The sequence below is a fragment of the Ornithinibacillus californiensis genome (genome assembly GCF_001038485.1).
GTDB classification, from domain to species: Bacteria; Bacillota; Bacilli; order Bacillales; family Amphibacillaceae; genus Ornithinibacillus; species Ornithinibacillus californiensis.
Map to the genome: position 1 here is coordinate 1 of NZ_LDUE01000009.1, position 57671 is coordinate 57671.

61 protein-coding genes, 1 pseudogene and 1 other annotated feature (1 of these 63 running past the window's edge) are annotated in these 57671 nt (G+C 37.3%); of the genes and pseudogenes, 37 read left to right on the forward strand and 25 right to left on the reverse strand.

Going from position 1 to position 57671, the window contains the following annotated elements:
- Nucleotides 1-117 precede the first annotated feature (117 nt).
- The 8 genes from TE34_RS01865 (at nucleotide 118) to TE34_RS01900 (ending at nucleotide 8097) form a co-directional block, all read left to right on the forward strand.
- Nucleotides 118-1335, forward strand: a complete 1218-nt coding sequence (locus TE34_RS01865; RefSeq protein WP_047983024.1) for an ISL3 family transposase — start codon at nucleotides 118-120, stop codon at nucleotides 1333-1335.
- A 135-nt stretch (nucleotides 1336-1470) separates the two neighbouring features.
- The gene (locus TE34_RS01870) at nucleotides 1471-2313 is read left to right on the forward strand and encodes an MBL fold metallo-hydrolase (protein ID WP_047983136.1); all 843 of its coding nucleotides are present in this window, start codon (nucleotides 1471-1473) and stop codon (nucleotides 2311-2313) included.
- Between the two features lie 78 nt (nucleotides 2314-2391).
- Complete coding sequence (locus tag TE34_RS01875; protein ID WP_047983137.1) at nucleotides 2392-3111, forward strand: DsbA family oxidoreductase; 720 nt, start codon at nucleotides 2392-2394, stop codon at nucleotides 3109-3111.
- Nucleotides 3112-3323: 212 nt separating this feature from the next.
- Nucleotides 3324-4277, forward strand: coding sequence for an ABC transporter permease (locus TE34_RS01880; protein WP_047983138.1), 954 nt, complete (start codon nucleotides 3324-3326; stop codon nucleotides 4275-4277).
- Nucleotides 4267-5217 carry an iron chelate uptake ABC transporter family permease subunit gene (locus tag TE34_RS01885; protein ID WP_047983139.1) on the forward strand — a complete coding sequence of 317 codons (951 nt, stop codon included), beginning with the start codon at nucleotides 4267-4269 and terminating at the stop codon, nucleotides 5215-5217. Before TE34_RS01880 ends, TE34_RS01885 begins: the two co-directional genes overlap by 11 nt.
- The gene (locus tag TE34_RS01890; RefSeq protein WP_047983140.1) at nucleotides 5211-5966 is read left to right on the forward strand and encodes an iron ABC transporter ATP-binding protein; all 756 of its coding nucleotides are present in this window, start codon (nucleotides 5211-5213) and stop codon (nucleotides 5964-5966) included. The genes TE34_RS01885 and TE34_RS01890 overlap by 7 nt, the downstream gene beginning before the upstream one ends.
- A 378-nt stretch (nucleotides 5967-6344) precedes the next feature.
- Nucleotides 6345-7283: a siderophore ABC transporter substrate-binding protein gene (locus TE34_RS01895; RefSeq protein WP_047983141.1), complete on the forward strand. Its 939-nt coding sequence runs from the start codon at nucleotides 6345-6347 to the stop codon at nucleotides 7281-7283.
- A 127-nt stretch (nucleotides 7284-7410) separates the two neighbouring features.
- Nucleotides 7411-8097 carry a SurA N-terminal domain-containing protein gene (locus TE34_RS01900; RefSeq protein WP_047983142.1) on the forward strand — a complete coding sequence of 229 codons (687 nt, stop codon included), beginning with the start codon at nucleotides 7411-7413 and terminating at the stop codon, nucleotides 8095-8097.
- 344 nt (nucleotides 8098-8441) lie between these two features.
- Here TE34_RS01900 and hisC read toward each other — a convergent pair whose 3' ends face one another.
- The 9 genes and pseudogenes from hisC to hisZ all read right to left on the reverse strand — a co-directional run bounded on the left by hisC (nucleotide 8442) and on the right by hisZ (nucleotide 15953).
- Nucleotides 8442-9512, reverse strand: a complete 1071-nt coding sequence (hisC, locus tag TE34_RS01905; protein WP_047983143.1) for a histidinol-phosphate transaminase — start codon at nucleotides 9510-9512, stop codon at nucleotides 8442-8444.
- Between the two features lies 1 nt (nucleotide 9513).
- Nucleotides 9514-10146 (reverse strand): bifunctional phosphoribosyl-AMP cyclohydrolase/phosphoribosyl-ATP diphosphatase HisIE, encoded by a 633-nt coding sequence (gene hisIE / locus TE34_RS01910; RefSeq protein WP_047983144.1) that lies wholly within the window; start codon nucleotides 10144-10146, stop codon nucleotides 9514-9516.
- Entirely contained in the window at nucleotides 10146-10910 is a 765-nt protein-coding gene (gene hisF / locus TE34_RS01915) for an imidazole glycerol phosphate synthase subunit HisF (RefSeq protein ID WP_047983145.1), read from the reverse strand. The genes hisIE and hisF overlap by 1 nt, the downstream gene beginning before the upstream one ends.
- Nucleotides 10900-11622 (reverse strand): 1-(5-phosphoribosyl)-5-[(5-phosphoribosylamino)methylideneamino]imidazole-4-carboxamide isomerase, encoded by a 723-nt coding sequence (hisA, locus tag TE34_RS01920; protein ID WP_047983146.1) that lies wholly within the window; start codon nucleotides 11620-11622, stop codon nucleotides 10900-10902. Before hisA ends, hisF begins: the two co-directional genes overlap by 11 nt.
- On the reverse strand, nucleotides 11619-12227 hold the full coding sequence (hisH, locus tag TE34_RS01925; RefSeq protein WP_047983147.1) for an imidazole glycerol phosphate synthase subunit HisH: 609 nt from the start codon (nucleotides 12225-12227) through the stop codon (nucleotides 11619-11621). The genes hisA and hisH overlap by 4 nt, the downstream gene beginning before the upstream one ends.
- Before the next feature lie 19 nt (nucleotides 12228-12246).
- Nucleotides 12247-12839 (reverse strand): annotated as a pseudogene (hisB, locus tag TE34_RS01930) (imidazoleglycerol-phosphate dehydratase HisB).
- Nucleotides 12840-14114 (reverse strand): histidinol dehydrogenase, encoded by a 1275-nt coding sequence (gene hisD / locus TE34_RS01935; protein ID WP_047983148.1) that lies wholly within the window; start codon nucleotides 14112-14114, stop codon nucleotides 12840-12842.
- A gap of 1 nt (nucleotide 14115) precedes the next feature.
- Complete coding sequence (gene hisG / locus TE34_RS01940) at nucleotides 14116-14742, reverse strand: ATP phosphoribosyltransferase (protein ID WP_047983149.1); 627 nt, start codon at nucleotides 14740-14742, stop codon at nucleotides 14116-14118.
- Nucleotides 14730-15953 (reverse strand): ATP phosphoribosyltransferase regulatory subunit, encoded by a 1224-nt coding sequence (hisZ, locus tag TE34_RS01945; protein ID WP_047983150.1) that lies wholly within the window; start codon nucleotides 15951-15953, stop codon nucleotides 14730-14732. The genes hisG and hisZ overlap by 13 nt, the downstream gene beginning before the upstream one ends.
- Nucleotides 15954-16077: 124 nt before the next feature.
- Between hisZ and TE34_RS01950 the strand changes: the two genes are divergently transcribed.
- From TE34_RS01950 to murB, 3 genes are all read left to right on the forward strand, one after another.
- A complete protein-coding gene (locus TE34_RS01950) occupies nucleotides 16078-16896 on the forward strand; it encodes a histidinol-phosphatase HisJ family protein (RefSeq protein WP_047983151.1) in 819 nt (272 codons plus the stop codon).
- A gap of 69 nt (nucleotides 16897-16965) precedes the next feature.
- Entirely contained in the window at nucleotides 16966-17346 is a 381-nt protein-coding gene (locus TE34_RS01955) for a YbaN family protein (protein ID WP_084710590.1), read from the forward strand.
- Nucleotides 17347-17483: 137 nt separating this feature from the next.
- A complete protein-coding gene (gene murB / locus TE34_RS01960) occupies nucleotides 17484-18401 on the forward strand; it encodes a UDP-N-acetylmuramate dehydrogenase (RefSeq protein ID WP_269083142.1) in 918 nt (305 codons plus the stop codon).
- A gap of 34 nt (nucleotides 18402-18435) precedes the next feature.
- Here the strand turns inward: murB and ehuA are convergent, their stop codons facing one another.
- From ehuA to ehuB, 4 genes are all read right to left on the reverse strand, one after another.
- The gene (gene ehuA / locus TE34_RS01965) at nucleotides 18436-19251 is read right to left on the reverse strand and encodes an ectoine/hydroxyectoine ABC transporter ATP-binding protein EhuA (protein ID WP_047983152.1); all 816 of its coding nucleotides are present in this window, start codon (nucleotides 19249-19251) and stop codon (nucleotides 18436-18438) included.
- Nucleotides 19251-19964, reverse strand: a complete 714-nt coding sequence (gene ehuD, locus TE34_RS01970) for an ectoine/hydroxyectoine ABC transporter permease subunit EhuD (protein ID WP_084710591.1) — start codon at nucleotides 19962-19964, stop codon at nucleotides 19251-19253. The genes ehuA and ehuD overlap by 1 nt, the downstream gene beginning before the upstream one ends.
- Nucleotides 19964-20626 carry an amino acid ABC transporter permease gene (locus TE34_RS01975; RefSeq protein ID WP_236687088.1) on the reverse strand — a complete coding sequence of 221 codons (663 nt, stop codon included), beginning with the start codon at nucleotides 20624-20626 and terminating at the stop codon, nucleotides 19964-19966. The genes ehuD and TE34_RS01975 overlap by 1 nt, the downstream gene beginning before the upstream one ends.
- Before the next feature lie 96 nt (nucleotides 20627-20722).
- On the reverse strand, nucleotides 20723-21583 hold the full coding sequence (ehuB, locus tag TE34_RS01980) for an ectoine/hydroxyectoine ABC transporter substrate-binding protein EhuB (RefSeq protein ID WP_047983153.1): 861 nt from the start codon (nucleotides 21581-21583) through the stop codon (nucleotides 20723-20725).
- Nucleotides 21584-21985: 402 nt separating this feature from the next.
- Here ehuB and ytzI point away from each other — a divergent pair, with 402 nt between their 5' ends.
- The 3 genes from ytzI to TE34_RS01990 all read left to right on the forward strand — a co-directional run bounded on the left by ytzI (nucleotide 21986) and on the right by TE34_RS01990 (nucleotide 23689).
- Entirely contained in the window at nucleotides 21986-22159 is a 174-nt protein-coding gene (gene ytzI / locus TE34_RS20525; RefSeq protein WP_084710592.1) for a YtzI protein, read from the forward strand.
- A 402-nt stretch (nucleotides 22160-22561) separates the two neighbouring features.
- A complete protein-coding gene (locus tag TE34_RS01985) occupies nucleotides 22562-23188 on the forward strand; it encodes a glycerol-3-phosphate acyltransferase (protein ID WP_047983154.1) in 627 nt (208 codons plus the stop codon).
- Nucleotides 23189-23203: 15 nt separating this feature from the next.
- The gene (locus TE34_RS01990) at nucleotides 23204-23689 is read left to right on the forward strand and encodes a DUF456 domain-containing protein (RefSeq protein ID WP_047983155.1); all 486 of its coding nucleotides are present in this window, start codon (nucleotides 23204-23206) and stop codon (nucleotides 23687-23689) included.
- 16 nt (nucleotides 23690-23705) lie between these two features.
- Here the strand turns inward: TE34_RS01990 and TE34_RS01995 are convergent, their stop codons facing one another.
- A complete protein-coding gene (locus tag TE34_RS01995) occupies nucleotides 23706-24212 on the reverse strand; it encodes a hypothetical protein (RefSeq protein WP_047983156.1) in 507 nt (168 codons plus the stop codon).
- A 158-nt stretch (nucleotides 24213-24370) separates the two neighbouring features.
- Nucleotides 24371-24596 (forward strand) — a binding site (T-box leader).
- 282 nt (nucleotides 24597-24878) lie between these two features.
- Between TE34_RS01995 and proS the strand changes: the two genes are divergently transcribed.
- The gene (gene proS, locus TE34_RS02000; RefSeq protein WP_047983157.1) at nucleotides 24879-26318 is read left to right on the forward strand and encodes a proline--tRNA ligase; all 1440 of its coding nucleotides are present in this window, start codon (nucleotides 24879-24881) and stop codon (nucleotides 26316-26318) included.
- A 47-nt stretch (nucleotides 26319-26365) separates the two neighbouring features.
- On the opposite strand, the gene TE34_RS02005 is transcribed toward proS, so the two are convergent.
- Nucleotides 26366-27379: a potassium channel family protein gene (locus TE34_RS02005; RefSeq protein ID WP_047983158.1), complete on the reverse strand. Its 1014-nt coding sequence runs from the start codon at nucleotides 27377-27379 to the stop codon at nucleotides 26366-26368.
- A gap of 228 nt (nucleotides 27380-27607) precedes the next feature.
- Between TE34_RS02005 and TE34_RS02010 the strand changes: the two genes are divergently transcribed.
- The 4 genes from TE34_RS02010 (at nucleotide 27608) to TE34_RS02025 (ending at nucleotide 30999) form a co-directional block, all read left to right on the forward strand.
- Nucleotides 27608-28765 carry a M20 family metallopeptidase gene (locus tag TE34_RS02010; protein ID WP_047983159.1) on the forward strand — a complete coding sequence of 386 codons (1158 nt, stop codon included), beginning with the start codon at nucleotides 27608-27610 and terminating at the stop codon, nucleotides 28763-28765.
- A 63-nt stretch (nucleotides 28766-28828) separates the two neighbouring features.
- Nucleotides 28829-29593, forward strand: coding sequence for a transporter substrate-binding domain-containing protein (locus TE34_RS02015; protein WP_047983160.1), 765 nt, complete (start codon nucleotides 28829-28831; stop codon nucleotides 29591-29593).
- Nucleotides 29594-29624: 31 nt separating this feature from the next.
- Nucleotides 29625-30284: an amino acid ABC transporter permease gene (locus TE34_RS02020; protein ID WP_047983161.1), complete on the forward strand. Its 660-nt coding sequence runs from the start codon at nucleotides 29625-29627 to the stop codon at nucleotides 30282-30284.
- Complete coding sequence (locus tag TE34_RS02025) at nucleotides 30277-30999, forward strand: amino acid ABC transporter ATP-binding protein (RefSeq protein WP_047983162.1); 723 nt, start codon at nucleotides 30277-30279, stop codon at nucleotides 30997-30999. Before TE34_RS02020 ends, TE34_RS02025 begins: the two co-directional genes overlap by 8 nt.
- A gap of 206 nt (nucleotides 31000-31205) precedes the next feature.
- Here TE34_RS02025 and trhO read toward each other — a convergent pair whose 3' ends face one another.
- Complete coding sequence (trhO, locus tag TE34_RS02030; protein ID WP_047983163.1) at nucleotides 31206-32186, reverse strand: oxygen-dependent tRNA uridine(34) hydroxylase TrhO; 981 nt, start codon at nucleotides 32184-32186, stop codon at nucleotides 31206-31208.
- Nucleotides 32187-32559: 373 nt separating this feature from the next.
- Here trhO and cspD point away from each other — a divergent pair, with 373 nt between their 5' ends.
- The 3 genes from cspD (at nucleotide 32560) to TE34_RS02045 (ending at nucleotide 33809) form a co-directional block, all read left to right on the forward strand.
- Nucleotides 32560-32757: a cold-shock protein CspD gene (cspD, locus tag TE34_RS02035; RefSeq protein ID WP_047983164.1), complete on the forward strand. Its 198-nt coding sequence runs from the start codon at nucleotides 32560-32562 to the stop codon at nucleotides 32755-32757.
- A 73-nt stretch (nucleotides 32758-32830) separates the two neighbouring features.
- Nucleotides 32831-33520: a class I SAM-dependent methyltransferase gene (locus TE34_RS02040; RefSeq protein ID WP_047983165.1), complete on the forward strand. Its 690-nt coding sequence runs from the start codon at nucleotides 32831-32833 to the stop codon at nucleotides 33518-33520.
- Nucleotides 33513-33809, forward strand: a complete 297-nt coding sequence (locus TE34_RS02045) for a hypothetical protein (RefSeq protein ID WP_047983166.1) — start codon at nucleotides 33513-33515, stop codon at nucleotides 33807-33809. Before TE34_RS02040 ends, TE34_RS02045 begins: the two co-directional genes overlap by 8 nt.
- Here TE34_RS02045 and TE34_RS02050 read toward each other — a convergent pair.
- Nucleotides 33804-34790 (reverse strand): NAD(P)-dependent oxidoreductase, encoded by a 987-nt coding sequence (locus tag TE34_RS02050; RefSeq protein ID WP_084710593.1) that lies wholly within the window; start codon nucleotides 34788-34790, stop codon nucleotides 33804-33806. The two genes, TE34_RS02045 and TE34_RS02050, sit on opposite strands and share 6 nt — an antisense overlap.
- Here TE34_RS02050 and TE34_RS02055 point away from each other — a divergent pair.
- The 3 genes from TE34_RS02055 to TE34_RS02065 all read left to right on the forward strand — a co-directional run bounded on the left by TE34_RS02055 (nucleotide 34769) and on the right by TE34_RS02065 (nucleotide 36275).
- Nucleotides 34769-35227: a GNAT family N-acetyltransferase gene (locus tag TE34_RS02055; RefSeq protein ID WP_047983168.1), complete on the forward strand. Its 459-nt coding sequence runs from the start codon at nucleotides 34769-34771 to the stop codon at nucleotides 35225-35227. The two genes, TE34_RS02050 and TE34_RS02055, sit on opposite strands and share 22 nt — an antisense overlap.
- 70 nt (nucleotides 35228-35297) lie before the next feature.
- Nucleotides 35298-35972 (forward strand): TraR/DksA C4-type zinc finger protein, encoded by a 675-nt coding sequence (locus TE34_RS02060; protein ID WP_047983169.1) that lies wholly within the window; start codon nucleotides 35298-35300, stop codon nucleotides 35970-35972.
- Between the two features lie 96 nt (nucleotides 35973-36068).
- On the forward strand, nucleotides 36069-36275 hold the full coding sequence (locus TE34_RS02065; RefSeq protein ID WP_047983170.1) for a zinc ribbon domain-containing protein: 207 nt from the start codon (nucleotides 36069-36071) through the stop codon (nucleotides 36273-36275).
- A 311-nt stretch (nucleotides 36276-36586) separates the two neighbouring features.
- On the opposite strand, the gene TE34_RS02075 is transcribed toward TE34_RS02065, so the two are convergent.
- Nucleotides 36587-37429: a zinc ribbon domain-containing protein gene (locus tag TE34_RS02075; RefSeq protein WP_047983172.1), complete on the reverse strand. Its 843-nt coding sequence runs from the start codon at nucleotides 37427-37429 to the stop codon at nucleotides 36587-36589.
- A gap of 116 nt (nucleotides 37430-37545) precedes the next feature.
- The gene (locus TE34_RS02080; protein ID WP_047983173.1) at nucleotides 37546-38844 is read right to left on the reverse strand and encodes a S1C family serine protease; all 1299 of its coding nucleotides are present in this window, start codon (nucleotides 38842-38844) and stop codon (nucleotides 37546-37548) included.
- Nucleotides 38845-39033: 189 nt separating this feature from the next.
- Here TE34_RS02080 and TE34_RS02085 point away from each other — a divergent pair, with 189 nt between their 5' ends.
- The 8 genes from TE34_RS02085 (at nucleotide 39034) to TE34_RS02120 (ending at nucleotide 50561) form a co-directional block, all read left to right on the forward strand.
- Complete coding sequence (locus TE34_RS02085) at nucleotides 39034-39723, forward strand: response regulator transcription factor (RefSeq protein WP_047983174.1); 690 nt, start codon at nucleotides 39034-39036, stop codon at nucleotides 39721-39723.
- Nucleotides 39723-41066, forward strand: coding sequence for a sensor histidine kinase (locus TE34_RS02090; protein WP_047983175.1), 1344 nt, complete (start codon nucleotides 39723-39725; stop codon nucleotides 41064-41066). The genes TE34_RS02085 and TE34_RS02090 overlap by 1 nt, the downstream gene beginning before the upstream one ends.
- Before the next feature lie 98 nt (nucleotides 41067-41164).
- Nucleotides 41165-42994, forward strand: coding sequence for a translational GTPase TypA (gene typA, locus TE34_RS02095; protein ID WP_047983176.1), 1830 nt, complete (start codon nucleotides 41165-41167; stop codon nucleotides 42992-42994).
- A gap of 210 nt (nucleotides 42995-43204) precedes the next feature.
- Nucleotides 43205-44206, forward strand: coding sequence for a PQQ-dependent sugar dehydrogenase (locus TE34_RS02100; RefSeq protein WP_084710594.1), 1002 nt, complete (start codon nucleotides 43205-43207; stop codon nucleotides 44204-44206).
- Nucleotides 44207-44357: 151 nt separating this feature from the next.
- A complete protein-coding gene (gene treP, locus TE34_RS02105) occupies nucleotides 44358-46268 on the forward strand; it encodes a PTS system trehalose-specific EIIBC component (protein ID WP_084710595.1) in 1911 nt (636 codons plus the stop codon).
- Nucleotides 46269-46279: 11 nt separating this feature from the next.
- Nucleotides 46280-47941, forward strand: a complete 1662-nt coding sequence (treC, locus tag TE34_RS02110; protein ID WP_047983178.1) for an alpha,alpha-phosphotrehalase — start codon at nucleotides 46280-46282, stop codon at nucleotides 47939-47941.
- A gap of 12 nt (nucleotides 47942-47953) precedes the next feature.
- Nucleotides 47954-48664, forward strand: a complete 711-nt coding sequence (gene treR / locus TE34_RS02115) for a trehalose operon repressor (RefSeq protein WP_047983179.1) — start codon at nucleotides 47954-47956, stop codon at nucleotides 48662-48664.
- A gap of 214 nt (nucleotides 48665-48878) precedes the next feature.
- On the forward strand, nucleotides 48879-50561 hold the full coding sequence (locus tag TE34_RS02120; protein ID WP_047983180.1) for a glycoside hydrolase family 13 protein: 1683 nt from the start codon (nucleotides 48879-48881) through the stop codon (nucleotides 50559-50561).
- Nucleotides 50562-50588: 27 nt separating this feature from the next.
- On the opposite strand, the gene TE34_RS02125 is transcribed toward TE34_RS02120, so the two are convergent.
- Nucleotides 50589-50771 carry a hypothetical protein gene (locus tag TE34_RS02125; protein ID WP_047983181.1) on the reverse strand — a complete coding sequence of 61 codons (183 nt, stop codon included), beginning with the start codon at nucleotides 50769-50771 and terminating at the stop codon, nucleotides 50589-50591.
- Between the two features lie 127 nt (nucleotides 50772-50898).
- Nucleotides 50899-51333 (reverse strand): DUF4064 domain-containing protein, encoded by a 435-nt coding sequence (locus tag TE34_RS02130; RefSeq protein ID WP_047983182.1) that lies wholly within the window; start codon nucleotides 51331-51333, stop codon nucleotides 50899-50901.
- Nucleotides 51334-51484: 151 nt separating this feature from the next.
- Between TE34_RS02130 and TE34_RS02135 the strand changes: the two genes are divergently transcribed.
- Nucleotides 51485-52639, forward strand: a complete 1155-nt coding sequence (locus tag TE34_RS02135) for a thiolase family protein (RefSeq protein WP_047983183.1) — start codon at nucleotides 51485-51487, stop codon at nucleotides 52637-52639.
- A gap of 546 nt (nucleotides 52640-53185) precedes the next feature.
- The gene (locus TE34_RS02145) at nucleotides 53186-54367 is read left to right on the forward strand and encodes a CapA family protein (protein ID WP_047983185.1); all 1182 of its coding nucleotides are present in this window, start codon (nucleotides 53186-53188) and stop codon (nucleotides 54365-54367) included.
- A 46-nt stretch (nucleotides 54368-54413) separates the two neighbouring features.
- Here TE34_RS02145 and TE34_RS02150 read toward each other — a convergent pair whose 3' ends face one another.
- Both TE34_RS02150 and TE34_RS02155 read right to left on the reverse strand, forming a co-directional pair.
- Nucleotides 54414-55106, reverse strand: a complete 693-nt coding sequence (locus TE34_RS02150) for a DUF1129 family protein (protein WP_047983186.1) — start codon at nucleotides 55104-55106, stop codon at nucleotides 54414-54416.
- Complete coding sequence (locus TE34_RS02155) at nucleotides 55103-55438, reverse strand: PadR family transcriptional regulator (protein WP_047983187.1); 336 nt, start codon at nucleotides 55436-55438, stop codon at nucleotides 55103-55105. The genes TE34_RS02150 and TE34_RS02155 overlap by 4 nt, the downstream gene beginning before the upstream one ends.
- Nucleotides 55439-55593: 155 nt before the next feature.
- On the opposite strand from TE34_RS02155, the gene TE34_RS02160 reads away from it, so the two are divergent.
- Both TE34_RS02160 and TE34_RS02165 read left to right on the forward strand, forming a co-directional pair.
- Complete coding sequence (locus tag TE34_RS02160) at nucleotides 55594-56409, forward strand: DUF368 domain-containing protein (RefSeq protein ID WP_047983188.1); 816 nt, start codon at nucleotides 55594-55596, stop codon at nucleotides 56407-56409.
- Nucleotides 56410-56429: 20 nt separating this feature from the next.
- Nucleotides 56430-56789, forward strand: coding sequence for a thioredoxin family protein (locus TE34_RS02165; protein ID WP_269083143.1), 360 nt, complete (start codon nucleotides 56430-56432; stop codon nucleotides 56787-56789).
- A gap of 213 nt (nucleotides 56790-57002) precedes the next feature.
- On the opposite strand, the gene TE34_RS02170 is transcribed toward TE34_RS02165, so the two are convergent.
- Nucleotides 57003-57476, reverse strand: coding sequence for a GNAT family N-acetyltransferase (locus TE34_RS02170; protein WP_047983189.1), 474 nt, complete (start codon nucleotides 57474-57476; stop codon nucleotides 57003-57005).
- A 169-nt stretch (nucleotides 57477-57645) separates the two neighbouring features.
- On the reverse strand, nucleotides 57646-57671 hold the final stretch of the coding sequence (locus TE34_RS02175; RefSeq protein ID WP_047983190.1) for a GNAT family N-acetyltransferase. It continues 928 nt past the right edge of the window; only the last 26 of its 954 coding nucleotides appear in the window; its start codon lies beyond the right edge, outside the window; the stop codon is at nucleotides 57646-57648.

Genomic DNA, 57671 nt, shown 5'->3' on the forward strand with positions numbered 1-57671 from the left:
GGCTCTATAATATTTGTTGGGGTTTCAATAAAATTCAGAAAAAAAGTACACGCACCCCAAACATTCTTTTATACTTGAATTGACGAGAAACAAGATAAAGAATGGGGATGCGTGTAAATGGATTTTATCATGAATATGCCAGGATTAAAAGACTGTAACGTAACAAATTTAGTAGAGCGAGATGGGAAGGTAGAAGTTTATGTGGAAATGGAGCGTAAGCCACATAGTTGTCCGCGATGTGGAGAGGAAACCGAACGCATACATGACTATCGATACCAAAAAGTAAAACATCTGAAATGGTTCGAAAGAATGACTCAACTATGGTATAAGCGCAGACGTTATAGTTGCCCTTCCTGTGGAAAACGATTTTCTGAAGAAAACGGCTTCGTAGAACGATATCAACGCACTTCCGTGGAATGGAATCAAGCGGTCTCTATCCGATCCATCAAAGCAAAAACTTTTAAAGAGGTAGGAGAAACATATGGCTCCTCGGCAACAACCATTGTTAGACGTTTTGACCAATTAGCGGAAACGGAGATTAAAGAGGTAAACTCACTTCCTTCCGTCATAGCGATTGACGAATATAAAGGTGATACAAAAGAGGGTAAATATCAGTTAATTATTGCGGATGGTATCACGAAACAACCATTAGATATTCTCCCAAATCGCTATAAAAAAACCATTAAACAGTATCTCCAAAAACATGGGGCAAAAGTAGAAGTTGTCATTATGGACATGAGTCCAGCTTTCAAGGCAGCTGTTCAGAACGCATTAGGTAAACCTATTATTGTAGCTGACCGTTTTCACTTTTGTCGCTATATCTACTGGGGATTAGACCGCGTGAGAAGACGAGTTCAAAAAGACTTTCATGACTATGATCGTAAGAAATGTAAGCGAATGAAGTATGTATTTCATAAAGCAAAGGGCCGTTTAAAAGATGATGAGCAGTGGCACTTAGAAAGATACTTAAGTATGTCAGATGAACTGAAAGTAGCGTATGAATTAAAGGAAGCTTATCGAGAATGGTTTGAGGAAGCGAAGCTTATGGGGAAAGAACACATCTCCCTAGTGAAAGAAAACCTACAGTCTTTCTATAAAAAGGTAATCGACGCGGAGATACCTGAAATGATAAGTGCCATTAAAACCTTTCAAAACTGGCAGATAGAAATACTGAATAGCTTTGCATACGACTATTCTAACGGTTTTTTGGAAGGTATAAATAATACTACTAAAGTGATAAAGAGAAATGCATATGGATTTAGAAGTTTTAAGCGATTTAGAGCGAAAATCTTATTGGCAAGACAGTATAAAGATGTTGGTGTGCATATAGGATGAGGTGGCGACTAATGTCACCACCCCAACATTTGACGTAGAACCTTTTTTTATTCTAGAACGATACCATTAATTACCTAATTAGATATTACGTTCATACAAATACTATTCCTAAACGAGGAAAAGGGGTTTGAGAGTATGGATAAGGAATTAAACAAAAGTGATGATCACAAATATATCCCAATGACATCTATCCAAAGTAGAATGGGTCAAGAAGTAGCAGAGGACGTATATTATTATACCGACCAGATTGTTAATTTGATTTTTATTGGAGAACCAAATTCAGAGAAGTGGTTTCTAGTTGATGCTGGAATGCCTGAATCAGCTCCAGAGATAATTAAACAGGTGGAGGAACGGTTTGGTGAAGGGAAACAACCAGAAGCGATTATTCTAACGCATGGTCATTTTGATCATGTTGGTGGTTTAGTTGACTTATTACAACATTGGGATGTACCAGTTTATGCTCATCAATCGGAGTTCCCATATCTAACTGGGGAAAAGAGCTACCCAGAACCAGATACAACGGTTGAGGGTGGGATGCTAGCGAAGATTTCTGCTATATATCCGAATGAGCCAATTGACATTGGGTCCCATTTAAAGGCGCTACCAGATGATGGCCAAATTCCTGGGTTAGAGGAATGGAAATGGGTACATACACCAGGGCATTCTCCAGGACATGTTTCCTTATTCCGAGGTCGTGATGGGCTGCTTATTTCTGGAGATGCCTTTATTACGGTGAGACAGGATTCACTTTATAAGGTACTCACGCAAGAACCGGAAGTTTGTGGTCCACCACGTTATTTAACGACGGATTGGCAAGCGGCGAAAGTCTCTGTGCAAACTTTACAAGAGCTTCAGCCAGTAACTGTTATTCCAGGACATGGGGTTTATTTAAGAGGTGCAGAATTAACCTCAGGTCTTACAGACTTAGTTAGGAACTTTGAGAAGGTTGCAGTTCCAGATTACGGAAAATATATATAGGTCCTTAAGCACAATAGTATCTCCTGAAAATATGATTGTGCTAAACTATTTTTATATAAGGAGAGGTGCGGTGCGTTTATGAAAATCGAGATATGGTCGGACTTTGTATGCCCATTTTGTTATATAGGAAAGCGAAGATTGGAATTGGCATTAAATGATTTCGCACATCCTGATAAGGTGAACATTGAATTTAAAAGCTATGAGCTTGATCCTCATTCAAAGGACCAACCCAATCAAAATATCCATGAATATCTAGCTGTTAGAAAAGGAATGTCTGTTGAACAGGCAAAGGAATTAAATGAGAATGTAGGGAGACAGGCAGCGACGGTCGGCTTAGAATATAATTTTGATACTATGCAGCATACAAACACATTTGACGCGCATCGAGTAGCAAAGTTTGCAGAAACTGTACAACGTGGTCAAGAGATGACGGAGAGGTTATTACGTGCCTATTTTACTGAATCGGAGTTGATCAGTGATCCGAGCACGTTAAAAAGACTTGCTACAGAAGTAGGACTGGACGAAGAAAGTGTAGCAGAGTTGTTAGAAACAAATCGCTATGCAAACCGTGTTCGAAGTGATGAGGAACTTGCGAAACAAATTGGTGTCAGTGGAGTACCATTCTTTGTTTTCAATGAGAAGTATGCCGTTTCGGGCGCACAGCCAAAAGAAGTTTTTATAGAAGTGTTGGAAAGAGTTTGGGAAGAAGAGCAGAAAAGTACCTCTTTACAATTGCTCAACCCGACAAACGCCAAAACCTCCTATTGCACAGGCGATGGATGTGAAGTAGAAGAATAAATGTTTTGGTAGCTTGCTAGGTGTCTAGTAAGCTATTTTTAATGCACACTATTTCATCAAATTGTTGAAAAATGTAAGCCGATTATTATTGACGGTTAGTTGATATATGCTATACTCAACTTAGAGATTTTAAATGATAATGAATCTCATTCTTAATTAGAATAACTTGAAGGTAATAATAATTATTATTAATTATTAAAGGGACTTTTCATATGAAATTACGTTATTTAATTATATTACTAGTAATTTTATCTTTTGTATCGGTTTTCATAGGGGTTTCTAGTGTATCCCCATTTGATTTATTTCATTTAACAGAAGACCAGGCCCAAATCTTGTTAGTGAGTAGAGTACCAAGATTAGTTAGCATTTTGATTGCTGGTATGAGCATGAGTGTTGCCGGTTTGATTATGCAGCAGTTGAGTAGGAATAAGTTTGTTTCTCCTACGACTGCAGGTACATTAGATTCTGCTAGATTAGGTGTTTTAGTATCCTTAATGGTATTTACTGCTGCTAGTCCAATACAGCGAATCTTAGTGTCATTTGGATTTGCGCTGATTGGAACCTTTATTTTTATGAAAGTTCTTGACCGAATTAAATTTAAAGATGCCATATTTATTCCATTAGTAGGATTAATGTTTGGGAATATTATCAGTTCCTTAGCAACCTTTATCGCTTATAAGAATGATTTAATTCAAAACATGTCATCCTGGATGCAAGGCGATTTTTCGATGATTATGAGTGGTAATTATGAAGTGATTTATATCAGTATACCAATTATGTTAATAGCATTCTTTTATGCGAATAAATTTACAATCGCTGGTATGGGGGAAGACTTCTCCAAGAACCTAGGACTAAACTACAGGCAAGTGGTAAATATAGGATTAGTAATTGTAGCGCTTGTTACATCATCTGTCGTATTGACGGTTGGAGTTATTCCGTTTCTAGGATTAATTATTCCAAACATCGTTACAATCTATCAGGGAGATCATTTAAAGAAAACACTTCTACACACAGCCTTACTTGGAGCGATCTTTGTACTGTTTTGTGATATCGTTGGTAGAACCATTATTTATCCATATGAAATTCCAATTAGCCTAACGGTTGGTGTAATAGGTAGTGCAATATTTATCTACCTATTATTAAGGAGAAAGAAATATGGCTTATAAAAAGAAAACATTGATTCTCGCAATTGTAGCAATCGCACTAACCCTCTTATATGTCCTTTATGACTTAAAAGGTAACATTGGATATATATTACCAAGAAGAATTATTAAGGTATTGGCAATCGTTCTAACTGGTGGAGCTATTGCATTTGCTACAACCGTATTTATGACGATTACAAACAATCGAATCTTAACACCAAGTGTACTAGGACTCGATTCCCTTTATATGTTAATACAAACGTTTATTATATTTGTTTTCGGTTCCAACTCTATCATTATGATGAGTAGTAGTATTAACTATCTAGTGTCCATTGGTGCTATGATTATATTTTCACTAGTACTTTATCGATTCCTTTTTAAGGGTGAGAAGAATAATATATATTTTCTATTACTCATAGGTATGATTTTAGGTACATTTTTCAATAGCTTTACATCGTTTTTTGAAGTACTAATTGATCCAAATGAATTTATGGTTGCGCAGGATAGAGGATTTGCCAGTATTAATAACGTAAACGAAGATTTAGTATATCTTTCAATCGGAATTATTGTTCTTGTCTTACTTTATTTCTTGCGATTCTATAAGTACTTAGACGTGTTAGCTTTAGGGAAAGATGATGCGGTTAATTTAGGGGTAAGCTATGATTATGTTATAAAAAGACTATTAATTATTGTATCCATATTAACTGCAGTTGCTACGGCATTAATAGGTCCGATTACATTCTTAGGACTACTAGTAGTAAACATAACGTATGAATTTTTGAAAACATACCGTCATCTATATATTATTTTGGCATCTGTTTTTATTAGTGTTATTGCCCTTGTGGGTGGACAATTTATTGTTGAGAAGATCTTCACTTTCCAAACAACAATTAGTGTCATTATTAACTTTGTTGGTGGCGTGTACTTCATATATCTTTTGTTAAAGGAGAATCGATCATGGTAGAGGTAAAAAACCTGTTAAAAACGTACAACCAGAAAAATGTCGTTGATGATGTCAGCCTGAAGATTGAAAAGGGTACAATGACTTCATTCATCGGTCCGAATGGTGCTGGAAAAAGTACCTTAATCTCTATAATCACTCGATTAATAGCAAAAGATTCTGGGGACATTCAAATCGATGGGCAAGATGTTTTAAAAACGGATAGTAATGAATTAGCAAAGAAAATATCTGTGTTAAAACAATCGAACTCCATTAATCTTAAATTAACGGTTAGAGAATTAGTATCTTTTGGAAGATTTCCTTATTCTAAGGGGAAACTGACGAAAGAAGATGAAAAGAAAATTGATGAATCGCTTGCTTATATGGAGCTTGAGGATTTAGAAAATAAATATTTAGATGAACTTAGTGGTGGGCAGAGACAACGTGCTCACATTGCCATGGTTATTGCGCAAGATACAGAGTATATTTTTCTAGATGAACCACTGAACAATCTAGATATGCGCCACTCTACACAAATCATGAAGATATTAAGAAGATTAGTCGATGAATTAGGAAAGACTATTCTAATCGTTATTCATGATATCAACTTTGCGTCCTGTTATTCCGATAATATTGTCGCGTTAAAGGATGGAAAGATTGTGAAACAAGGACGTGCATGTGATGTAATCGATGCATGTGTCTTGAAAGAATTATATGACATGGATATTGAAATTCAAGAAATTGGAGACAAGCGAATCTGTGTCTATTACTAAATGTTTAAGATCTAATGTTGTATAAGAGGATAAGGAGGATTCTATCCTCAAAAAGAAAAAGCCCTTCATAATAGAGGGCGTAAATCTACACCAATCTATTACAAAGGGAACTCACACCTTAATCATACCCTATAAAGTATGGTTGGTAAATGATTATGCCTATATTTAGTGTTTCATTCCAACTGTTTAAATTTGGGGATTTTAGAGCGCTCGAATTCCCATGTTGGCTCATCTGCCGTCGGTTGATTGGACACGATGTACATAAGATGAAGCGGTAAAAAATATAAAGAAAAAGATACCTTTTTGGAGATAAACATCTTTCAAATCCAGGTGATACAACATTAGCTTAATAATAAAACCCAAAAAGGAGAAATACTTATGAAGAAAACCTTACTACTAATTAGTATTAGTATATTGCTTTTCGTTCTTACAGCTTGTGGAGAAACAGAGGAGAATAATGCATCATCCGATTCATCTGAAACAATAACTATTAAGCATGAGCTTGGAGAGACTGAAGTTCCGGTTAATCCAGAAAAAGTTATTGTGTTTGACTTTGGGACACTGGATACATTGGATAAGCTAGGTATAGAAGTAACTGGAGTTCCTAAAGGAAGTATTCCTGATTACTTATCTAAGTATGAAAGTGATGAATATGAGAATGCTGGTTCTTTAAAAGAACCTGATTTCGATAAATTAGCAGAAATTAACCCAGATCTGATTATTATTTCAGGAAGACAATCTACGCTTTATGATCAATTATCGGATTTAGCGCCAACTATTTATCTTGGTGTTGATACAACACGTTATATGGATTCTTTCAAAGAGAATCTGGACGTTATCGGGAAAATCTTCGAGAAGGAAGAAGACATCCAAACCGAGTTAACGGCTATTGAAGATTCCATTGCAAGCCTAAAAGAAAAAGCAGAAGCTAACGATAAGAAGGCCCTAATTATTCTGGCAAATGATGATAAGATTAGTGCTTATGGCTCCAATTCAAGATTTGGTATTATCCATGATGTATTCGGGATTACCCCTGCTGATGAAAATATCGAAGCGTCAACTCATGGTATGAATGTTACTTTTGAATATGTATTGGAGAACGACCCAGATATTCTTTATGTTATTGACCGTAGTGCAGTAGTAGAAGGTGGGAGTTCTTCTGCCAAGCAACTCGTTGAAAACAAGTTGGTTGAAGGTACAAAGGCATATCAAAACGACAATATTATCTACCTAAATCCTGATTACTGGTATCTATCAGGTGGCGGATTAGTATCCGTGAAAGAAATGGTAAGTGAAATTGATCAAAGTTTAAAATAAACCTCAGAGCAACCTACCACCGGTAGGTTGCTTTTCTCTTTCATGGAGAGGGACAGACCCCTTTCTTGCATTACCTATAAAAAATATGATTGAATAGTAATACAACGTAAGGAAATGAGGAAAATACATGAAAAAGTTATTGAGCTTACTCTTATTAAGTTTAGTAGTCACATTGGGTGCTTGTGGGGATGAAGAAGAAGAAAAGACTAACGAAGTGATGCAACCACAAGATATCAAGGTCGAAGAAGATGAAGCTGTTGCAGAAGACAAAGTTGTCATTACAATCAACGATACTGAAGTATTGGGGGACCGATATAATACAACGTATCTTCAAACTAAAATGCGTGCGTACCAATTTGGACAAGATATAGACGATAAAGATAATATAAAGGAAATTACCCTTAATGAGCTCATCGCTCAAGAGTTAATAAAGCAGGAAGCGAAAAATCAAGGTGTAGAAGTTTCTGAAGAAGAAGTACAAGCAGAGTTTGACAAGCTAAAAACACAAGATGAAAAACAATTTAATGCGTACTTAGAGACGTATGATTTAACCGAAGATACGTTAAAAGAACAACTGCGTTTTGGACAGACTCTAAAGCAATACGTGGCTAAAGAGATAGAAATTGAAGAAGTAACAGATGAAGATATTAAAGAAACATATGATGAATTGAAAAAAGATATGGATGACATCATGACTTTTGAAGAAGCAGAACCGATTATTAAAGCGCAACTTACACAGCAACGCGAGGCAGATGCCCTTCAAGTTAAGGTAGAAGAACTAATGGAAAAAGCGGATATTGAAAAGAATATTTAGTCGAATTTTCCGAAAAGAGGCTGGGGTAAAACTTTAACATAAAGAAAAACCGGACTACTATGATCAGAGCAACAACCCCGCTTCGGAAATATACTCCGCTTTCCGTGGGCGGCTGGTGAGCCAGGCTACTACTTGAATAAGCTTCCTTGCTGCCTTGCACCGAGGAAGCCTTCTTCGTAGCGATACTAGCAGACGCAGGTGCATCACGGGGTCTCACCGATGCCTATCCTCCCACTGGAGTCTCCGTATATTTCCGAAGCTAATTTGTGTTAAATCATCCGCATTTTCAAATTCAATTTCTAGTTATGTCTATTTAGATAAGGAAAAAATGATATTTTTATAAATCATGGATTCGTAGACTGTAAGATTTGCCTTAGTTTCCTCACAAATATCTTCATATCATTATCTGTTCCAATGGTTACTCTAATAAAATTTTTGATTGGCTCTTTTGGAAAGTGTCTAATCAAGATGCCATTTTCCTTCAACTTCGTATATAAAAACTCTGCCTTTACATTTTGATGTGAAATGAATACAAAATTGGCTTGTGATGGTAATATACGAAAACCTAGTTTAACTAGCTCAGTAGTAACCCACTCACGCGTATTTATTATTTTTGCTATAATTTCCTCATAGTAGGTAGTGGCATTCATCGCTGCAGTTGCTCCTGCAATGGCGAGACGGTCAATTGTATACGAATTAAAGGAATTTTTCACTCGTTCTAATCCCTCAATTAACTCCGGATTCCCAATGGCATAACCAACCCTTAGACCTGCTAATCCTCGAGACTTCGAAGTAGTTTGTATTACTAGTAGATTTGGATGTTTATGAACAAGTGATACGGCTGATTCTTTTGCAAAATCAATATATGCCTCATCAATAATGACAATATTTGCTTCGTTTTGAAAGATGATTTCTTCGACCTGTTCTATAGGTAATAATATCCCAGTTGGAGCGTTCGGGTTTGGGAAGATGACGCCACCTTCCGACTGATAAAAAGCATTAGTGTTTATAGTAAAATCATGGTTTAAGCTAACCTCTTCAAAATCCAGATTGAAAAGTTTAGCATACACAGGATAAAAACTATACGTAATACTAGGGAAACGTATTTTTTTACCCGGTTCGAAAAAAGCCATGAAGGAAAAGGCTAATACCTCATCGGAACCATTTCCAACAAAGACATTTTCTTGACTTACTCCGTGGACTTTGGCAATTGCTTCTCTAAGTCCACTGACACTTGGAGATGGATATAGCCTTAGTGCCTCTCCAACTTCATGTTGAATAGCTTGCAGGACAGAATCTGCAGGTGGATATGGATTTTCATTTGTATTCAACTTTATGATTGAAGGGTCATTTATTTGTTCACCTGGTACGTAAGGGTCGGTACGATTGACCAAGGAGCTCCAATACTTACTCATACTAATTCCCCGCTTTGGTTAAATGTCTTTTTGCTAATTCTTCTTTAATATCAGAAACGGTGATTCCCATTAATTCCATGAGGACTAAAAGATGATAGGTGAGATCAGCAATCTCCCAGGTGGTTTCTTGGTTATTTTGATTCTTTGCACCGATAATAACTTCACTTGCTTCTTCTCCGACTTTTTTAAGAATCTTATCCATACCTTCCTGGAAGAGGTAAGCTGTATAGGAATTTTCTGTTGTTTCTAGTTTTCTGCTTTTAATGACTTTGGTAATATCCTCAACAATAGAGAAGGAAGGTTCTTTTTCATTCCATAAAGTTTGGTAAAAACACGTTTCCTCTCCGGTATGACAAGCAGGACCTTGGGGGTCCACTTGAATGAGCAGACTGTCAGCATCACAGTCGTATTGAATTTGTTTTACGACTTGCGTATTACCAGATGTTGCTCCTTTATTCCACAGCTCTTCTCTACTTCTAGAGTAAAACCAAGTTTCCTTTGTCTCTAGTGTTTTTTGTAGGGATTCTTTATTCATATATGCTAGCATTAACACTTTGCCAGAAGATTGATCTTGTATAATGGCGGGTATTAGACTGGTTTTCAAAAATAGGTTATTAAGGTCAAGATTATCCATCAAACAACGCTCCTTACAGGGATCTTTTGTTGTGCTAGGTAGTTTTTTAGTGTAGATATTTTAATTTGTTCGTAGTGAAACACTGAAGCAGCTAGTGCAGCATCAGCAATATTGTTACGGAGTACTTGTTGAAAATGCTCTAGACTTCCTGCTCCACCACTAGCAACAATTGGAATATTAACAACATCGGCAATGGCTTTGGTAAGAGTGAGGTTATACCCGTTTTTTACACCGTCTACATCGATAGAGTTAATGACAAGCTCACCGGCACCGAGTTGCTCTCCCTTGATAGCCCATTCCAATGCATCTATTCCCGAATTCAATCTTCCGCCATTTTGAAATACTTGCCATTTCCCAGGTTCTATTTCCTTTGCATCGATAGATAAAACAATGCATTGACTACCAAATTTAGAAGCAGCCTTTTCTATTAGTGATGGGTTAGTAATAGCAGCACTATTAACAGACACCTTGTCAGCTCCAGCATGTAGCACTTGGTTTATATCCTCAATGGTCCGAATCCCACCACCAACCATAAATGGGATATTTATAGTAGCGGCTACACTTTCTACCATATCTAGAAAAATATTTCTTTCTTCATTAGAGGCGGTAATATCATAAAATACGAGTTCGTCAGCTCCTTCCTTGTTGTAACGGATGGCTAAGTCTACTGGATCTGCGACATCTTGTATCGATTGAAATTGCTTCCCCTTCACAACTCTTCCTTTGTCCACATCGAGGCAAGGGATAATTCGTTTAGCTAACATTTCTCGTAACCTCCAGTAATTCAGTGAAATCAACACTATTGTCATATAACGCTTTACCAATAATCGCACCATACAAATTCATATCTGAAAGTTTCTTCACGTCATCATTGCTGGAGATACCTCCAGAAGCTATCACGCGTACAGAAGAGGCGTGTTGCAAGTTTTCTAGTTCTTGGAAGTTTGGTCCTTGCAACATACCATCCTTCGAAATATCGGTATAGATAATGGTTTGTACGCCAATTTGTTCGAGTTGTTTCACCAAATCCACGGCCAACACATTACTCGTTTGACGCCATCCATCTGTTGCTACGAATCCATCCCTAGCATCAATAGAAACCGCAACTTTATCCTTAAAAATATCCACTGCTTGGTTTAGTAGTGAGATGTTATGTACAGCAGCTGTGCCCAAAATGACTCTTTGAACGCCGATGGATAGATAGTTTTCAATTTGCTCCATGCTCCGTATTCCACCGCCAACTTGAATTGGTACGTTAGTGTTAGAAGTGATTTGTTCAATGATTGTTTGGTTTGTGGCATTTCCAGTTTTTGCTCCATCTAAATCCACGATATGTAAAGCAGTCGCTCCTAAAGAAATCCACCTATCCGCCATCGCTAGGGGGGAGTTGCTATAGATTTTTTCTTTTGCATAATCTCCTTGTATGAGCCGGACGCATTTTTCGTTTAAAATATCAATCGCTGGAAATAGAATCATAGGAACATCTCCTTAAAGTTTTTTAAAAGTTGCATACCAATAACACTACTTTTCTCCGGATGAAATTGCATACCAATAATGTTGTCTCGTTGAACAATTGCTGGTACTTCATCCCCATATGTACAGCTTCCAACCACATCTTCTTCCTCTACCTTATTCGCATAATAGGAATGGACGAAGTATACATACGTATCTTCAACAGGGATGTTAGACGTAATTTCATAGCCTTGTTTTAAGTGAAGGGTATTCCATCCCATATGTGGAACCTTAACGGATGTGGGAATTCGCTCAATATGCCCCTTTAATAGACCGAGTCCAACAGTGTTTCCACCTTCATTACTAGTCTCATAGAATAACTGCATCCCTAAACAAATGCCAAGTATCGGCTTGCCGTTTTCTACCTCTTGTTTAATAATCGTATCTAAGTTGGCTTTCTTAAGTTCCTCCATTGCATCTTGAAAGGATCCTACACCCGGGAGGATCATTGCTTTACTGTTTCTAATAATTGTTTCATCTTGCGTTAGGATGTTTGGTATATTTAGTTTCGATAATGTAAATTGAAGGCTTTTGATGTTGCCTGCTCCGTAATCAATAATTGCAATCATCTATAAAAATCTCCTTTAGCTAGAGTGATCCCTTTGTGGAGGGAACTCCAACAATTCTTGGATTTTTGAAACTAGCGATATCCATTGCGCGGCCAAATCCTTTAAATATAGATTCAATGATATGATGTGTATTCTTTCCATAATAAAGATTTATGTGTAGGTTGATTTGAGCTTGATTGACAAAAGCTTGGAAAAACTCTTCTACCAGTTCCGTATCAAAGCTTCCTACCTGATCCTTCAACCCTTCCACATGATAAACAAAATAAGGTCTTCCACTAATGTCTACTGTCACATTGGATAGTGCCTCGTCCATTGGTGTAGTAACGGATTAACGGATGCATAACGGGTAATGCCTTCCTTATTTCCTATGGAATTAGTAAATGCCTTTCCTAATACAATACCGATATCCTCCACCGTATGATGTTGATCAACTTCTAGGTCACCATTACACGTTAGTGATAAATCAAAAAGTCCGTGCTTGGAGAACAGCGTGAGCATATGATCCATAAATCCTACACCTGTATGAATAGTAGATTTTCCTTCTCCGTCCAGATTAAAATCCAACTGAATAGAAGTTTCATTCGTTTTCCGTTTTAGTGAGGCTTTTCTCATCTAGTTCCCTCCTCGTATTTTTATAGATTGAGCGTGAGCCTCGAGGCCTTCTGTATTCGCGAGACATTCGATGGATTTCGAAACTTTACGTAATGCTTCTTTGGAATAGCTAATAATACTAGATTTTTTCACGAAATCGTATACCCCTAGAGGAGATGAGAACTTTGCCGTTCCGTTCGTCGGTAGCGTATGATTAGGACCGGCTAGGTAGTCCCCGAGCGGTTCAGGTGAATAGGCTCCTAAAAATATTGCTCCTGCATTTTTAATCATTGGTATTTTCTCTTCCGGATTAGATACCATGAGCTGTAGATGTTCTGGAGCGATGAAGTTAGCAATCTCATATGCTTCTCGCTCCGAATCTACCAGTATAATTTTTCCGTTATTTCGAATAGAAGCTTGGGCGATGTCACCACGATCTAACAGGGATAATTGATTGGCTACTGCTTGCGCGACTTTATTAGCGAGCGTTTTACTAGTTGTAATACAAATCGACTTAGCCTCTTCATCATGCTCTGCTTGTGATAATAGGTCAGCGGCTACAAATGAAGGATTTGCTTCTTCATCAGCTATAATACAGATCTCGCTCGGACCAGCAATCATATCAATAGCAACATCGCCATACACCCATTTCTTTGCCCGTGCTACATAATTATTACCTGGACCTACTATTTTATAGACTCTATCAACGGTTTCTGTTCCGTAAGTCAGTGCTGCAATAGCCTGTGCGCCTCCCATCTTATAGATGCGGCTAACTCCAACGATGGAAGCTGCTACTAGGACATATGGGTTAATGGTTCCATCTGCCCTAGGAGGAGTAGCTATGCTGATCTCCTGAACGCCAGCAATTTTGGCGGGGATCACATTCATTAATACCGTGGAAGGATAATTCGCCTTTCCGCCTGGAACGTAGACACCGACTTTTTCGATTGGTGTCACTTTTTGCCCAAGAATAATGCCATCTTGATCATCGGTAAACCAGGACGCTTCCTTTTGATTTCGGTGAAAAGCATCAATATTCTCAGCTGCTTGGCGAATAGCGGTTATGAAATTACGGTCCACAAGTCCTTTTGCTTCTTCAATTTCCGCTTTAGAAACAATTAGGTGATCAATAGTTGCTCCATCGAACTTTTCTGTAAGTTCTCTTAATGCCTTATCACCTTCTGTACGGACCTTTTCTAAGATCGATTTCACACGAGTGTCTAGTTCTTCTAAATTTCCTGTGGCGAAAGGGCTTTGATAGGTTTGTAAAAACTGATTTCCTGATATGATTTTCATACTATTCCTCCAAAGCAAGTTGCAGATTTCGAATAAAGTTTTCTATTTTACTAGTTTTTGTTGCAAAGCTAGCTTTATTAGTTATTAACCTTGTACTAATATCTTCTAATTCCTCTAAAACAAATAATCCGTTCTCTTTTAATGTTCTTCCAGTTTCTACAATATCTACAATGACATCTGCCATACCAATAAGAGGGGCTAGCTCAACGGAACCATTGAGTTTGATTGTCTCCGCTTGAATACCTTTCTTTTCAAAGTAATGTGTCGTGATAGAAGGGTATTTTGAGGCTACAACTAGTCGTTTCTTTTGTAGAATGGTTGGTTCCTTTCCGGCAATAACAAACTTACATTTCCCCTCTTTTAAATCAAGCATCTCGTATATATCAGCTGCAGTCTCTAAGATATTATCCTTTCCAACAATGCCAACATCAGCTGCTCCTTTTTCTACGTATGTTGGAACATCTACGGCTTTAACAAAAATTAATTGAACCAATTGGTTGGTATCATAGAAAACCAGTTTTCTGCTCTTTTCATGGAAGTCTTCAAAACAATATCCAGCTTTTTTCAATAATTTAATCGTGCTTGTCGCAGTTCTCCCTTTTGCTAAGGCTAATGTTATGGGTTGCATGGAACCTCCTCCTTCATGGTTTGTAATAAATTCTGAAGTTCATCAACATTTGTAAAGGCTCGCTTGAATCCTCGATAGGAGATGCTGCTTTCTGTGTTGTTAATGGATATGGAATAACAATTACTGTCTAGTTTCACTGTGTTGGATAGAATAGTAGTATAGTTTAAATCTCTTAAACGCTTAGTCAGTCTTAGTGCCTCAGGTGCTTTGTTCTGATCATATTGGATGTAGATTTGCTGTGGTGATATAGGACTGTTTGGGTTGGAAGCAAGTAGTGCATCGACATCATAAGCAAAGCCGATAGCAGGGACTGGATTTGCAAACTGTTCTGCCAGATAATCATATCTACCACCTAGTAATATTGGTTTGCCAATGTTTTCGATATACCCTTGGAAAATAATATCTGAGTAATACCCCATGTTGTTAATCAAGCCTAAATCAATAACGACATAGTCACCAAAACCATATAACGTTAACAGCTCATAGACTTCTTGTAATCTCTCCAATTCTCTGGTCATCTGTGTTGTCAGAGAGAGTGATAATGCCTTTTCTAAAACATCATCCGGTCTACCATATAGAAGCGGTAGTGTTAGTAAAGATTGTTTTACGGAAGGATCAATATCTAATTGGAATAAAAACTCTTCTAAACTCGTGAAATTCTTTGACGTGATGTACTGTTTAAATTGATCCTCTTGTTCGTTGGAAAGGGACAGTATCTTAAGCATTTCTTTCATCACACCAGCGTGACCAATCTCGATTTTGAAACTTGTAAACTCTAAATCTAATAATCCATTAATAGCTAGTGAAATAACCTCAAAATCTGCTTCCGGACGGGCACTTCCGAGAAACTCCACCCCGGCTTGAGTTTTAACATAGCCGTCATTCGAATGAAAAGAGTTGCGAAACACATCGAGTATGTATGCGTATCGAGCTTCTGTTGTCTGCTCATGATGTTGTAATGAGGCTAATTGAGTAATAGGTATGGTGACATCGGGACGTAAGACTAGTACTTTACCATCAGGTGAAATTACCTTTACCATTTCATCAAGTGGTATCGTTCCTTGGACCGATGTATATAAATGATAGTTCTCAAATACAGGGGTAGTAATTTTCTGATATCCATATGTATTAAAGCGATTGGTTAACGTACGAATGAATGTTTCTCTAGCATTAGAAAACTCATCCAAAACAGATTTCAAGTAGGGTTCCATAATAGACTCCTTTAATGAAAAATTTTATACTTTATTGATTTACCACTTTATCACTTTATCTAAGTAAAGTTATAATGTATTCTAATATGTAAGAAAGTAATTGTCAACTATAGGGGGAATCGTCATGTTTGATTATCATGTACATAGTAATTTTTCGGCAGATTGCAAAACACCGATGGAGGAGACTGTTCTAAAAGGGATTGAGTTAGGGTTGAAGGAGATATGTTTTACAGAGCATATCGATTATGAATACCCGGATTCTTCCATTATATTTGAATTTGATTTAGCGTTATATGATCAAAAAATTAAACAAATGCAGGAAAAGTACAGGAATTATATCCACATAAAGAAGGGAATAGAAATAGGGGTGGAGCCTAATTTACTTAACCGATATAAAAAATTGCTTCAAGCCAATGAATTTGATTTTGTTATCTGTTCGATGCATACAACAGACCGTATGGATTTGCACTCTGGAAAGTTCTTTCATGATCGAACGGTAGAGGAAGCATATGCAACCTACTATAAAGAATTATATTACTGTATCCAGAATTTTGAAGACTTCTCTGTATTGGGGCATTTAGATTTAGTAAAACGATATAAACAGGGAAGTAAGAAGAACTTTCATGAAATTATTGCTGAAATATTGAAGGTAATTATTGAAAAAGGAAAAGGTATAGAGCTAAATACATCCGGATTTCGATATGGCTTGAATAGTGGTATGCCGAGTGATGATATTTTAAGGCTTTACAAGGAATTGGGAGGGGAGATTATTACGCTTGGATCAGACTCTCATGTTGCCGGAACGTTGGGATACAAGTTTAATGATTCACTAGAGTTGTTAGAATCGATTGGTTTTAAATACATAGCTACGTTCCTCGGTGGAGAACCAAGCTATCACGCTATTAATCAAGTAAAAAAGTTGTCACATAATTCTTCTAAATAGCCAGGATGGAGCTTTTCATGGAATGGTATAATAATATGTAAATTAAAATAGGGAATAGCGGTGATATCAATGTTAATGAAACGTCTACTACTAATACTTATTGGTTTACTATCATTGGGATTAGCTATCATTGGTATATTCCTACCATTAATTCCAACTACTCCTTTATTGCTTCTTGCCGCGACATGCTTTATCAGGAGTTCGGAGCGGTTATATGAATGGTTAATCACAAATAACTATCTAGGCCCATATATTAAAAATTATCGAGAAGGTAAAGGAATTCCTCTTTCAGCTAAGGTTATTGGTGTTACATTACTATGGGCATCCATGCTCTTCACGATTTTCTTTGTAGTACCACTTATTGCAGTAAAGCTCCTGCTTGCAGGAATTGCTTCCTACTTCACATGGTTTATTTTGAAGCAAAAAACCTTAGTCAAAGCTCATTATTAATTTTTCTGTAATGCAAATGAAATATCCGCATATAAAAAGAATAGTGTATCTTTAATAAGTGGCGTGAAAGCATAAAATAACTTACAATAATATAGATGGATATAATTATTGGACTTTGATTAAAGGAATGATATGTAGTGAGCAATCATCATGTATATGAAAAGTTAATTAGCATTACATCTGAGATAAATGTGATGGTTAACGAGCCTTTAAAAAATCATACGTATACACGACTTGGTGGGCAAGCAGATTGGTTAGTTACACCGGAAACGTATGATGAGGTAAGACAGATTATAAAACTTGCAAACAAAGAAGAAATAGCCTTTACGCTATTAGGAAATGGTTCTAATTTAATCGTAAAAGATGGCGGTATTCGTGGAATCGTCATGAATTTAAATAAGTTAAAAGAGATTAAGACAGAGGGTACAAAAGTTATTGCGCAAAGTGGTGCGCGTATTATTGATACATCAAGAGAAGCCCTAAAGCAACGGCTTACCGGTTTGGAGTTTGCATGTGGAATTCCAGGATCTGTAGGTGGAGCACTATATATGAATGCAGGAGCGTATGGTGGAGAAATCAAGGATTGTTTAGAAAGTACGATTGTAGTAGATTCTAATGGTGATTTGCTAACATTACGTGCAGAAGACTTAGATTTAGAATACCGTACGAGTAACATTCCTGATAACGGGTATATCGTACTTGAAGCTACATTTGCCTTACAAGAGGGAGAGTATGATGAAATAAAGGCCGTCATGGATGATTTAACCTATAAACGAGAGTCGAAGCAGCCATTGGAGTATCCATCCTGTGGAAGTGTGTTTAAACGACCTCCTGGATACTTTGCAGGTAAACTAATCCAAGATAGCGGCTTACAAGGAACCCAAATCGGTGGTGCACAGGTTTCCTTGAAACATGCTGGCTTTATTGTAAATAAAGACAATGCTACTGCTGATGAATATATCAGTTTAATTCATCATGTTCAAGCGACTGTTAAAGAGAAGTTTGGTGTTACGCTTGAGCGTGAAGTTCGAATTATAGGAGAAGATCCACAATAAGAAAGGCTATGCGAGTAATCGCATAGCCTTTTAATTAGCTTCTGAATCGGTATAAGAATTGCTGTAGTCGTTCATTATCAGATTCCTCAAGAACTTCAGAAGGTGCTCCTTGCTCCGCAATAACACCATCATCTAGGAAGATGACACGATCGGCAACTTCTAAAGCGAAGTCCATTTCATGTGTAACAAGTACCATAGCCATTTCGCCTTCTTTAGCAATATCACGAATAACCTCTAGTACTTCACCAACTAGCTCGGGATCTAGTGCAGAAGTAACCTCATCAAAAAGCATAATCTTCGGTCGCATAACTAAAGCGCGGGCCATAGCAACACGTTGCTTCTGACCACCTGATAATTGACTTGGATAATTATCTAATTTATCTCCAAGTCCAACCTTTTCTAACATTTCTATTGAACGTTTTCTTGCGGTCTCTTTACCTTCCTTTTTAACATGGATGGGTGCTGTCATACAGTTTTGCAAAATAGTCATATGAGGGAAGAGGTTAAAATGCTGGAAAACCATTCCGATGTCTCCACGAACCTCGCGTAAATGATGTTCACTAGCCGGAACTAATTTACCATTCTTCTCCATATGCCAAAGATTTTTCCCGTCCACTATAATCTCACCTGATGTTGGCTGTTCTAGGGTCATTAGCATACGAATGATTGTCGTTTTACCTGAGCCACTTGGACCAATTAAGGCAACCTTTTCACCAGGATAAATATCTAAATCTAGACCCTTTAAAACTTCTACATCTCCAAAGGATTTATGAACGTTTTTATATTCGACGATGGGGTCTGAATTTGTTTTAGAGATGCTAGAGCTATTTTCTTTTATAGATTCAGTCATTATACTACCGCTCCTTTACTGTCCTGAAGCGCTGCTTTTTTATCAAAGCGGCGGTTCATTTTCTTTTCCAATTTATTGATTAAGATAGCTGAAGGATAACTTAATACTAAGAAAATAAGCGCAACAATGGTATAGGCTTCTAACATGCGGAAGTTATCCGTACCATATGTTTCAGCTAAAGCTAAGATACCAACTACCCCAATCGTTGAAGCTAGAGGAACTTCCTTAAACATAATGATTAAGTAATTTCCTAGCATTGGAATGGTCGGTGGTATTGCTTGTGGTAATATGATTTTAGTCCACTTTTGTCTCGTTGAAAAGTTTAACGCAGTAGACGCTTCCCATTGCCCCTTATCAACACCTTCTATTCCTGAACGATATACTTCACCAATATACGTACTAAAGTGTATACCTAGTCCTAGAATAGCAGCTTCAAAGGAAGAAAGGGATACCCCAATTCCAGGAACCATCGGCCAAGCATAATAAATAAAAAACAATTGAATTAGTGGAGGAGTAGAACGTATAAACTCCATAATCCATGTAACAAGCCAGTTTACGGGTTTGAATTTAATTCTTCTCAAAAAGACCCACACAAATCCAAAAACTAACGCAAATAGAAAACATGCAAAGGTTAGTCCTACTGTAACACCTAATCCTTGTAAGATATAAGGGAATGCTTCAAAAAACATATCCCATTTCCAATTAATATCCATTAACTAGCCACTCCTCTCTTCGAAATCTGCTCGCCTTTACGCGTTAGGAAGATTAGTGGCAATGCCATAATAAAGTAGAATACTAGTAATAGTAAATACACGGTAGGTGCCGCGGATAGATTTGTACTTCTTAAGATGTTTCCATGGTATAAGATATCTGTCATTCCAATCAATGAAACGAGTGAAGTTGCTTTCAGTATTTGAATGAGATAATTTCCAAACTCAGGTAACATCATGCGAAGAGCTTGGGGGAAGATAACGATTCTCATGCGTTGAGCGCGAGAAAGGTTAAGCGCAATAGATGCCTCCGTTTGTCCTTTATCAACGGCTAGAATGGATCCGCGAACAATCTCAGACATATAGGCGCCATAATTTAATGATATGGCTAATACCCCAGCCATAAGTCGGTTATCAATACCAACATCGAATAGCATAGGAATCGCATAGTATAGCCAGAATAGCTGTACGATTAACGAGGTGCCTCGAAAGATTTCCACGTAAACACTCGTACCAGCTCTAACTAGTTTATTATTGGATACACGACAAAGACCTGCAATAAAAGCAAATAAGTAGCTAAATATTGTTGAAAGAATGAAGACTGTAATCGTGATATTTATCCCCTTCATTAATACAGGGAAAACTTCTATAATGGCATTAATCATAATCACTCCTTTGAAAAGCTTTAAAAAACTCCATAGGGACTGACCCCCTGATGGGGAAAACCCTATGGAGTCTTGTTGAAATTAGGACCGTATTATTTAAATCTCACCGCTGCAGACTTTTTCAGTTGTAATTTCATCTGGAACCATATTCATCTGTTCACTGAAGCCATTCTTTTCTAATAACTCAGCAACAGTACCATCGGCTTTAAGTTCAGCAAGTACTTCATTGTAAGCCTCAAGTAGTTCTTCATCTTCCAGATTAAATGCAGCTGCCCCATAACTTGGTACACCTTCTACATCTGGTTGTTCAAATGTTTCAACAAACTCCAGTTCATCAGTGCCAGCAGAAGCTAGAGCATCCTTGATAGTCATCTCTGTTCCAGTTGTTGCATGAGCACGTCCTGATTGCACAGCAGCAATCGATGCTGGAATATCTGGTACAGAAAGGATTTGACTAGGGTCTACGCCACTTTCCTTTAAAAAGTCATTTTCTGTTGCACCTTGCATAACAGCAACAACTACATCTGGATTATTTGCAATATCTTCATAGCTTTCTAGATTAAGAGGATTACCTGTCTGTACGATTAGCCCTTCCCCATACATCATTTCCGGTTCACCAAAAGCTGCGTTCTCACAACGGTCTGGCTTAATTGCCATACCAGCAGTTATTACATCGAATTGACCAGCATTTAGTCCAGAGATAAGTTGACCAAATTCTAGTAACTCCGATTCAACTTCTTCAACACCAAGCTCTGCGAATACGGCTGTGGCAATGTCCACTGCAGCCCCTTTTAATTCACCATCTTCTTCATATGCATAAGGTTTTTCGTTGGCAAATCCAATCGTTACCTTACCTTCTTCCTGTAGCTTAGCCAATTTACTTTCTTCTTCTGATCCACATGCTGCTAAGAAAGCAATGGTTAAGCACAGTATGGATGCTACTAATAATTTCTTCATAAAGTATAAAAACCTCCTATAATTTTAAATACTCCAACTCTAAAAGCTAGATGTATTAGTAAATAGATTAGAACTTCTAACTGGGTAACTGGATGGGTTTATGTACGAAGGATTTAGGAAAAGATATTGGGGTATATCTTTGGTAAACAGTTACATGTTAATGTTACCGATATATTACAGGGGAAACAAACCTAGTATTATTAGATAATTTTAAATTATTTAGTATTAGATTTGATATAAGTGGAAGAGCTCTTTCATTCTTAAAGATGCGAGTATATTGTTAGTTTATCTAGCAAATCCTCAATATTCGACAAGGAATATAAAACTATTTACCTAACAAATAGATGGTTTCATGTTAGAATATAACCAATGGATTCTACGCGAAAAGGGGGAGTAATAAAAATGATATGGGTCGTTGCGATTATTTGTATTGTTATTACGGCAATTGTTCTTTATTTATCTATATTAACGCTTGATAAAGGTTACGGATATAAACATAAAATTGATCCACTTCCTCCAAAGGTAGAGGGAGAAGCGGATGATAATGATGAAGAGTCATCGGATCGTTCAAACTAAAATAAGTGGCTGCAATAAGTAAAGAAGAGATTAGGACAAAAGTAATTCTATCAAGGGTAAATCCGAACATTATTAATAGTGCATATAACCCGCCCCGGAAATATACTACGCTTTCCGTGGGCGGCTGGTGAGCCTCCTCAGAGCTATCGCTCTTGTGGGGTCTCACCGATGCCTATCCTCCCACAGGAGTCTCCGTATATTTCCGGGGCTAATAAGGTTATTGTTCGCATTTACATTCCTTTGATTTAGTTATGTCCCAATCTCTTCTTTTATTGGAGATAGTTTTTTCAAAGTGATTTAAATAGCTGTATGTATTCCATAAAAAAGGCAGTATCCAATTTACTATGAATATATTAGAATAAAGTAAACACATGTGAAGTGAATTGAACAAGGGGGAAGAACATGTACTTACTAATTAGTATAGTTATTGGTTATCTCTTTGGTTGTGTTCATGGTTCTCAATTAGTTGGAAAGTATAAAAAGATAGATATAAAAAAATCTGGTGTAAAAAATGCAGGAGCTTCTAACACAACCATTTTATTAGGTTGGAAGTATGGCATACTTGTTGCCCTAATCGATATATTCAAAGGAACACTAGCCGTACTATTAATGCTTTATATTCTCAATGGAAACGCGATAACTGGAGATGCTCAAATTCTATTAATCTATGTTACGGCATTAGCAGTTATCTTAGGTCACAATTTCCCAATTACCATGAAATTTAGTGGTGGCAAAGGAACAGCATCACTTGTTGGGATATTACTTGCCATTGATTGGAAAATTGCTTTAATCGGTATAGGGATTTTATTGATTTTCACCTTTGCTACCGACTACCTCGTCATAGGTGTATTGATGATGTATATTTCATTTTTAGTTACAACGTATTATTTCTATGGTTTGGAGCCAACAATGATAGTTATACTACTATCTGTATTAAGTATCTTGAAACATATAGAGAATTATAAACGTATTATCAATAAAGAAGAAAAAAAGCTCTCGAGCATGTTTCAGAAAAAAGAAGTAAAGTAATATTGGGGGTAACTAATGGTCGATATACTTCTATGGGTTATAATTGTAGCATTATTTGTTTTAAGCTTCGTCGGTGTGATTTATCCGATTATCCCTTCTGTACTGTTGATTTGGATTGGATTTCTATTGTACCAGTTTGGAATTAATGGAGAAGAGTTAGGTTGGGTATTCTGGACCCTCATGATTGTATTTACCGTTCTCTTATTTGTGGCAGATATTCTAGCAAATAGCTTCTTTGTTAAGAAGTTTGGTGGAAGTAAATGGGGGGAGAGAGGTGCAGCAATCGCAGTCATTGTTGGGTCCTTCATCATGCCGCCGTTTGGGATTATTGTCATTCCTTTCTTAGCGGTTCTAATTATTGAAATGGTTCAAAAAAGAACTTTTAATGAAGCTTTTAAGGCATCCATTGGTTCATTACTCGGTTTCTTAAGTGGAACGTTTGCTAAAGTATTTGTACAAATCATCATGATTATTCTATTTATCATTGGTGTTATTTCTTAAAGGAAATGCAGCAGCTTTAAGTAGCTGCTGCATTATTTCTTCTGCGTCGCTTCTGAATAGCGTTAACTCCCATAACGATAGTAATCCATTCGATTGATGGGATTGTATCACTATAATTGATTAACTGGAATGCAGGAGATTCAAAGAAGTCATCCACACGTTTAAATTCACATATTAACGATCCGCTAGGGTTTAGAACCGAATACTCACGAGAAAAAGCCTCCGACTCAATAGTATAAAACCCCTGGTCACTTGCTTCATATTCAAAAAGTTTCCTAAAAAGTGCAAATCTAGCTCGAAGAATTCCCACTGTATCTTCAGTTGAATTCACTACATTCCATTTATGAGAAAAGAATGGAAAATATCCGCGTAATTGTAAGGTGCCTTCTGGATCTAATACATCAACGCCATCAGAAAAGGCACTTTTTAAATCAAGTGTTCCTACAATTTCCTTTTGAGAATTATAAATATCCGTTGTTCCACTTGAGAAAAAATTGTCATGAAAATATAAGGTTTCAGCCATAAAATCCCTCCTATTTATTGTATACGATAATAAGTGTTATGAGGTTTCAAATAATTTCGAATTCAATAGGATGAATAATTATATAGTAAGATAAAAATCATTTACTGGAAAACTTGACTTTCTAACGGCTGGTCATTATATTAAACTTAATATGTAATATTGAAACGTTGAAAAGGATTAGTACAATTTAGACTGTCTATTCAGAGAGGAAATGGTTGGTGAGAATTTCCATAGACGTTAATTGGAACCTGCCTTGGAGTTCGCCTTTAGATAGGTTTACCCCTTGAAAATGCGCGCGGTCCCTGACCGTTATCAAGCTAAGTGTACTATTTACAACCTGTAAATAGTAAACAAGGGTGGTACCACCAATCCTCGGTCCCTTTTACGGATGGAGGTTTTTTTGTGTTTAATAAAGGCTGATTTCTTATAAGCAAGAGTTATGTTGTTCTGGCCAAAACCGCGGCCCGAATACACTCCGCTTTCCGCGGGCGGCTGGTGAGCCTCCTCAGAGCTAACGCTCTTGCGGGGTCTCACCGATGCCTTTCCTCCCGCAGGAGTCTCCGTGTATTCGGGCCGCTCAGAGCAACCGATATAAGTACACAGTTCTAATTAGGGAAACCTTGCCTTTCTAAAATAAAATAAAATAAATAAAAAGAGGTGCTAAAGATGGGAAAGAAAAACAAAGATTTTGTAGAAAAAATCACAGCAATGGAAGATGACTTCGCACAATGGTACACCGACGTCGTCAAACAAGCAGAACTAGTAGAATACGGCCAAGTAAGAGGAACAATGATCATTAAACCATATGGCTATGCCATTTGGGAAAATGTAAAAGACGAGTTAGACCGAATGATTAAAGAAACAGGTCACTCCAATGTACAATTTCCATTATTTATCCCTGAAAGCTTACTGCAAAAAGAAGCAGATCATGTGGAGGGCTTTGCACCAGAAGTAGCTTGGGTAACCCATGGTGGAGATGAAAAATTACAGGAGCGAATCGCAGTTCGACCAACATCAGAGGTTCTTTTCTGTGACTACTATTCAAAAAATATCCATTCATATCGTGACCTACCAAAGCTTTATAACCAATGGGGAAATGTTGTGCGCTGGGAAAAGACAACTCGTCCATTCCTTCGTTCATCTGAATTCCACTGGCAAGAAGGGCATACAGCTCATGCAACAGATGAAGATGCGGCAAACGAAACAGATCGCATGTTAGAAGTATATGCCGATTTAGTAGAGAACTATCTGGCAGTACCAGTTTATCGTGGCCGAAAAACAGAAAAAGAAAAATTTGCTGGAGCAAAGTATACGTTAACTATTGAAGCACTAATGCATGATGGAAAGGCACTACAATCTGGAACTTCTCATCATTTTGGATCGGGATTTGCAGAAGCATTTAACATTACGTATTTAGATGAAAATGGTAAGAGTCAATTTGTTCACCAAACTTCTTGGGGACTATCAACTCGAATCATGGGAGCATTAATCATGGTCCATGGGGATAACCGAGGCTTAGTTGTTCCACCAAGAATTGCACCTACACAAGCAATGATTGTTCCAATTGCCCAACACAAAGAGGGTGTACTAGATAAGGCATATGAATTGCGTGATCAATTAAAATCACTAGTACGCGTAGATATCGATGCAAGTGATAAAATGCCTGGCTGGAAATTCAATGAGTATGAAATGAAGGGAATTCCTGTTCGAATTGAGATGGGACCAAAGGATATTGAAAAGGATCAAGTTGTACTAGTTCGCCGTGACACTGGTGAAAAAGAATTTGTGTCATTAAGTGATTTAAATGATCGCCTACCAGCTCTTCTTGAAGAAGTTCAACAAAACCTTTATGATAAAGCATTAGCACACCGCAACGAAAAAACTACCGTTGCAACAAACATGGATGAATTCAAACAAACGCTTGATGAAAAAGGTGGATTTATTAAAGCAATGTGGTGTGGTGATGTTGCTTGTGAGGAGAAAATTAAAGAAGATACGACTGCAACATCACGTTGTATACCTTTCGAGCAAGAAAAGGTATCTGATACATGTGTCTGCTGTGGCAAAGAAGCAAAAGAATTAGTGTATTGGGCGAAAGCTTATTAAACGTTTAAAGGAGCTTGAGTAATTACTACTCAAGCTCCTTTTACTTATTAAGAAATGGTTTTATATGTAGCTTCATCACAAATAACATATAACTCTGCACTTAGGGGAATTTTTTCATCGAGTCTTCTATTAATGTCTAGCCTATTACCGTCTGCAATTAAGGTTGCCCCCTGATTTAATAAATCCTCAAAGGCGTCTCTATACGTATCCCATGTACCCTTTTTCATAATCTGGTATAAATTTTCCCCATACTTTCTACTTAATAACTGGGAATACACTTTACTTACACCTTTATATAAAGCAGATCGGACTGCCAAGTTAGAGATGGTTTCCTGAGATAGAATGAATTCATCAACTTTCACATGGGAGAAATTTGAAATATGTTCTTCCATTAGTATTTCTACTGTTGTATGTACATTAGGGGCAAGTCGTTCTACTATAATTGCGACTATTAATGTTTTTGCATCACGTAAGGATGGTTTTTCTATTTCTTCATCGGAAAAGATAATTACTGATTTAGCTCCGGATATATTAGCCTTTTGGTAGGTAGCCTCCTCAGCGGTATCCCCTTGAATATAATGTACTCTCTCCAGGCTAATATCAAAAGGGGCTTTAGGTAATGAATCAATTAGCACGATCTCTATCGTGTTATTAGAACTCAGTATTTCATGGACAGCAACTTGTGCTTTTTTGCTCCAGCCAATAATTATGATGTGATCTTTCTTTCTGTAAGTCAAATTTCCTTCCTCCCTTTTCCGCCTAAAGATAGACAGAGCATCGAAAATCTTCCCTATAACGATACTTAGTAACCCAATACCCATCAAATACATAAATACTGTAAACAATTTACCCACAACTGTAACAGGAGAATAGTCTCCATAACCGACAGTAGTAAAAGTTGTCATAACAAAATAAAATGAATTTAGTAGATTGCCGAACGTTTCTGGTTCCAATACATAGATGGTAAACGTACAGAACAATACAAAAAGAAACGTGAAGAGGGCGAGGGTAATGTTTTTAATTTTAATAAGGTTTAGTCCTATTTTAAGAAAAAAATACACGTTCAGCTTCTCCTTCGAAAGTTATTTTTTAGAACTTTCTTCTTATGGTATACATTAACATAATCTGCATCACTTTTTAACTCAAATACCATCTCTAATTCTATGCATCTTTTTAGTAGGGATATTAAAATAATAATATTTTTCATAAAAAAGTATTGTATTATTATAAATATAATGGTATAAATATACATACGAATTAATAATAATACACAAAAGGTGAATGAAAACATGAAGGAAATGTTAAAGTTACAATTTAATGATATAGGACAAAATCTTTGGGAGATTGTCAACACACTATATCAACATCCAGAACTAGGGGACCAAGAGTATGAATCTATGAACCTATTAGTTACTTTATTGAAGGAACATGGATTTGAAGTGGAAACAGGAGTAGTAGAAAGGCCAACTGCATTTAAAGCTGTATTTACTAGTGATAAGCCTGGACCAACCGTTGCATATCTTGCTGAATATGATGCCTTACCTGGTGTCGGACATGGATGTGGGCATAATTTAATTGGTACCATGAGTGTTGGCGCTGGGATTTTGCTTAGTAAAGTAGTCGAAGAAGTTGGTGGGGATGTTGTCGTACTAGGAACGCCAGCAGAAGAAACGAATGGCGCGAAGGTTCCAATGAGTGAGCAAGGGATTTTCGATGATATCGATGTTGCTATGATATTACATCCAAGTGACCAGTCCTATGTAAGTGGAGAATCACTAGCTATGGATGCCATACAATTTGCATATAGCGGAAAGGCCTCTCATGCAGCTGCATCACCTGAAAAAGGAATTAACGCGCTTGATAGTGTGATTCAGTTGTTCAACGGAATAAATGCCTTAAGAGAACATTTACCGTCAGATGTTCGTATTCACGGTATTATTGCAGATGGAGGTAAAGCAGCCAATGTAGTCCCAGATTACGCTGTTGCGCAACTCTATCTCCGTGCTAAAGAACGATCATACTTAAATGAAGTCGTCGAAAAAGTAAATAACATTGCTAAAGGTGCAGCGCTTATGACTGGTGCAACCTTAGAAGTTTCAAATTACGAACTTAGTTATGATGAAATGAATACAAACGAAATCTTATCAAATGCTTTTACGAAAAACTTAGAAAAAACTAGTAAACTACCTATCTTAGCTGCAAAACAGTCCTATGGCTCCATTGATATGGGTAACGTGAGTCAGGTTGTGCCGGCCATTCATCCTTATATAAGTTTAAACAAGCCTGGTCTAATCGCACATACAAAGGAATTTGCACATCAAACGGTAACAGAAGATGGTTATGATACATTAAATTCCGGTGTATTAGCTCTTGCTTATACAGGGTTAGATGTTATTACTAATAGTAATCTTTATCAATCTATCATTAGTGAGTTTAATAATAAGTAATTTTTATACACTAAAATGAATATTTAATTATTATTATACATTATTATAAGGGAGAGATTTGTAATGAAGAAAATGGTCTATGGATTAATGGGAATTTTATTATTGGTTTTATTAGCAGCATGTGGTTCAGGAGAAGCAAGTACAACAGAGGAAAAACAAAAGGTATTGAAAATGGCAACTTCTGCTGACTTTCCCCCTTTTGAATCCTATGACGAAGAAGGGAATTTTATTGGATTTGATGTAGAGCTAGCAAAAGCAATCGCTGAAGAATTAGGGTTTGAATTAAAGATTGAGGATATGGATTTTGATGGATTAATTGGCTCCCTGCAGGCAAAACGTGTTGACATGGTACTTGCAGGAATGAGTGCAACAGAGGACAGACGTAAAAATGTTGACTTCTCCACAGAGTATCATCGTTCAGGTGAAATGTTTATTGCTAAACCTGAGTCAGAACTCCAAGATCTTAGTAGTTTAGAAGGAAAGATAGTAGGTGTACAGTTAGGAACGATTCAAGAAGAAGGTGCGGAAGCGCTAGCAGAAGAGTATGGATTTGAAGTGAAAAAAGTGGATGACGCAAGTATCCTAATTCAAGAACTAAATTCAAACCGCATTGATGTTGCATACATGGATAAAACAGTAGCGACCGGTTATATCAACGCACAAGGCTTTGCTGGGTTTGAGGATCCAACAACAAGTTCACCAGGAATGGCTATTGCATTTCCAAAAGGAAGTGAAATAGTAGAAGAAGTAAATGCAGTGTTAAAACAGTTTGAAGAAGATGGCACGATAGAAAAGTTAGAGGAAGAATGGTTATCGGATTATCAATAATTTGTGCAGCTAGAGAGCGAGGTGTGAAGGCATGAATTTGGACTTTAGCCAGATCGTGCCTTCAATTCCTTTTATATTAGAGGGAATTGGAGCAACATTAAAGTTTGTTAGTGTATCAATTATATTTGGCCTAGTATTAGGAACCGGATTAGCGCTATTAAAGATTAGTAATAAAAAATGGATGAAGTGGCCAGCAGATATTTATACATCGATATTCCGAGGGACACCATTAATTCTACAATTAATGATTATTCATTTCGCTATACCGCAATTATTCTATTATGATATTCCAGTGTTTTTAAGTGCGGTCTTAGCTTTTGGATTGAACTCTGCAGCCTATGTATCAGAAATCATTCGGGCTGGTATTTTGGCAGTGGACAAAGGTCAAGTGGAGGCGGCAGAGGCGTTAGGTGTTTCTTACCGACCGATGATGATCAATATTATTTTACCTCAGGCAACGAAGAATATTTTACCTGCAATGATGAATGAATTTATTACATTGACCAAGGAATCTGCGCTTGTTTCTACAATTGGTTATATGGATTTAATGCGACGAGCAGAGATTGTCGGTGCACAGATTTATCGTAACTTCGAACCATTGTTATTCGCAGGAATCATTTATTGGGTGATGATCTTTATTTTAACAAATATTGGTAGTTGGGTGGAACGGAGGTTGAGACAGAGTGATTAAGACGATAGAACTTAGCAAAACATTTGGTGAAAATACGGTATTAAAAGATATTACAACTACGATTAATCAAGGCGAAGTGGTTGCTGTTATAGGTCCTTCTGGCTCTGGTAAGTCTACATTTTTGCGATGTTTAAATCTTTTAGAAAATCCGTCAAAAGGTTATATCTGGATAAATGAAAAGGAAATATCGAATCCAAAGATAAATAAATTAGATATAAGAAAAAATATCGGCATGGTATTTCAGCATTTTCACTTATTTCCACATATGACTGTTTTAGAAAACGTGATGTATGCACCAATAAAGGTAAAGAATACTAAAAAAGATTTAGCAGAGAAAATTGGAAAAGAACTACTAGCTAAAGTGGGCCTAACTGACAAAATAGATGCATATCCTAGCCGTTTGTCTGGCGGTCAAAAGCAACGTGTAGCAATCGCTAGGGCATTAGCAATGGATCCTGAGATTATGCTATTTGACGAACCGACATCTGCATTAGATCCGGAAATGGTAAAAGAAGTACTTGATGTGATGAAGGACCTCGCCCAAACAGGTATGACAATGGTTGTCGTGACCCATGAAATGAATTTTGCTAGGGAAGTTGCAGACCGAATTATCTTTATGGATGATGGGAAAATAATGGAGGAAGGTAATCCGAAAGAATTTTTTTCTAATCCGAATACGAAAAGGGCAGCAGACTTTTTATCTAAAGTACTATAATGGTGTGTTTAAAGCGTAATCCGCAGCCAGTATACACTTCGCTTTTACTTCCAGCACAGGGGCGACATCTGCTCAAAAAAACCTTCGCAGTGTCTACCTTGCCTCGGGCGGCTGGTGAGCCAGTCTCGCCCGAGTATACTTACTATGATAAGCACCTGCGAGTAACTAGATATAAAATAAAAAGACGACCATTAGGCCGTCTATTTTTATGCTTCTTGGGTAACCTTTTCCTCAGCAGCGATAATTGCTAGTCTGTTTTCAATTTCTTCTTGGGATAGGTTATTGTTAATTACATATAGGTTTCTTGGGTGTACACGACATTCGTGTGTGCAACCACGCATATATTTATGCTCATTTTCTTCTGAGCAGAGAATTTGTTTATTACATTCAGGATTTGCACAGTTTACGAAACGTTCACATGGTTCACCGTCAAAGTAGTCTTTACCGACGATAACATGGTCTTTACGGTTGATTGGAACTGTAATTCGTTCATCAAATACATAGCATTGACCGTCCCATAGTTCACCTTGTACTTCTGAATCTTTACCATACGTTACGATACCACCATGTAGCTGTGCTACGTCTTCAAATCCTTCTTTAATCATCCAACCAGTGAATTTTTCACAACGGATTCCGCCAGTACAGTACGTTAGGATTTTTTTACCTTCAATCAAATGTTTGTTTTTACGTACCCATTCAGGTAAATCGCGGAAGGTTTCAATATCTGGATTAATCGCGCCGCGGAAATGTCCTAATTCATATTCATAGTCATTTCTTGTATCGAGAATAACAACATCATCACGTTCCATCGCTTCACGCCATTCTTTTGGTGAAAGAAATTCCCCAGTTAATGCTTTGGGATCATGGTTTTCTTCTTCATCCAAACGAAGCGTTACTAGCTCTTTGCGTGGACGTACATGCATTTTCTTAAACGCATGACCATCATGCTCGTCTACCTTAAATGTTAAATCACTGAAACGAGGGTCGTTGTGCATCATTTCCATATATTTGTTTGTGTTTTCGACAGTGCCTGAAACAGTACCGTTAATACCCTCTTTTGCTACTAAAATTCTACCTTTTAATTCATTTTCTTTGCAAAAGTCTAAATGCTCATTTGCAAAAGTTTCCGGATCTTCGATGTTTACATACTTGTAGTACAGTAAAACCCGATAATCTTTCTTTTCCATTTTATTACCACCTATCATTCATATTTGCAAGATATAAATGTTTTGGTAGTTATATTTACTATTTTATTATCTTGCAAGACTAAAGTCTAACAAGTTTTTACAAAAATTTCAATAGAATATAGCAGTGAAGAGATACGAAATATAAAAAATTAAAACCCATACTACAATTAAAATTAACTTGTCAATATATTTTTATGATTTTTTTTATTAAAACTTTCCGATTCACTTGATTTTTTTTGCTTAAACGGTTAAAGTATAGGTAGCAAAAGGTAATTGAAATTGGTAATACTTTACGATCTCTTTATATAGAGTAGGTGTAAAAGTATTAGGTTCAATTGTACTTTGCAAGCTATTCAATAAGGAGGTCATATAAATGACTGGTAAAGTAAAATGGTTTAACGCAGAAAAAGGTTTCGGTTTCATCGAGCGCGAAGACGGTGACGATGTATTCGTACACTTCTCAGCTATCCAAACTGATGGTTTCAAAACTCTTGAAGAAGGTCAAGAAGTTGAATTTGAAATCGTTGAAGGTAACCGCGGACCACAAGCAGCTAACGTTACTAAACTTTAATTAAAACAACCAAAGGCTTATCTCATTAGAGATGAGCCTTTTTATATAGGTTCATGTTAATGGGGGTGGACAAATGAATTCATTTAACTGGTCGGAAAAATCAAAAGCGGAATGGAATAACCGGGCTAACTTTTGGAGTGGTCGTAGCAAAGATATGTGGGAGAATGGAAGTAGAAAAGACATCATTCCCTTCTTTAATCGACACTTACATAAGAACTCGAAGATCTTAGATGTTGGCTGTGGCGATGGTTATGGAACTTATCTTCTACATTCATTAGGCCATTACATGGTTGGTGTGGATATTTCAGATGAGATGATTACTAAGGCCAAAGAGCGTCTAGAGGAAGTCCCATTCGAAGTAGCAGACATTGGAGAATTGCCCTTTGGAAAAGAATCAATGGATGCCGTTTTAAGCATCAATGTTCTAGAATGGGTTGAAGTACCAGCTTTAGCGTTAGAAGAACTAAAAAGGGTCTTAAAAACCAATGGGCTATTTTGTGCAGGGATATTAGGACCAACCGCAGGTCCTAGAATGAATGGCTATCGCAAAGTTTATGGAGAAAAAACCATTAGTAATTCCATGATGCCATGGGAGTTTTCTCAGCTGGCAAAAGAGTTGGGGTTTGAAGTGGTTGATGGTTTTGGTGTTTATAAGGATGGTGTGACGGAAAAAAACTATCAGGGATTGCCAACACAATTAAAACAAGCACTTAGCTTCATGTGGGTGTTTTTGTTACGTAAAGTAGGTGAGAAAGATGGATAAAAAACAAATAGAAGAAAAAATTATTGAAAATTATCAAAACGATGAAAAGATGATGATATTAATTTTTGCTCAGTGGTGCATTAATCATGATTTAGATCCGGTGGCGTTATACCAATCTGCATATCCGAATCAACTGAAGAACCATATCTTAGAAGAAACAATGGAATTAACTGTTCCCAAAAACGAAGCAGAAGAAATTTCAGACGAAACCGTCTTATATGTGTTACAACTTTTTGGGAACGATGATTTAGCATTTGTTGTGCAAAACGAGATAGAAAAACGCTTATAGTGATGAATCAAACAATTTAATTAATGCTTGTGTACCACTATCTGCCTCACCCTTCTCAGCTAGCTCACGGTAAAGATTTAATGAAAGTGCAAGACCTGGAGTGGATAGTCCTATTTCTTCCACAGATTCCAGTGCAATGGTCATATCTTTAATGAAATGTTTTACATAAAATCCCGGGGCAAAGTCCCCCTCAATCATACGTGGTGCTAGTTTGGATAGTGAAAAGCTTCCTGCTGCACCAGTTGTAATACTATCTAAAACTCGAATTGGGTCTAAGCCCGCCTTTTTCGCATATACAATTGCTTCACAAACGCCAATCATATTAGAGGCGATGGCAATTTGATTACTTAATTTCGTATGCTGTCCAGCTCCTGCTTTTCCTTGCAGAATAATATTACTTCCCATAACTTCAAAAATTGGAAAAACGGCTTCAAATGCATCCTGGTCACCACCAACCATGATTGCTAATGTTCCATTTCTAGCACCAATATCTCCCCCAGAAACAGGTGCATCCAGTGCTTGGATTCCTTTTTCTGTAGCCTCTTGATAAATTCTTTCAGCTAACGAAGGTTTTGAAGTGGTCATATCAATAATGTAAGAACCTGTTTTAGCATTTTCGATGATACCTTTAGTTCCGAAATATACTTCTTCTACATCTTTTGGGTATCCTACAATTGAGATGACTACGTCCGATTCAGAGGCTAACGCTGCAACCGAATCCTTCCAATCTGCACCTTGATTCAATAAATCTTGGGCTTTTTCTTTCGTCCTTGTATAGACCGAAACTGGATAACCTGCTTGTAAAAGGTTCTGGACCATACTTTTCCCCATTACTCCAGTACCGATGAAGCCAATTTTTGTATTATTCGTAAGCATTATGTAGCACTCCCTTCTTGTTTTTACTATATAATTATTTTCATCATTGTAAAAGAAAAATCGCTTAGAGGAGTGGGAACAACATGGAGTGGCATATGAAAACATTTAAAGAACTTACTAATCAAGAATTGTATGCATTACTAAAGGCTAGAACAGACGTATTTGTAGTGGAACAAGCGTGTCCCTATCCTGAACTAGATGATTTGGATCAAGATTCTGTCCATTATTATTTGACTGTCGGGGGAGAAATCGCTGCTAATGTGAGACTACTTCCTAGGGGACTGAAATATGAAGAGTTTGCTGCAATCGGACGAGTTTTGGTTGTGTCAAAGTTTAGATCGTTTGGCTATGCAAGAATGATTATGGAAAAAGCAATCACTTATATACATGAAGTTTGGCAGGAAGATAAGATTAAAATTCAAGCACAAGTTTATTTAAAAGACTTCTATGGTTCTTTAGGATTTAAACAAATAACGGACGAGTATTTAGAGGATGGTATTCCACATATTGACATGCTTCTGGAAAGGGAATTAAAGAATTAATATAAGGCTTTTACACATAGTATGATTAGCAACCTTTTTCAAGTAATACGGGTTAGAAGGAGGCTAATTCATGATTTCTGGAGAACAATTAAACCAGATAAAGCAAGATTTAATAGCTCGGCAAAATGAATTGATTAATCATGTTCAGGATCATTATGGGATGGCTACAGAATTCCCCAAAGAATCAATGAGTGAGTTATCGAATTATGACAATCACCCTGCTGATCTTGGAACAGAACTGTATGAAAGGGAAAAGGACCTTGCCCTAAATGAACATGCAGAGAAAGAACTAGAGGAAATAAATGAAGCCCTTCATGCATTAGAACAAGGAACATATGGCATATGCAGGGAATGTGGAAGTGATATTCCATATGAGCGATTACAAGCGGTACCTACTACTGACCGATGCATCAATCATGCGAGTAGCGATACTTTCGAACGGAAACGAACAGTCGAGGAAGAGGTATTTAGCCCAAATATAAATCCTGATGAAGTTACCAATGAGGAACAAGTTGGTTATGATGCAGAGGATACCTGGCAAGAGGTTAGCCGGTACGGAACATCAGAGACAACAGCTGATTTTTACGATGACCAAGATAATTACGATGAGATGTATCCAAACAGTGACGAGAACGTAGGAAGCGTGGAAGATATAGAAGGCTTTGTTGCTGCTGACCAACATGGTAAATTTATCGGAGTAACACCGAATCATGATAAATATGAAGAAAGATTAGACCAAGATTAAGTGGTAGTACACAACAATCCCCATTTGTTGTGTACTATTTTTTTCCGAAACTTTTAGCCAATTGTAATCGTATGTATATTAAGGAGCGTGATGACTATGAGCGAGACAAAAGGATGTATTAAGTGTGGCAGCCTAGATGCTGCTAAAAAGGAAGTAGCCATGACAGGTACTGGATTATCAAAGATGTTCGATATCCAAAATAATCAATTTATCGTAGTATACTGTAAAAACTGCGGTTACTCAGAATTCTATAACAAACAAAGCTCAACTGGTAGTAACATACTGGATTTATTCTTCGGTTAAGTGGAAAAAGGTTGGAAAGTTTATTTTAGTATAAATAAGATTCGAACTATTATAATTAGTGCATCATATCCGCTCCGGAAATATACTCCGCTTTCCGTGGGCGGCTGGTGAGCCAGGCTACTACTTGAATAGGCTTCCTTGCTGCCTTGCACCGAGGAAGCCTTCTTCGTAGCGTTACTCGTAGACGCAGGTGCATCTTTGCGGGGTCTCACCGATGCCTATCCTCCCACTGGAGTCTCCGTATATTTCCGGAGCTAATGTGTTAAATTATTCGTTTACTTAACTTCTACTTTCGGTTATGACCCAACCACTTAGTTCAGGAAATAAAATAATTCTCCTATAACCCGTCCAAATAAGGAATTTGAAAATAGTACAATTAGTAATAGCTCAGTAAAATAAAGCCCTAATAACGTATAAATTTTATCTAATCCGGAGCCTTCTTTTTCAAAAAGAATCAACGTTGGAACGACAAAAATGGGTCCCAAGATACCTATAGTTAGTAGAATGCTTGGCAGTATCGGCAATTGACCAATGGAAAGGATTACACCTGCTACAAATAGTAATCCAAATGGAAGCAAATACGCACCATATTTACCAATGACATCTGCAAAGGATAATTCTACCTTCGTGATTTTAGTAGCAGCGTATGTTAGAGAAACAAAACCTGCAAATAAAATAATGAGTAATATAAGTGGTACAATGAACTCGTAAAATACAGACGGTACTGCCATAAACCACCTTGATCTTGAGTAAAGAGCAGCTGGTAAAAACACACTTAAGGAAATAACTAAAGCAAAAGCAATGATTGTTATGATTGCGGAATACATGTCATGATGATTGGCTTTTTTGGCCATGCTAGGTTTTTTGATTAACGTCATGAAAAAGTGACCAAAATTAGTGAAAATAGTGGCAAACTGGTCGGAGAAATCCTTCTTTTTCTCTTGGTGCTTTTGCTCACCCTGAGACTGAGAGGAATTGATAGGTTGTATAATTTCTTGTTCGGAATATCCTTCATCCTCTGTTAGTGGTGACTCTAACTCGTCCTCTGCATGTGATGTTTCTTCCATTGGATGCTCCATTACTTCCATTGACGCACCACAATGGCTACAAAATTTTCCTTCTACCGTTACATGGCCACAATGTTGGCATTTCATAAGACCACTCCATTCTTTCTTTCGATAAATAAATCATACTATAAATCAATTTGTACAATAAAGGATAAGCATTTAAACCAAAAAAAGAAGGGGGGAGGAACCCTTCTTTTGGCACTTTATTCATATCTTTCCGTTAGTTTAAGATCAATCATTTGTTTTTTGCCATTTCGATAAATTTCAAGTTTCACGGTATCTCCTACTTGTGTCTCCGTATACATATATTTTCTTAATTCTAGCGCAGTTGGTGTTTCGTGATCATTTATTTTAGTAATGACATCAAACTGTTGAAGCCCGGCTTCATCTGCTGGAGACCCAGGTTCTATACTTGCAACAACCATTCCGTGATCAATGCCTTCTGGCAGGTTGATATTATGTCGGTATTGCATAGGTACTTGGTTAATAGTAGCCATACTAATTCCGATAAATGGTCGTTGTACCTTCCCGTTTGTTTCGAGTTGTTCCATAATTGGTAGTGCTGCATCAATTGGAATTGCAAAACCAATACCTTCTACTTGTGTACTTGCAATCTTCATCGAGTTAATTCCAATAACCTCTCCATTCGAATCAACTAAAGCACCACCACTATTACCAGGGTTAATCGCTGCATCTGTCTGAATGACCTCTGTAATCCAATCCGCAACCATATCTCCATTTGTATCGATTGATACGGAACGTTCAAGGCCGCTAATGATACCTTTTGTTAATGAGTTAGCAAATTCAATTCCAAGTGGGTTTCCAATAGCAAATACGGTTTCACCAACTTGCTTTCCTTCCGTTGTGCCAAAGGTTGCAACACGATTAACCTTATCACCGTCTATTTCTAGAACAGCTAAGTCGGTTAATTGGTCTGACCCAAGAACTTTGGCAGTAACACGTTCACCATTCGATAAGACCACTTCCACCTGCTCAGCACCATCGACCACATGATGATTGGTTACGACATATGCTTTTCCATCTTCTTTTTTATAAATAATCCCCGATCCAGTACCTGCTTCTTGGCTATTTGTCCAGATGCTTTGTCTTTGTAAGTTAGTAACCCCAACTACTGCTTCCGAAACTTCTGCTAGGTTTGTCGAGTTTTCCGCATCCTCCGAAGCCATTGTAGTTATAATTTCTGGTTGGGATTGATTGCTTTCATTTGCAGAAACCTCAGCGTTCGGACTTTCAAAAGGTAATATATTGTTTGTAAGTAACAATAAAAATATAGCTACAGGAATTAACCCACCTAGGATTCCAAAGAAAAACGCTTTAACACTAGATGGTCCTTTCGCTTTTTCTTTTTTCTTTAGTTTCTCCTTGGGTTTTGTTAGTCCAGGATCATCGTTCACTGCCGATTGGAAGTTTGTATGTTCACTCTGCAATGAATGTTCTTGATTATTTTGTTCTGGTAGCTTTTGTTCATCATTATGTTCCATAAACATTCACCCTTTCAAATTCTTGTATATATAGCATATCCACTAGCGTCGGAATAGCTTTGGTATAATTGTGGAATAAATGTGTAAATAAGCGAAATGAGAGTTTCTAACCTTTTTTTTTAGGATAAAACAGTATAAAATTTTCTATGTATAGATTATTAGAAAAATAAGGTAAAAGTGGTGAGAGTTATGAATTACCATATAGCAGTTATTGAGGACGATCCAAATATCCAAAATATCGTTTCGGCATTCTTGAAAAAAGAAGGCTATGAAGTAACAGTTATGGATTCTGCGGAGAAAGGGATCAAGCTGTGGAATACTAACCCACCGGACATGTGGATTGTGGATATTATGCTTCCAGGAATGGATGGCTATGAATTTTGTAAACAAATTAGAAATGAGAGTGAAGTGCCGATTATTATCGTCTCTGCTAAGGATGAAGAGATTGATAAAATACTTGGGTTAGAGCTAGGCGGGGATGATTATTTAACAAAGCCATTTAGCCCTAGAGAGCTTATCGCTCGCATCAAACGTATTTTCAAACGGTACCGTCCAGAAGAAAGAAAACAAAGTACAGAATCCGACCAACTAGTTATTGAAGAGTTAGTTATAAATCGTGATGATCGACGCGTATTTTGGACTGGAGAGGAAAAGGATGTAACAACAAAGGAATTTGATATGCTGCTGTTATTTGCAGAAAACGTTAATCGTGCGTTTTCAAGGGAAGAATTGTTACTACGCGTTTGGGGAGAAGACTATTTTGGTAGTGATCGAGCAGTGGATGATCTAGTAAAAAGAATTCGCAAAAAATTTCAGGACCTACCTCTTGAGACAGTATGGGGCTTTGGTTACCGATTACGTGATAAAGAGGAATCCTAATGAAGCTACAATACCAGTTGAATGCAGCATTTACGGCACTGCTTCTCATCATCATGGCTGTAACGGGCTATGTTATTTATTCTCTCATCCTAAATGTTCTAATACAGGATGAACAAAGGCAGTTAGAACAAAAAGGGGAGATATTAGTTAGTGTCTTAGATGAAGCATTTATTTCAAGAGAAAATCTAATTGGTTTTAATGAATTTTTGGAAGAACAAGATTTACAGCTTTTCTTGTATGATCGTGGACAGAATTCGGTCCTATTCTCTACTTTACCAACCCCTGTCGTAACAGGCCTATTTATGAACAATGACTTCAGTGATACGAATGAAGAGCTTTGGGCATATGGGAACGAAAAGTTCGTGACATCCCGTATTCTTTTTGTTCCTAAAAGTCTTGGGCTAGAATTAATTCTTTTAACTCCTTTACAGGACCTACAGATGGTTCAGCAAGATTTCATACAAAGAATGTTAATCGTTTTTATCATTGGGGCAATTGTTGCAATAGGGCTTAGCTATTTTCTAACGAGAAAGTTAGTAACACCTTTAACAAGCTTGAAGTATCAACTGAAGAAAATAGAAAAGAGAGACTTTACGAAAATAGAACCGATTCGAGCAACAGGTGAGGTCAAAGAGGTTGCTCAAAGTGTCTATGATATGGCTAATGAATTACAGCGATATATTAATTCACAGCAGACCTTCTTCCAAAATGCTAGTCATGAATTAAAAACACCTTTAATGACTATTCAAGGGTATGCAGAAGGAATTAAAGAGGGAGTATTTGATGAGCAGGATAAAGAAAAAGGGTTAGAGGTTATTGTTTCCGAGGTGAATCGGTTAAAGAAGATAATTAATGAAATGATTCTACTTGCTAAGCTGGAGAGTGAGGAAAAATCGTATCGTAAGGAAACGATTTTGTTATCCCATTTAATTGATAAAGTAAGGGAACGTGCATTGCCAATTTCTGCTGAAAAAGGGTTAGACATACAGATCGATGTTCAGGAAAGTATTGAAATAATTGGAGATGAAGAAAGATTACTTCGAGCACTACTGAATCTGGCATTTAATGGAATCAGGCACGGACATAGTATGCTTCTTCTTACTGCGACCCAAAATAATGGACAAATACAGATTATTGTAGAAGATGATGGCGAAGGAATATCAGAAGACCTTATCCCACATATTTTTCACCGATTTGTGAAAGGTAAGAGTGGAGAAACAGGTCTAGGGCTAGCGATAGCCAGAGCTATCATAGAACAGTCAGGTGGAAAAATAGAAGTTGGAAAATCAACATTAGGTGGTGCAAAATTCACTCTTATTTTTCCGTCCATGACCAAGGAATAGTAAATCTGTATAAAATTTAAATAATAATAAGACACAAGTCGACATTTGTGATATAATTGTCTAGTTTCATTCTAGTCGGAGATAAGAGGAGCGAACTTATGCAATTAAGAGAAGATATACGTAACATCGCAATTATTGCTCACGTTGACCATGGTAAAACGACATTAGTCGACCAGTTACTAAAGTATTCTGGTACATTCCGTGAAAATGAGCAAGTTGACGAACGTATGATGGATTCCAATGATATTGAGCGTGAACGTGGAATTACAATTTTAGCAAAAAATACAGCAATCAGCTATGAAGATAAAAGAATTAACATCTTAGATACACCAGGGCATGCTGACTTCGGTGGAGAAGTGGAACGAATCCTGAAAATGGTGGATGGCGTTGCACTAGTGGTTGATGCCTATGAAGGAACGATGCCACAAACTCGATTCGTGTTAAAGAAAGCTCTTGAGCAAAAATTAACACCAATCGTTGTATTAAACAAAATTGACCGTCCGAATGCGAGACCAGCAGAGGTAGTCGATGAAGTATTAGATTTATTTATTGAATTAGGAGCGGATGATGAGCAACTTGAATTCCCTGTTGTGTATGCATCAGCACTTAATGGAACTTCAGGCTATGAGCCAGAGGGTCAGCAAGAAACGATGGATCCAATTTTCCAAACGATTATTAAGCATATTCCTGCACCAGTGGATAATGCTTCCGAGCCATTACAATTCCAAGTAACATTACTGGATTATAATGACTATGTTGGTCGTATTGGGGTTGGACGCGTTGTCCGTGGAACGATTAAGGTAGGACAACAAGTAGTTGTACTTCAAAAAGACGGTAAACAAAAGAACTTCCGTATTAGTAAATTATTCGGATTCTTTGGTTTAAAGCGTATAGAAATTGAAGAAGCGATAGCAGGTGATATTGTTGCTATCTCAGGACTTGAGGATCTAAACGTTGGAGATACAATTTGTCCACAAGATCATCCAGATCCACTTCCAATTTTACACATCGATGAACCTACGCTACAGATGACTTTTGTAACAAACAACAGTCCGTTTGCTGGGCGTGAAGGTAAGTACATTACCTCTCGTAAAATTGAGGAACGTTTATTGAAGCAACTTGAGACAGATGTGAGCTTACGTGTTGATCCAACAGAATCTCCGGATGCTTGGATTGTTTCTGGTCGTGGAGAATTACACTTATCAATCTTAATTGAGAATATGCGCCGTGAAGGTTATGAACTACAATTGTCAAAACCTAAGGTTATTCTAAAAGAGATTGATGGTGTACTATGTGAACCTGTTGAGCGTGTGCAAGTTGATGTTCCCGAAGAACATACAGGTTCTGTCATGGAATCACTTGGTGCACGTAAAGGTGAAATGCTTGATATGGTTAACCAAGGTACCGGTCAAGTTCGTTTAGAATTCAAAGTACCTTCTCGTGGTTTAATCGGTTACTCCACAGAGTTTATGTCACAAACACGTGGGTATGGAATTATCAACCATACGTTTGAGGCATATGAGCCTGTCATCAAAGGTCAAGTTGGTGGAAGACGTCAAGGTGTGCTTGTAGCTCTAGAGAACGGTAAAGCTTCTTCCTACGGTATCATGAATCTAGAAGACCGAGGAATTATCTTTGTTGATCCTGGTACAGAAGTATATGCTGGTATGATTGTTGGAGAACATAATCGTGAGAACGACTTAACTGTTAATATCACGAAAGAGAAACATCTAACCAACGTTCGTTCAGCTACGAAAGACCAAACATCAACAATCCGTAAAACAAGAACGATGTCACTTGAAGAAGCTATCGAATACTTGAACGACGATGAGTACTGTGAGGTAACTCCAGAATCAATCAGACTTCGTAAAAAAATCTTAAACAAAAACGAACGTGAAAAAGCAGCTAAACGCGAAAAATTAGTATAAACATCAGGAAGGATACTTAAAGGGGACTGACCCCTCTAAGTATCCTTTTTTAGTAACCAATACGATTGTATGAAAATGAATTTATATTATTTACAAAACTGATCTAAAATGTAGCTAAATACGCTAATAGGAGGAATCACCATTCGGAAACTATTTGCTTTTGCGATTATCTCTCTCTTGTTCGGTTGCTCAGATAATGAAAGTGATAATATGGGGCCAACCAAATTAATGGTTAATCAAGCTGATTATGATGTTATTGCTACAAAACTTATCGAGCCTTGGGAGATTGAAGAAGTAGGAGAAAGCATCTTTATCAGTGAAAGAAATGGATCAATTGTGGAGATAAAGAATAACAATATTACTCGACTCCCTGTGTTGTTAGATAAGGATTTATCCAGTCAACCGGAAGCAGGATTATTAGGTTTAGCCTTTCCCCACAACTTTTCTAATCTTGCCTATGCTTATTATTCCTATGTGGAGAATAATGAATTTTATCAAAGGGTAGTTGAAATAATGCGAACTGAAGAGCGTTGGGAGGAAAGTGGCGTCCTTATCGACCGCATTCCTGGAGGGCAGTTTCATCAAGGGGGACGAATTGAAATCGGCCCAGATCAGAAGCTATACATTACTACTGGTGATGCAACAATACCAGAATTAGCCCAAGATCCAACGAGTCTAGCGGGGAAAATTATCCGAATGAATTTGGATGCTACAGTCCCAGCTGACAATCCATTTCCTAACAGCTATGTTTATTCGCTTGGACATCGGAATCCACAAGGCTTAGCTTGGGATGATGACGGAAATTTATATGCCACAGAGCATGGTCCTAGTGCACATGATGAAATCAATTTAATAAAAGTTGGAAAAAATTATGGTTGGCCAATTATTATCGGAGACGAGACCAAAGAAGGAATGGAAACACCAGTTGTACATTCCCAAGAGAATACATGGGCACCTTCAGGCATGACTTACATTGACGGAGGTTTCTATTTTGCATCTCTAAGAGGAGAAGGTATTCGCCTTTTTAACCCAAACTCAAAAGAGGTAACACTAATCTTCTCGGATGTAGGACGAATTCGTGATGTGTTAGCGACAGAAGATGGTTTGTATGCCATCACCAATAATACGGATGGGCGAGGGAATCCATCAGAAGGTGATGACCGATTATTATTTATTCCTAGAGCTGTGCTACAAGAGCTTCTTTCTATGTGAGGGAGTTCTTTTTTTGATTTTTGGTAATGGCAATTTCATTTAAGGAGAACATAAAAAGACGAGTAAGTTTGTAAACCTTTACAAAACCTGTATATACAAGTTATACTGAATTAGTCAACATGTATATACAAGTAGAAAGGAAGTTTCTCCTATGAGTAATAAAGAACAATTAATATATGCACCATTAACAGGGAATATTATTCCGTTAGAAAAAGTACCAGACCCTACATTTGCTGAAAAAATGATGGGTGACGGGATTGCTATTGAACCGAGTGAGGGAAAAGTGGTTGCACCTTTTGATGGGGAAGTGATGCATGTTTTCCCAACAAAGCATGCGATTGGTGTGAAAACAGACCAAGGTCTTGAGGTTCTCATTCACATTGGTCTTGAAACAGTTGGTTTAAATGGCGAAGGGTTTGAGACCCATGTTAAACCTGGTGACCGTCTGAAAGCTGGTGACTTATTAGTTACATTTGATTTAGACTTTATCCGTAAACGAGCAAAAAGCATCATCACTCCAATCATCGTTACGAATGGCGATCAATTTGAAGCGTTATCAAAAACAGAGGAAAAAGATGTAGTTGCCTTAGATTCAGTCTTGTTAGGAACGAAAGTAAAAAATAGTGATGAGACTACTACTCCTAAAAAAGCTGCTTCCACGATGAAATATAGTAAAGAAGCTCAAGATATCGTTGAAGCGGTAGGTGGAGTCGATAATATCGCTGCTGCAACACATTGTGTGACCAGACTGCGATTTGCTTTAAATGATGAGGCAGAAGTAAATAAAGAGCTACTTGAGAATTTAGATATCGTAAAAGGATCTTTCTCTGCAAATGGTCAATTCCAAGTCGTCATTGGTCAAGGTACAGTGGATAGAGTTTATGACGCCATGGTCAAAGAGTCTGGCATACAAGAAGCTTCAAAAGACGATGTAAAGGCGCTAAGTAGTAAAAAACAAAATGCACTTCAACGAGGCATTAAGACATTAGCAGATATTTTTATTCCGATATTACCTGCAATTGTAACGGCTGGTCTCTTGATGGGTATCAATAATATATTAGTTAACCCAATCTTTGCCGATCAACCAATTGTAGAACTATACCCGTCTTGGGCAGGCATTGCCAACATGATTAATATCATTGCCAATACAGCCTTTACCTTCTTACCAGCACTCATTGGTTGGTCAGCGGCGAAACGATTTGGTGGTAGTGAATTATTAGGTATGGTGCTTGGGCTTATCCTTGTCCATCCAGATTTAATGAATGCTTGGGGATATGGTTCTGCTTTAACAGAAGGAAAAATCCCAACATGGAATTTATTTGGACTAGAAGTGGAAAAAGTAGGGTATCAGGGACAAGTACTGCCGGTTCTAATTGCATCTTGGGTATTAGCGAAGATTGAAATTTTCTTAAGGAAGCGAGTAGTGGAATCCTTACAATTACTAGTTGTTGCACCAATTGCATTATTAGTAACAGGTTTCTTAGCTTTCATCATTATCGGTCCAATCACCTTCACAATAGGAACTTGGATTACTGATGGTTTAGTTGCAGTATTTGAAGCCTTCCCGATCATTGGTGGATTACTTTATGGTGGATTATATGCGCCTTTAGTTATTACAGGAATGCATCATACATTCCTAGCTGTTGATTTACAGTTAATTGGTAGTACGGGAACTACTTTCTTATGGCCAATTGTTGCACTATCTAATATCGCGCAAGGTTCAGCTGTTTTTGCCATGATGCTTGCAGCTAGAGATGAAAAACTGAAAGGTTTAGCAGGTACTTCTGGTCTTTCTGCTTATCTTGGAATAACAGAGCCAGCTATGTTCGGTGTGAACTTACGCTATCGCTATCCATTCTTTGCTGCGATTATCGGAACAGCGATAGCAGGAGCATTTATTACGTTTAGCGGAGTGCAAGCGAGCTCAATAGGTGTAGGTGGTATTCCGGCACCGTTATCAATCATTGCTGAGGATTGGATGTCCTTCTTATTTGGAATGGCGATTGTTATTATCGTACCATTCATCATTACTTTCCTTATTGCAAAACGTAAACTTTCTTAGGAGTGAAATACATGCAACAAGAGCCTTGGTGGAAAAAAGCAGTCGTCTATCAAATCTATCCGAAAAGCTTTAAGGATACGACAGGTAACGGCTTAGGTGATATTAGAGGAATTATTGAAAAACTGGATTACTTGAAAAATTTAGGTGTCGACGTACTTTGGTTGACACCTATTTACCAATCCCCACAAAAAGATAATGGCTATGATATTAGTGACTATTATCGGATTGAGCCAGCCTATGGCACGATGGAAGACTTTGAAGAACTATTAGCTGAAACACATAAACGAGACATGAAACTAATTATGGATTTAGTTATCAATCATACGTCAACAGAGCATGAGTGGTTTAAACAAGCATCAAGTTCAAGAGAAAATCCTTATCGTGATTTTTATATTTGGAAAGATCCTATTGATGGGAAAGAACCAAGCAATTGGATATCTAAATTTGGTGGTAATGCATGGCAATGGGATGAAAAGACAGAACAGTATTACCTGCATCTATTTGATGTAACCCAAGCAGATCTAAATTGGGAAAATGAAAAGGTTAGAGAAAAGGTCACCGAAATGATTCGTTTCTGGGCGGAAAAAGGTATTGATGGTTTCCGTTTAGACGTTATTAACTTAATATCCAAAGATCAGGAATTCCCTAACGATAGTACTGGTGATGGGAGAAAATATTATACAGACGGCCCTCGCGTACATGAATACTTACACGAAATCAATCAAGCAGCATTTTCACCTTATAACATGATGACCGTAGGGGAAATGTCTTCTACAACGATAGATAACTGTGTGCTTTATACGAATCCTAAAAGAAAAGAATTAGATATGACTTTTCAATTCCACCATCTAAAAGTGGATTATCCGAATGGTGAGAAGTGGACAAAGGCCCCATTTGATTTCCTTGCACTTAAAAAGATTCTATCTGATTGGCAAGTTGGAATGCATGAAGGTGGAGGGTGGAATGCACTCTTTTGGTGTAACCATGACCAACCACGAGCGGTTTCCCGATTTGGCGATGATGAAGAATACCGAGTTGAATCCGCTAAGATGCTTGCAACAACGATCCATATGATGCAAGGTACCCCATATATTTATCAAGGTGAAGAAATCGGTATGACAAACCCCGGCTTCTCCGAAATAGACAAATATCGTGATGTGGAATCACTGAATGCCTATAAGCTACTACAACAAGAGGGAAAAACAGAAGAAGAAATTATGGGGATTTTAAAACAGAAATCCCGTGATAATGCAAGAACACCAATGCAATGGTCCAGTGAAAAAAATGCAGGATTCACTTCGGGAACCCCTTGGATTGCACCAGCTAGTAATTACCAGAATATAAATGCGAAAAAAGAATTGCTCACGAAAGACTCTATCTTTAATCATTACCAGGAATTGATAGCCTTGCGAAAAAAATATGATATTATTACCTATGGGGACTATCAATTACTATTAGATAGTGATCCTAAAATATTTGCTTATACACGAAATTGGAACGGAGAAAGATTGATTGTGGTGAACAACTTCTATGGAGAGGAAGCGACTGTAGAACTTCCATTAGATTGGAAGGAAGAAACAGAAGTATTAATCTCCAATTACGTAGATTCTCCGAATGCTTCTTCTAGCTTTACTCTTAGACCATATGAGTCCATCGTGTACTATGCAAAATAGAAGAGGGCCACGATGAAAAAGAAGTATGTAGCGATTTATGAGGATATTGCTAGTAAAATTGAATCGAAGGAATGGTTAGCCAATGAAATGCTGCCATCTGAAAACGAATTAACCAGCATCTATGAAACATCTAGAGAAACGGTAAGAAAGGCGTTAAACTTACTTTCGCAAAATGGATATATCCAAAAGATACAGGGAAAAGGTTCCATGGTTCTAGATGTACAAAAGTTCTCCTTTCCCGTATCAGGAATAGTTAGTTTTAAAGAACTAGCCCAAAGTCTAAACTTAAAAAGTAAAACCATAGTAACCTCGTTAGCTTATTTAAATAAAGAAAATCCAATTTATAATAAACTCGAAGTTGATGGCTATAAGATATGGGGTACAAATAGAGTCCGTGAGTTATCCGGCGAAAAGGTAATTCTGGATAAGGATTATTTCTCTGAAGAATTTGTTCCAATTCTAACAGAGGAGATCTGTGAGAAATCGATATATGAGTATATCGAAAGAGAATTGGGATTAACTATAGGTTTTGCTCACAAAGAAATTGTCGTGGAGAATCTGACAGAAGAAGACAAAGCACTATTAGACGTAGACGGCTATTCCATGGTCGTTGTCATCAAAAGCCTAGTCTACCTAGACGACGCAAAACTATTCCAATACACCGAATCCAGACACAGACCAGACAAATTCCGATTCATCGATTTCGCAAGAAGAGTGAAGTAAGATATCTTTGTGAAGAATAGATTGTCTTTACACAATAAATATAAAGTTTTCGCTCTGAGCAGCCCGTATACACGTAGACTCCTGTGGGAGAACAGGCATCGGTGAGACCCCGCAAGAGCGTTAGCTCTGAGGAGGCTCACCAGCCGCCCACGGAAAGCGAAGTGTATACGGGCTGCGGTTTAGGCTAAAGAACTATACATAGGAGGTAAATACAATGAAAAAAACATGGTGGAAAGAATCCGTCGTTTACCAAATATATCCACGAAGTTTTAACGATAGTAACGGAGATGGCATCGGTGATATCAACGGAATCATCCAAAAACTAGATTATTTAAAAGAACTAGGCATTGACGTTATTTGGCTATCACCTGTCTACGAATCACCAAATGATGATAATGGATACGACATCTCAGACTATCAGAAAATCATGAAAGATTTCGGGACCATGAAAGACTGGGAGTTATTATTAGACGAAATTCATCAACGCGGAATGAAGCTTATCATGGACCTTGTTGTTAATCATTCTTCTGATGAACATGACTGGTTTACGGAGTCAAAAAAGTCTAAGGATAATAAATACCGTGATTATTATATTTGGCGACCTGGTAAAGACGGGAAAGAGCCGAATAATTGGAAGTCTACCTTCAGTGGCTCTGCATGGGATTATGACTCTGAAACAGATGAATATTATTTACATATCTTTAGTAAAAAGCAGCCAGACTTAAATTGGGAAAACCCAAAACTGCGCAGGGAAATTTATGACATGATGAAATGGTGGCTTGATAAAGGAATTGATGGCTTTCGAATGGATGTTATCAACTTTATCTCGAAAGTACCTGGATTGCCAGATGCTCTGAATCCAGATGGGGAAAAGTATGTTTCCGGCAGCAGGTATTTTATGAATGGGCCAAGAATCCATGAATTTTTACAAGAAATGAACCAGGAAGTGCTGTCCAATTATGACATTATGACAGTAGGAGAAATGCCAGGAGTAAACGTAGAGGAAGCAAAAGACTACACAAACCTAGACCGTAATGAACTACAAATGGTATTCCAATTTGAACATATGGACCTGGATTCCGCACCGGGTGGTAAATGGAATCTAAAGCCACTAGATTTACGTGATTTGAAAGAAAGTATCTCAAAATGGCAAACAGGATTACATGGTGTTGGCTGGAACAGCTTGTACTTAAATAATCATGATCAGCCAAGAGTGGTTTCAAGATTTGGTAATGACCAAGAGTACCGAGTTGTATCGGCTAAAATGTTAGGCACCTTCCTGCATATGTTACAAGGAACACCTTATATCTATCAAGGTGAAGAAATTGGGATGACGAATATCCGTTTTGATTCCATAGAGGAATACAAGGACATTGAAATACTCAATATGTATAAAGAAAAGGTTATTGAAGGTAATGAGAGTCACGAGAAAGTGATGGAATCTATCTATGTGAAGGGTAGAGATAATGCGAGAACCCCATTCCAGTGGGATAGTAGTCCAAATGGTGGGTTTACAACAGGGGAACCTTGGCTCAAGATAAATCCTAATTATAAAGAGATTAATGCAGAAGCGGCTGTATCGGATCCGAACTCGATTTACCATTATTACCGAGAATTAATTAAACTAAGAAAGACCCATCCAATTATTGTTTATGGTGATTATCAATTACTTTATCCAGAAGATGTGAAGCACTATTCCTATTTACGTACGTTAGATGAAGAGAAATTACTTGTGATTACCAACTTTAGTGAAGAAACAATCGAGTGGAAACTACCTGAGGATCTAAACTTTACTGTTAAGGAACAGTTAATTGGCAATTATCCTGATCGTGAAGGAACTGATATCAATAACCTTATTTTAAAACCTTATGAAGCAATTGTTTATTTAGCAGAATAATGAAGAAAGCGGAAGAAAACAATTTGTTTACTTCCGCTTTTTATTTTGTTTTTCATCGGGTATATATTTTGTGAAATATGCTGCAAATAACAAACAAATAAGGGTAAGTCCCCATGTTACTGCACCGGTCCATTGCAAATCTATCCGTAATCCAAATACTAATATCATGGCACTTATACCGAGAAATATTGCCGTCAAATAGCGTTTCATGTCATAGCACCTCAAAACGGAGACATTTAATTATTCTTAAAACTCATGTTTATTATATACTACTATACACATATTGTGCGGGACTTAACTACTATTTTCTCTTTATAGCAATATTTCTTCTGTAAATTTACTCTTCAATAACTGTTTTGGGTTTACGTGCTAAACAAAGAATACCTGCAATTAAATAAAGAATACCACTTAGAATTCCTCCACCAGCAGTTACGATTACATATACAACACCAGTTGCAATAAAAATAATCCCTGCTGCTACTGGACGTTTATTTCCTTTTAAGAAAACTAGCGAAATAATACCTAAAACAATGGCTAAGATTGGCATGAAGATTAATAAAATTCCACCTTGTGCAAGATTCATACTAAATGTTTCCTCAAGCATACCAATGTCTGAATTCGTTAATTGCATGTCCGCTTGATTATCAATCATAAAATCATATAAGTATCCTTTATTATTTTCTGCCCATACTCGTAATACACCTAATAGAACTGAGAATACATAGAACACAGTACCAATGATTCCAAGTGTGATTTCTGCTGTACGTTTCAACCTGAATTCCTCCTTTATCTTATCTACAACTATTCTATACGAAAATGAGGTTATATAGTTTCATTTTAATGATTTTTTTACACACCTATAAAAATATAGAATTGTTTGACAGTATGAATTATAATGGGGGAAAACAATGAGGTGATGCGCTATGCGGGAAGTAGTTATCATAGATGGGGTTCGCACTGCGGTTGGGAGAAAAGGCGGAGCGCTTGCAACTATTCGACCAGATGATTTGGCTGCGGAGGTATTAGAAGCTTTAATTCTTCGCACGCAAGTAGATAAAAGTGACGTTGAAGATGTCATTCTTGGCTGTGTTACACAGGTTAATGAACAAGGTGGAAATATCGCGCGAACTGCTGCTTTGATTGCGGGGTTTCCTATTCATGTACCAGGTGTAACGATTGATCGACAATGTGGATCAAGCCAACAGGCCATTCATTTTGGTGCTCAAGCAATAGCCTCTGGTGATATGGACGTGGTTATCGCTGGTGGAGTAGAAAGTATGACGCATGCACCGATGTTTTCCAATATGGGAAAGACACAGCCGAGTGTAAAGCTAACGGAAAAATATGAAATTGTAAATCAAGGTATATCCTCCGAAAAAATCGCTGCAAAATGGGGTTTCACTCGGGAACAACTAGATGCCTATTCATTAGCCAGTCATGAAAAAGCATTAAAAGCTATAGATAACAACATATTTGAGAAAGAAATTCTACCAGTTGAAGTGGAGGATGTAGAAGGAAATAAACAAGTATTCCAAGTAGATGAGGGTCCTAGAAGTGATACATCCATCGAAAAACTTTCCAATCTTAAGGCAGTTTTTCAGAAAGATGGGATCATTACCGCTGGAAACGCAAGTCAAATGAGTGATGGAGCTAGTGCAGTTCTATTGATGTCTCGTGAGAAAGCGGATGCCTTAGGAATTAAACCAAAAGCAAGAATTATTGCTCGAACGGTGGTTGGTTCAGACCCAACACTGATGCTTACTGGGCCTATTGAGGCAACAAAACGAGTGCTAGAGAAATCCGGACTGTCCATTGAAGATATTGATCGGTACGAAGTAAATGAGGCATTTGCTCCAGTGCCCCTTGCCTGGTTGGAAGAAACAGGTGCAGATCGTGGAAAGTTGAATGTAAATGGCGGTGCAATTGCACTTGGACACCCTTTAGGTGCAACGGGAACGAAGCTGATGACGTCATTGCTATATGAACTTGAACGGATAGATGGAAGATATGGGTTATTAGCTATTTGTGAAGGAATGGGAATGGCTAATGCCACAATAATAGAGAGAATAAAATATTGAAAGAGGCTGGGACGTAACTAAATCAAAGGAATGTAAATATGAACAATCACCATATTAGCCCCGGAAATATACGGAGACTCCAGTGGGAGGATAGGCATCGGTGAGACCCCGCAAAGATGCACCTGCGTCTACGAGTAACGCTACGAAGAAGGCTTCCTCGGTGCAAGGCAGCAAGGAAGCCTATTCAAGTAGTAGCCTGGCTCACCAGCCGCCCACGGCAAGGTAGACACTGCGAGGTTTTCTCGAGCAGATGTCGCCCCTGTGCTGGAAGTAAAAGCGCAGTATATTTCCGGGGTGGGTTATGTGCACTAATAATAATGTTCGGATTTACCTTTGATAGAATTTGTCCCAGCTTTTTTTGTTTGGCATATCCTCCAAAAGAACTACTTCCCTCTAAAAAATGCATGTAAAGGTGCCTCCTATGTCATATTAATACTAATCATGTTGGACAAGTTGATGTATTTTGTAGAATAATTTAATTAAACGGAAAATTTTTCCTTTTAATGTGGTATACTACTAGTAAAAAAGTATGAGGAGCAGTTGGTCATGACTAAGGGGACAATTTTAGGGATATTTATTTTTTCATTCTTAAGCTTAGTTCTAGTTTCATGTGGTGGAGAAAATGCTATCGATAATAATACGGAACCAACACGAACAGCTGGTTCTCACGCAGAAAAGCCTATCGAACCAAAAGAACCAAAGGAACCGATTAACGTAGTACAAGAAATATCTATTTCTGCAATTGGTGATATGTTGATTCATAACAGTGTCTATAATGATGCTTTGGTGGGGAGTAGCTATGACTTTAAACCGATGTTAGAGCGGGTAAAACCATTTCTAAGTGATGCTACGATATCCATCGCCAACCAAGAAACGATGATAGGTGGAACGGAATTAGGACTTTCCTCGTACCCAACATTCAATAGTCCGACAGAAGTGGGCGATGCGTTAAAATGGGCGGGAGTAAATGTTGTTTCCCTGGCAAATAATCATACGCTAGACCGTGGGGAGGAAGCGATACAAAGAGCAATTGAGCACTGGGAAGCGATTGATATGATGTATACGGGCTCCTATAAAAGTGAGCAAGATCGTGACCAACTTCGAATTATGGAGACAGAAGAAGGAATCTCCGTAGCTTTCTTATCCTATACGTATGGAACGAACGGAATACCTGTTCCAACAGGGAAGGATTATTTAGTAAATTTAATTGACCAAGAATTAATGGCAGCTGAAATCAGTAAGGCGAAAGAAAAGGCAGATGTTGTCGTGCTTAGTCTGCATTTTGGAAATGAATATGAACGCTTGCCTAATCAACAACAAAAAGATTTAGTCCAGTTTTTAGCTGATAAAGGTGTAGATGTAATACTCGGACATCATCCACATGTTTTACAGCCTGTTGATTGGGTAACAGGGGAAAACGGGAATCGTACATTGGTTATTTATTCATTAGGTAATTTTCTTTCTGGGCAGGATGAGTTTTACCGACAAATTGGAGGAATCTTTAAGTTCCATATTACAAAGACGATGTCAGATGGTGAAACAGTAGTAGAAGTGCACACTCCTGAATTCTTACCTACCTTTGTAAAATATGAGAATTGGCGAGATTATGAGGTTATTCCGATGTACCAGCTAACAGAAGAAGAACTAACGAATGCAAGTGTACACTATGAAGAAATCAAGGAACATATGTCTAGATGGGTACCGGAGCTAAAGTTTATAGAAGAATAAATTAGAAGGATGTCATTGGGTGACTTAGCCGATGGCATCCTTCTTATTATTTAGTTATTCTATATTTCTTGTTTAACAGATATGCGACAAAGAAAAGGATTACACCGGTAAACGCAAATAGCACGATTGGGATTGTTATTTCCGTACCGAAGCTTGGCATTATTATCGGAATAAGAATGATAATGCCGATAAAAACCATGCAGATTACCCATATCTGTATAAATTCTACCCACTTGTTTATCTTTTTCTCTTTTAGTACAGAATTTTTTAACCACTTGAAGACGCTAGTAAGGAAAACATATAGTATGAGTAATTCTATGATGATAGTGACAATTCCAGAGCCAAGTGAAAATGTAAATGTATTGGTACCAATAGAAAATAAATGATATAACGCATAACCTAACACACCATACATAGTACTGGTGACTCCCAAATAATAAATAATGATATAGGATCCAAAAATCAACTTGGTAGATTTCACTTCTCCTGGTATCTCATCAATTATTTCATCACAATATTTTCTTAAATCATCACCAAATATATCTTTTGGTGTCTTACCAATCTTTTGACCTTGAAGAATGTGTTCTAATAGCTCATATAACAATTCCTCTGTTTGCTGTTCGGACTTATTGGAATTAAGCCGAATATAAACAAGCATATCTTCATAAATTTCCTTATTCTCTGGAGATAGTTGTTCACGCATCTCATTGTTTAACTTTATAATATCTTTTGAATTCATTCCTTTTCCCCTCCTTTAGTTAAAATACTGTCCACTGGAGTCTTGATGGAATTCCATTGATGGGTAAATTCTGCTAATGCCTCTTGCCCCAAATCGGTAAGATGGTAGTACTTTCTTTTTGGCCCGAATTCAGATTTTTGCATAGTGCCTTTAATTAACTCCTCTTTTTGAAGGCGCAACAGAATGGGATAAATAGACCCTTCGCTAACATCAGATAAACCAAATTCTAATAATTTAACGGACAACTCATATCCATAGGTTGGTTGTTGGTTAATAATTGCTAAAATACAACCTTCTAATACGCCTTTTAATAATTGGCTTCTACGTGACACCATTTCCACCTACCTTGTATAACAAGACACTGTTTTATAAAAATAGCTATCTTGTAATACAAAATAGCTTATGTTTAGTATACTAATTTTTAATATGAAAGACAACTATTATTTGATATGATAATAATTAGTATTTTACTTAAAGGAGAAAATGTATGGAGTGGAAAAATATTTACCGTGGATTAATCATGGGAGCAAGTGATGTTATACCAGGTGTTAGTGGTGGAACAATAGCTGTTTTACTAGGAATATATGACCGTCTTATTGCTTCCATTAATGGTTTAGTAAGTAAAGATTGGAAAAAACAATTAGGATTTTTAATCCCGCTAGGAATTGGTATTGTATCCGCTGTATTAATTTTAAGCAAATTAATTGAGTGGCTATTTGAGCACTATTCTGGCCCTACTCAGTTTTTCTTTTTAGGATTAATCATTGGAATTTTGCCTTATCTATTTAACCAAGCAGAGGCAAAAATAAACTTTAAGGTGAACCATTATATTTTATTATTAATAGGTGCATTAATTGTAGGTTCTATGATGTTTCTTCAAGAAAGTGAAGGAATGGTCATCGAAGAAATGACTCTGGCCACATATGTATTATTATTTTTCTCTGGATTTATTGCTAGTGCAGCAATGATTTTGCCTGGGATTAGTGGTTCCTTTATCTTGCTAGTAATCGGTGTCTATACTACTGTTATTAGTGCAATCAGCAATCTTCAACTCGATATTATTGCAGTTGTTGGTATTGGTATCGTACTTGGTATTCTTACCATGAGTAAAGTTGTTAACTACTTTTTAGTGAATTTCCGAAGTGGAACGTTTGCTTTAATTATTGGTCTAGTTATCGGCTCCATCTTTGTTGTCTTCCCTGGATGGCCGGATACTACCACTTTCCTATTATTAAGTGTCGTTACATTTGCAATCGGTTTATTTGTCGCTTATATTTTAGGAAAAGTAGAGTATAACGATTAAGCAAACTATAAGACAAACGTTTGTTTAATGGATACAATAGGAGAAAAGGAGAGATGGTTATGGAACATATTCAAACAATGGATCGATTCAATGAGGTTATTCAAAGTGAAAAGCCTGTAATTATAAAATTCTTTGCAGATTGGTGTCCGGATTGCAAGCGAATGGACATGTTTATTGATGGGATTTTAGAAGAGTTCAGCAATTACGAGTGGTATGAAGTAAACACGGACGAAATCGAAGGAATCGCACAACAATATGAAGTAATGGGCATACCAAGTGTACTTATTTTCCAAAATGGAGAAAAATTAGCTCATCAACATAGTGCTTACACAAAAACTCCTGAGGAAGTAACAGCGTTTTTACATCAACAGTTAGGTTAACAAGAAAAAGAGAATGTGGGTGCACATTAACGGGTTCAGTTACGGGGGAGAAAAACAGTAATAACAGTGTTAAACTCACACTATTTAACAAGCATTTCTTAAGTGTATTCACTGTATAAATAGCAAGCAAAAACGCTCAGATTTTTTCTGAGCGTTTTTTTCATAAAATTTACTATCCTTCTTCAACTAAAGCACCCTATAGTTAAAGAAGAACTATAATAATTTTTCCATAATAAATTCATTATAAGGGAGATTATCAAGTAGCCTCTCTCCTACAATTTTATATCCCTTATCCTCATACATTTTAGGTAAATATGGGTGAGTTTGAGCAACGGTCAACCTTAATCTATTTTCGCCTTTATTAATAAGTATAGACTCTACATACTCCATTAATTTCGTAGCAATACCCTTCCCTTTATGTGTTGATTTTACAGCTAACCTACTTAATACATAACATTGCCAATCTCTATTATATTTTAGCCTTACAGTAGCGACTATGTTGTTTGTAGTTTTTTCTTTTGCTTTCAATAAAATTGTGGTTTTTATCCAGTCTTGTACTTCTTCAACCTCTACCTTTGATGCACTCGCAGGAAGCCCTAAGGATTCATTTTCTGAGTAAGCATCACGGTATATATCTACTAACGACACTGCATCGTTATATACTGCTTCCTCTATGCTTAAATTCAATTACCTCACCCCATTACTTGAACAACTTTTTATTTCACTATTAATAATCCTGGCCATCTCAAAGAAGACCAACTATTGACGATCTTCTTATTGAGTTATAGCACCCGTTACTTGAAGAAGAAAATGGTTTGATCAGTCCTTGAATCAGGTTGAATTTTTATGGGATTTTTTAATCGGTCACGTCAGATACAGATG

Excerpts from the sequence above, each read along its gene's own strand:
- TE34_RS02120 (WP_047983180.1), top strand. The coding sequence starts at position 48,879 with ATGAAAAAAACATGGTGGAAAGAATCCGTCGTTTACCAAATATATCCA.
- TE34_RS02160 (WP_047983188.1), top strand. The coding sequence starts at position 55,594 with ATGGAGTGGAAAAATATTTACCGTGGATTAATCATGGGAGCAAGTGAT.
- TE34_RS02085 (WP_047983174.1), top strand. The coding sequence starts at position 39,034 with ATGAATTACCATATAGCAGTTATTGAGGACGATCCAAATATCCAAAAT.
- TE34_RS01975 (WP_236687088.1), bottom strand. The coding sequence starts at position 20,626 with ATGATTAATGCCATTATAGAAGTTTTCCCTGTATTAATGAAGGGGATA.
- TE34_RS01885 (WP_047983139.1), top strand. The coding sequence starts at position 4,267 with ATGGCTTATAAAAAGAAAACATTGATTCTCGCAATTGTAGCAATCGCA.
- TE34_RS01900 (WP_047983142.1), top strand. The coding sequence starts at position 7,411 with ATGAAAAAGTTATTGAGCTTACTCTTATTAAGTTTAGTAGTCACATTG.
- hisG (WP_047983149.1), bottom strand. The coding sequence starts at position 14,742 with ATGCAACCCATAACATTAGCCTTAGCAAAAGGGAGAACTGCGACAAGC.
- cspD (WP_047983164.1), top strand. The coding sequence starts at position 32,560 with ATGACTGGTAAAGTAAAATGGTTTAACGCAGAAAAAGGTTTCGGTTTC.
- TE34_RS01865 (WP_047983024.1), top strand. The coding sequence starts at position 118 with ATGGATTTTATCATGAATATGCCAGGATTAAAAGACTGTAACGTAACA.
- proS (WP_047983157.1), top strand. The coding sequence starts at position 24,879 with ATGGGAAAGAAAAACAAAGATTTTGTAGAAAAAATCACAGCAATGGAA.
- TE34_RS02010 (WP_047983159.1), top strand. The coding sequence starts at position 27,608 with ATGAAGGAAATGTTAAAGTTACAATTTAATGATATAGGACAAAATCTT.
- TE34_RS02040 (WP_047983165.1), top strand. The coding sequence starts at position 32,831 with ATGAATTCATTTAACTGGTCGGAAAAATCAAAAGCGGAATGGAATAAC.
- TE34_RS02125 (WP_047983181.1), bottom strand. The coding sequence starts at position 50,771 with ATGAAACGCTATTTGACGGCAATATTTCTCGGTATAAGTGCCATGATA.
- hisC (WP_047983143.1), bottom strand. The coding sequence starts at position 9,512 with ATGAGTAAGTATTGGAGCTCCTTGGTCAATCGTACCGACCCTTACGTA.
- TE34_RS02060 (WP_047983169.1), top strand. The coding sequence starts at position 35,298 with ATGATTTCTGGAGAACAATTAAACCAGATAAAGCAAGATTTAATAGCT.
- TE34_RS02055 (WP_047983168.1), top strand. The coding sequence starts at position 34,769 with ATGGAGTGGCATATGAAAACATTTAAAGAACTTACTAATCAAGAATTG.
- hisH (WP_047983147.1), bottom strand. The coding sequence starts at position 12,227 with ATGATTGCAATTATTGATTACGGAGCAGGCAACATCAAAAGCCTTCAA.
- treR (WP_047983179.1), top strand. The coding sequence starts at position 47,954 with ATGAAAAAGAAGTATGTAGCGATTTATGAGGATATTGCTAGTAAAATT.
- TE34_RS01990 (WP_047983155.1), top strand. The coding sequence starts at position 23,204 with ATGGTCGATATACTTCTATGGGTTATAATTGTAGCATTATTTGTTTTA.
- TE34_RS02045 (WP_047983166.1), top strand. The coding sequence starts at position 33,513 with ATGGATAAAAAACAAATAGAAGAAAAAATTATTGAAAATTATCAAAAC.
- TE34_RS02050 (WP_084710593.1), bottom strand. The coding sequence starts at position 34,790 with ATGTTTTCATATGCCACTCCATGTTGTTCCCACTCCTCTAAGCGATTT.
- TE34_RS01995 (WP_047983156.1), bottom strand. The coding sequence starts at position 24,212 with ATGGCTGAAACCTTATATTTTCATGACAATTTTTTCTCAAGTGGAACA.
- TE34_RS01955 (WP_084710590.1), top strand. The coding sequence starts at position 16,966 with ATGTTAATGAAACGTCTACTACTAATACTTATTGGTTTACTATCATTG.
- typA (WP_047983176.1), top strand. The coding sequence starts at position 41,165 with ATGCAATTAAGAGAAGATATACGTAACATCGCAATTATTGCTCACGTT.
- hisA (WP_047983146.1), bottom strand. The coding sequence starts at position 11,622 with ATGATTCTATTTCCAGCGATTGATATTTTAAACGAAAAATGCGTCCGG.
- hisIE (WP_047983144.1), bottom strand. The coding sequence starts at position 10,146 with ATGGATAATCTTGACCTTAATAACCTATTTTTGAAAACCAGTCTAATA.
- TE34_RS02135 (WP_047983183.1), top strand. The coding sequence starts at position 51,485 with ATGCGGGAAGTAGTTATCATAGATGGGGTTCGCACTGCGGTTGGGAGA.
- TE34_RS02090 (WP_047983175.1), top strand. The coding sequence starts at position 39,723 with ATGAAGCTACAATACCAGTTGAATGCAGCATTTACGGCACTGCTTCTC.
- TE34_RS02100 (WP_084710594.1), top strand. The coding sequence starts at position 43,205 with ATGGGGCCAACCAAATTAATGGTTAATCAAGCTGATTATGATGTTATT.
- hisZ (WP_047983150.1), bottom strand. The coding sequence starts at position 15,953 with ATGGAACCCTACTTGAAATCTGTTTTGGATGAGTTTTCTAATGCTAGA.
- hisD (WP_047983148.1), bottom strand. The coding sequence starts at position 14,114 with ATGAAAATCATATCAGGAAATCAGTTTTTACAAACCTATCAAAGCCCT.
- ehuA (WP_047983152.1), bottom strand. The coding sequence starts at position 19,251 with ATGACTGAATCTATAAAAGAAAATAGCTCTAGCATCTCTAAAACAAAT.
- TE34_RS01880 (WP_047983138.1), top strand. The coding sequence starts at position 3,324 with ATGAAATTACGTTATTTAATTATATTACTAGTAATTTTATCTTTTGTA.
- TE34_RS01895 (WP_047983141.1), top strand. The coding sequence starts at position 6,345 with ATGAAGAAAACCTTACTACTAATTAGTATTAGTATATTGCTTTTCGTT.
- TE34_RS02150 (WP_047983186.1), bottom strand. The coding sequence starts at position 55,106 with ATGAATTCAAAAGATATTATAAAGTTAAACAATGAGATGCGTGAACAA.
- ehuD (WP_084710591.1), bottom strand. The coding sequence starts at position 19,964 with ATGGATATTAATTGGAAATGGGATATGTTTTTTGAAGCATTCCCTTAT.
- ytzI (WP_084710592.1), top strand. The coding sequence starts at position 21,986 with ATGATATGGGTCGTTGCGATTATTTGTATTGTTATTACGGCAATTGTT.
- TE34_RS02145 (WP_047983185.1), top strand. The coding sequence starts at position 53,186 with ATGACTAAGGGGACAATTTTAGGGATATTTATTTTTTCATTCTTAAGC.
- TE34_RS01950 (WP_047983151.1), top strand. The coding sequence starts at position 16,078 with ATGTTTGATTATCATGTACATAGTAATTTTTCGGCAGATTGCAAAACA.
- treC (WP_047983178.1), top strand. The coding sequence starts at position 46,280 with ATGCAACAAGAGCCTTGGTGGAAAAAAGCAGTCGTCTATCAAATCTAT.
- TE34_RS02075 (WP_047983172.1), bottom strand. The coding sequence starts at position 37,429 with ATGAAATGCCAACATTGTGGCCATGTAACGGTAGAAGGAAAATTTTGT.
- ehuB (WP_047983153.1), bottom strand. The coding sequence starts at position 21,583 with ATGAAGAAATTATTAGTAGCATCCATACTGTGCTTAACCATTGCTTTC.
- TE34_RS01985 (WP_047983154.1), top strand. The coding sequence starts at position 22,562 with ATGTACTTACTAATTAGTATAGTTATTGGTTATCTCTTTGGTTGTGTT.
- TE34_RS02015 (WP_047983160.1), top strand. The coding sequence starts at position 28,829 with ATGAAGAAAATGGTCTATGGATTAATGGGAATTTTATTATTGGTTTTA.
- TE34_RS02080 (WP_047983173.1), bottom strand. The coding sequence starts at position 38,844 with ATGGAACATAATGATGAACAAAAGCTACCAGAACAAAATAATCAAGAA.
- hisF (WP_047983145.1), bottom strand. The coding sequence starts at position 10,910 with ATGTTAGCTAAACGAATTATCCCTTGCCTCGATGTGGACAAAGGAAGA.
- TE34_RS02065 (WP_047983170.1), top strand. The coding sequence starts at position 36,069 with ATGAGCGAGACAAAAGGATGTATTAAGTGTGGCAGCCTAGATGCTGCT.
- treP (WP_084710595.1), top strand. The coding sequence starts at position 44,358 with ATGAGTAATAAAGAACAATTAATATATGCACCATTAACAGGGAATATT.
- TE34_RS01870 (WP_047983136.1), top strand. The coding sequence starts at position 1,471 with ATGGATAAGGAATTAAACAAAAGTGATGATCACAAATATATCCCAATG.
- trhO (WP_047983163.1), bottom strand. The coding sequence starts at position 32,186 with ATGGAAAAGAAAGATTATCGGGTTTTACTGTACTACAAGTATGTAAAC.
- TE34_RS01875 (WP_047983137.1), top strand. The coding sequence starts at position 2,392 with ATGAAAATCGAGATATGGTCGGACTTTGTATGCCCATTTTGTTATATA.
- TE34_RS02020 (WP_047983161.1), top strand. The coding sequence starts at position 29,625 with ATGAATTTGGACTTTAGCCAGATCGTGCCTTCAATTCCTTTTATATTA.
- TE34_RS01890 (WP_047983140.1), top strand. The coding sequence starts at position 5,211 with ATGGTAGAGGTAAAAAACCTGTTAAAAACGTACAACCAGAAAAATGTC.